This is a genomic window from Marinoscillum furvescens DSM 4134 (assembly GCF_003386095.1).
In the GTDB taxonomy this organism is placed as follows: domain Bacteria; phylum Bacteroidota; class Bacteroidia; order Cytophagales; family Cyclobacteriaceae; genus Marinoscillum; species Marinoscillum furvescens.
Window position 1 is genome coordinate 1 of record NZ_QREG01000033.1, and the last position, 44,561, is coordinate 44,561.

Annotated in this window: 44 protein-coding genes and 1 pseudogene; 28 read left to right on the top strand and 17 right to left on the bottom strand. The window is 45.5% G+C overall.

The genetic code is table 11. The features are described from left to right. Window positions 1-106 precede the first annotated feature (106 nt). On the top strand, window positions 107-640 hold the full coding sequence (locus tag C7460_RS22115; protein ID WP_147303057.1) for a hypothetical protein: 534 nt from the start codon (window positions 107-109) through the stop codon (window positions 638-640). Between the two features lie 620 nt (window positions 641-1,260). Here C7460_RS22115 and C7460_RS22120 read toward each other — a convergent pair. Beyond that, complete coding sequence (locus C7460_RS22120) at window positions 1,261-1,572, bottom strand: hypothetical protein (protein WP_115870330.1); 312 nt, start codon at window positions 1,570-1,572, stop codon at window positions 1,261-1,263. Window positions 1,573-1,629: 57 nt separating this feature from the next. Here C7460_RS22120 and C7460_RS22125 point away from each other — a divergent pair, with 57 nt between their 5' ends. The 9 genes from C7460_RS22125 (at window position 1,630) to C7460_RS22170 (ending at window position 10,305) form a co-directional block, all read left to right on the top strand. Continuing rightward, window positions 1,630-3,183, top strand: a complete 1,554-nt coding sequence (locus tag C7460_RS22125) for a M43 family zinc metalloprotease (RefSeq protein WP_115870331.1) — start codon at window positions 1,630-1,632, stop codon at window positions 3,181-3,183. Window positions 3,184-3,321: 138 nt separating this feature from the next. Next, window positions 3,322-3,753, top strand: a complete 432-nt coding sequence (locus C7460_RS22130) for a lipocalin family protein (RefSeq protein WP_147303058.1) — start codon at window positions 3,322-3,324, stop codon at window positions 3,751-3,753. 749 nt (window positions 3,754-4,502) lie between these two features. Continuing rightward, window positions 4,503-6,647, top strand: coding sequence for a TonB-dependent receptor (locus tag C7460_RS22140; protein ID WP_115870334.1), 2,145 nt, complete (start codon window positions 4,503-4,505; stop codon window positions 6,645-6,647). Between the two features lie 31 nt (window positions 6,648-6,678). Beyond that, on the top strand, window positions 6,679-7,110 hold the full coding sequence (locus C7460_RS22145) for a DUF2141 domain-containing protein (RefSeq protein ID WP_115870335.1): 432 nt from the start codon (window positions 6,679-6,681) through the stop codon (window positions 7,108-7,110). Between the two features lie 11 nt (window positions 7,111-7,121). After that, on the top strand, window positions 7,122-7,757 hold the full coding sequence (locus C7460_RS22150) for a hypothetical protein (RefSeq protein WP_115870336.1): 636 nt from the start codon (window positions 7,122-7,124) through the stop codon (window positions 7,755-7,757). Then, the gene (locus C7460_RS22155) at window positions 7,754-8,773 is read left to right on the top strand and encodes a sensor histidine kinase (RefSeq protein ID WP_115870337.1); all 1,020 of its coding nucleotides are present in this window, start codon (window positions 7,754-7,756) and stop codon (window positions 8,771-8,773) included. The genes C7460_RS22150 and C7460_RS22155 overlap by 4 nt, the downstream gene beginning before the upstream one ends. Continuing rightward, entirely contained in the window at window positions 8,773-9,507 is a 735-nt protein-coding gene (locus tag C7460_RS22160) for a LytR/AlgR family response regulator transcription factor (RefSeq protein ID WP_115870338.1), read from the top strand. The genes C7460_RS22155 and C7460_RS22160 overlap by 1 nt, the downstream gene beginning before the upstream one ends. 98 nt (window positions 9,508-9,605) lie before the next feature. Beyond that, complete coding sequence (locus C7460_RS22165; protein ID WP_147303059.1) at window positions 9,606-9,923, top strand: hypothetical protein; 318 nt, start codon at window positions 9,606-9,608, stop codon at window positions 9,921-9,923. Window positions 9,924-10,035: 112 nt separating this feature from the next. After that, complete coding sequence (locus C7460_RS22170; RefSeq protein ID WP_147303060.1) at window positions 10,036-10,305, top strand: hypothetical protein; 270 nt, start codon at window positions 10,036-10,038, stop codon at window positions 10,303-10,305. A gap of 572 nt (window positions 10,306-10,877) precedes the next feature. On the opposite strand, the gene C7460_RS22175 is transcribed toward C7460_RS22170, so the two are convergent. The 3 genes from C7460_RS22175 to C7460_RS22185 all read right to left on the bottom strand — a co-directional run bounded on the left by C7460_RS22175 (window position 10,878) and on the right by C7460_RS22185 (window position 14,040). Further along, window positions 10,878-11,888 (bottom strand): SMP-30/gluconolactonase/LRE family protein, encoded by a 1,011-nt coding sequence (locus C7460_RS22175; protein ID WP_115870341.1) that lies wholly within the window; start codon window positions 11,886-11,888, stop codon window positions 10,878-10,880. Between the two features lie 154 nt (window positions 11,889-12,042). After that, complete coding sequence (locus tag C7460_RS22180) at window positions 12,043-13,644, bottom strand: ABC-F family ATP-binding cassette domain-containing protein (RefSeq protein ID WP_115870342.1); 1,602 nt, start codon at window positions 13,642-13,644, stop codon at window positions 12,043-12,045. Window positions 13,645-13,755: 111 nt separating this feature from the next. Further along, entirely contained in the window at window positions 13,756-14,040 is a 285-nt protein-coding gene (locus tag C7460_RS22185; protein ID WP_221409607.1) for a hypothetical protein, read from the bottom strand. 233 nt (window positions 14,041-14,273) lie between these two features. Here C7460_RS22185 and C7460_RS22190 point away from each other — a divergent pair, with 233 nt between their 5' ends. Then, complete coding sequence (locus C7460_RS22190; protein ID WP_115870344.1) at window positions 14,274-17,717, top strand: pyruvate carboxylase; 3,444 nt, start codon at window positions 14,274-14,276, stop codon at window positions 17,715-17,717. 64 nt (window positions 17,718-17,781) lie between these two features. Here the strand turns inward: C7460_RS22190 and C7460_RS22195 are convergent, their stop codons facing one another. The 3 genes from C7460_RS22195 to C7460_RS22205 all read right to left on the bottom strand — a co-directional run bounded on the left by C7460_RS22195 (window position 17,782) and on the right by C7460_RS22205 (window position 21,203). Further along, a complete protein-coding gene (locus tag C7460_RS22195; protein WP_115870345.1) occupies window positions 17,782-19,008 on the bottom strand; it encodes a hypothetical protein in 1,227 nt (408 codons plus the stop codon). Between the two features lie 96 nt (window positions 19,009-19,104). After that, window positions 19,105-19,797 (bottom strand): potassium channel family protein, encoded by a 693-nt coding sequence (locus C7460_RS22200; RefSeq protein WP_115870346.1) that lies wholly within the window; start codon window positions 19,795-19,797, stop codon window positions 19,105-19,107. Window positions 19,798-19,799: 2 nt separating this feature from the next. After that, window positions 19,800-21,203, bottom strand: a complete 1,404-nt coding sequence (locus C7460_RS22205) for a TrkH family potassium uptake protein (RefSeq protein ID WP_170148141.1) — start codon at window positions 21,201-21,203, stop codon at window positions 19,800-19,802. A 58-nt stretch (window positions 21,204-21,261) separates the two neighbouring features. Here C7460_RS22205 and C7460_RS22210 point away from each other — a divergent pair, with 58 nt between their 5' ends. Next, window positions 21,262-21,753 (top strand): DUF6495 family protein, encoded by a 492-nt coding sequence (locus C7460_RS22210; protein WP_115870348.1) that lies wholly within the window; start codon window positions 21,262-21,264, stop codon window positions 21,751-21,753. Here C7460_RS22210 and C7460_RS22215 read toward each other — a convergent pair. After that, on the bottom strand, window positions 21,750-22,733 hold the full coding sequence (locus C7460_RS22215; RefSeq protein ID WP_115870349.1) for a bestrophin family protein: 984 nt from the start codon (window positions 22,731-22,733) through the stop codon (window positions 21,750-21,752). The two genes, C7460_RS22210 and C7460_RS22215, sit on opposite strands and share 4 nt — an antisense overlap. Window positions 22,734-22,854: 121 nt before the next feature. Next, window positions 22,855-24,627: a translational GTPase TypA gene (gene typA / locus C7460_RS22220; protein ID WP_115870350.1), complete on the bottom strand. Its 1,773-nt coding sequence runs from the start codon at window positions 24,625-24,627 to the stop codon at window positions 22,855-22,857. Window positions 24,628-24,794: 167 nt separating this feature from the next. Here typA and C7460_RS22225 point away from each other — a divergent pair, with 167 nt between their 5' ends. Further along, window positions 24,795-25,205: a QcrA and Rieske domain-containing protein gene (locus C7460_RS22225; protein WP_170148142.1), complete on the top strand. Its 411-nt coding sequence runs from the start codon at window positions 24,795-24,797 to the stop codon at window positions 25,203-25,205. A gap of 45 nt (window positions 25,206-25,250) precedes the next feature. After that, on the top strand, window positions 25,251-26,255 hold the full coding sequence (locus tag C7460_RS22230) for an alpha/beta hydrolase (protein WP_115870352.1): 1,005 nt from the start codon (window positions 25,251-25,253) through the stop codon (window positions 26,253-26,255). A 106-nt stretch (window positions 26,256-26,361) separates the two neighbouring features. Here the strand turns inward: C7460_RS22230 and C7460_RS24165 are convergent. The 3 genes and pseudogenes from C7460_RS24165 to C7460_RS22245 form a co-directional block, all read right to left on the bottom strand. Then, window positions 26,362-26,562 (bottom strand): annotated as a pseudogene (locus C7460_RS24165) (Txe/YoeB family addiction module toxin); the annotation flags it as partial. A gap of 47 nt (window positions 26,563-26,609) precedes the next feature. Continuing rightward, on the bottom strand, window positions 26,610-26,864 hold the full coding sequence (locus tag C7460_RS22240; protein WP_115870366.1) for a type II toxin-antitoxin system Phd/YefM family antitoxin: 255 nt from the start codon (window positions 26,862-26,864) through the stop codon (window positions 26,610-26,612). 127 nt (window positions 26,865-26,991) lie between these two features. Next, window positions 26,992-27,426, bottom strand: coding sequence for a peptidylprolyl isomerase (locus C7460_RS22245; protein ID WP_115870353.1), 435 nt, complete (start codon window positions 27,424-27,426; stop codon window positions 26,992-26,994). A gap of 108 nt (window positions 27,427-27,534) precedes the next feature. Here C7460_RS22245 and C7460_RS22250 point away from each other — a divergent pair, with 108 nt between their 5' ends. Next, entirely contained in the window at window positions 27,535-28,377 is an 843-nt protein-coding gene (locus C7460_RS22250; RefSeq protein WP_245986528.1) for a CvfB family protein, read from the top strand. 123 nt (window positions 28,378-28,500) lie between these two features. Here the strand turns inward: C7460_RS22250 and C7460_RS22255 are convergent, their stop codons facing one another. Next, the gene (locus tag C7460_RS22255; protein WP_115870354.1) at window positions 28,501-28,878 is read right to left on the bottom strand and encodes a hypothetical protein; all 378 of its coding nucleotides are present in this window, start codon (window positions 28,876-28,878) and stop codon (window positions 28,501-28,503) included. Between the two features lie 117 nt (window positions 28,879-28,995). Next, on the bottom strand, window positions 28,996-29,556 hold the full coding sequence (locus C7460_RS22260; RefSeq protein WP_115870355.1) for a hypothetical protein: 561 nt from the start codon (window positions 29,554-29,556) through the stop codon (window positions 28,996-28,998). A gap of 240 nt (window positions 29,557-29,796) precedes the next feature. Between C7460_RS22260 and C7460_RS22265 the strand changes: the two genes are divergently transcribed. The 5 genes from C7460_RS22265 to C7460_RS22285 are packed head-to-tail and all read left to right on the top strand — an operon-like array spanning window position 29,797 to window position 34,715. Continuing rightward, entirely contained in the window at window positions 29,797-30,276 is a 480-nt protein-coding gene (locus C7460_RS22265; protein WP_115870356.1) for a nucleoid-structuring protein H-NS, read from the top strand. A gap of 33 nt (window positions 30,277-30,309) precedes the next feature. Then, window positions 30,310-30,873, top strand: a complete 564-nt coding sequence (locus tag C7460_RS22270) for a hypothetical protein (RefSeq protein WP_115870368.1) — start codon at window positions 30,310-30,312, stop codon at window positions 30,871-30,873. Beyond that, window positions 30,870-31,697: a hypothetical protein gene (locus tag C7460_RS22275; RefSeq protein WP_115870357.1), complete on the top strand. Its 828-nt coding sequence runs from the start codon at window positions 30,870-30,872 to the stop codon at window positions 31,695-31,697. Before C7460_RS22270 ends, C7460_RS22275 begins: the two co-directional genes overlap by 4 nt. Beyond that, window positions 31,684-34,080 carry a leucine-rich repeat domain-containing protein gene (locus C7460_RS22280; RefSeq protein WP_147303062.1) on the top strand — a complete coding sequence of 799 codons (2,397 nt, stop codon included), beginning with the start codon at window positions 31,684-31,686 and terminating at the stop codon, window positions 34,078-34,080. The genes C7460_RS22275 and C7460_RS22280 overlap by 14 nt, the downstream gene beginning before the upstream one ends. 17 nt (window positions 34,081-34,097) lie before the next feature. Then, window positions 34,098-34,715 (top strand): hypothetical protein, encoded by a 618-nt coding sequence (locus C7460_RS22285; RefSeq protein ID WP_115870359.1) that lies wholly within the window; start codon window positions 34,098-34,100, stop codon window positions 34,713-34,715. A gap of 59 nt (window positions 34,716-34,774) precedes the next feature. Here the strand turns inward: C7460_RS22285 and C7460_RS23575 are convergent, their stop codons facing one another. Further along, window positions 34,775-35,014: a hypothetical protein gene (locus tag C7460_RS23575; RefSeq protein ID WP_147303063.1), complete on the bottom strand. Its 240-nt coding sequence runs from the start codon at window positions 35,012-35,014 to the stop codon at window positions 34,775-34,777. A gap of 245 nt (window positions 35,015-35,259) precedes the next feature. Here C7460_RS23575 and C7460_RS22290 point away from each other — a divergent pair, with 245 nt between their 5' ends. Beyond that, window positions 35,260-36,777, top strand: a complete 1,518-nt coding sequence (locus C7460_RS22290; protein ID WP_115870360.1) for an amidohydrolase family protein — start codon at window positions 35,260-35,262, stop codon at window positions 36,775-36,777. 290 nt (window positions 36,778-37,067) lie between these two features. Continuing rightward, window positions 37,068-38,486, top strand: coding sequence for an SUMF1/EgtB/PvdO family nonheme iron enzyme (locus tag C7460_RS22295; RefSeq protein WP_115870361.1), 1,419 nt, complete (start codon window positions 37,068-37,070; stop codon window positions 38,484-38,486). 199 nt (window positions 38,487-38,685) lie between these two features. Here the strand turns inward: C7460_RS22295 and C7460_RS22300 are convergent, their stop codons facing one another. Continuing rightward, a complete protein-coding gene (locus tag C7460_RS22300; protein WP_115870362.1) occupies window positions 38,686-39,012 on the bottom strand; it encodes a hypothetical protein in 327 nt (108 codons plus the stop codon). A 221-nt stretch (window positions 39,013-39,233) separates the two neighbouring features. On the opposite strand from C7460_RS22300, the gene C7460_RS22305 reads away from it, so the two are divergent. From C7460_RS22305 to C7460_RS22320, 6 genes are all read left to right on the top strand, one after another. Beyond that, window positions 39,234-40,406 (top strand): HlyD family secretion protein, encoded by a 1,173-nt coding sequence (locus C7460_RS22305; protein WP_115870363.1) that lies wholly within the window; start codon window positions 39,234-39,236, stop codon window positions 40,404-40,406. After that, a complete protein-coding gene (locus C7460_RS22310; RefSeq protein ID WP_221409608.1) occupies window positions 40,406-42,583 on the top strand; it encodes a peptidase domain-containing ABC transporter in 2,178 nt (725 codons plus the stop codon). The genes C7460_RS22305 and C7460_RS22310 overlap by 1 nt, the downstream gene beginning before the upstream one ends. A gap of 25 nt (window positions 42,584-42,608) precedes the next feature. Further along, window positions 42,609-42,944, top strand: coding sequence for a DNA-binding protein (locus tag C7460_RS22315; protein WP_115870364.1), 336 nt, complete (start codon window positions 42,609-42,611; stop codon window positions 42,942-42,944). 59 nt (window positions 42,945-43,003) lie between these two features. Next, window positions 43,004-43,168, top strand: a complete 165-nt coding sequence (locus tag C7460_RS23920) for a hypothetical protein (protein WP_170148143.1) — start codon at window positions 43,004-43,006, stop codon at window positions 43,166-43,168. A gap of 22 nt (window positions 43,169-43,190) precedes the next feature. Next, on the top strand, window positions 43,191-43,352 hold the full coding sequence (locus tag C7460_RS24170; RefSeq protein WP_221409609.1) for a hypothetical protein: 162 nt from the start codon (window positions 43,191-43,193) through the stop codon (window positions 43,350-43,352). Between the two features lie 172 nt (window positions 43,353-43,524). Continuing rightward, complete coding sequence (locus C7460_RS22320; RefSeq protein ID WP_221409610.1) at window positions 43,525-44,124, top strand: CPBP family glutamic-type intramembrane protease; 600 nt, start codon at window positions 43,525-43,527, stop codon at window positions 44,122-44,124. A gap of 248 nt (window positions 44,125-44,372) precedes the next feature. Here the strand turns inward: C7460_RS22320 and C7460_RS24430 are convergent. Further along, a partial coding sequence (locus C7460_RS24430) for a transposase domain-containing protein (RefSeq protein ID WP_147303064.1) occupies window positions 44,373-44,561 on the bottom strand: 189 nt, incomplete at its 5' end.

Consider the following 44,561-nt stretch of genomic DNA (forward strand, 5'->3'; position numbering starts at 1 on the left):
GGGAAAACTTCATGCACGGTTTGATGAAGGGGGCGCTGGCAGTTCTATTTCGCTATATTTATAGCAACATGTAGGGCTGTCAGGCTCTACTCTACGATATAATTGCATGAGACTACTTTACATGCTTCTTGGACTTTTAATTTTTTCGTGCTCAACGAACAAATCATCTGAAAAAGCTAATGGAACTGATTCGCTCGAACATTCAGAGTCCAAAGCACTAACGTCATTCGATTCTACCGACACGAAAGCGCCTCAAATTGAATTAGGTAACGCATCAACATTTGACATGGGAACTGGTGCAATTCTATTTATATCGCCAGATTCGGCTGAAACTGCTCAAATGAAAGAAAAACTGGGTGACGATTTCTATGTTGTTGCAGATGACCAGAATTTTTACTTTTCACAGGCGGCAGATTTTCTAGATTCCAGATCAGTCAAATACGAATTCACCAACAAACGCTTCATAACACTAAAACTTAATCATAAGTGGAATCACACAGATCATCCGGTAACTGAAATAACAATTGATACTGATACTTTGGAGTACAAATGGATTACCATAATGCATGATGGTTACGACCCTCCAATTATTTCTGCCTATATCGACGTGCCAACAAACTTTGAGGAACTGGATGAATAAAAGATATCTAACATCCAAGGCTTCGTGTGGTCTGCAGGGCAGGGGAGCCTATTAACATGAAGCCTACGCGGCCCGACCTGCGCGGCCCGACCTTAGTTGAACGAATAGCTGTGTAGGGAGTGATATGGGGACCCTGGAACTCGGCCGGGATTGGAGGTGATTATGAATAGCAGAAGCATCTGAGGTCCTCCGCCCTTGTTGGAGTTGTCTCCAACAAGCGAGATGCGGTTAGGGGGTAGTAAGCTTTATTTCAGACCATCAAAGGTGAAGAGAGCTACGTTCTACACCCTGATTACCACCAAAAATCCACAGATCTACTCGATCCTGCATTAGCTGGGGCCTTCCGTCTATTAGCTGGAGGCTTCCGTCTATTGGTCGGAGGCTTCCGCCTGTGGTTTGGAGTTTTCCGCCTGCGGTTTGGAGTCTTCCGCCTGTGGTCTGGAGGCTTCCGCCCGTTGGTTGGAGGTTTCCGTCCGTGGTTTGGAGGTTTCCGCCTGTGGTTTGGAGGTTTCCGTCCGGGGTTTGGAGGCTTCCGCCTGTGGTCTGGAGGCTTCCGCCTATTGGTTGTGAGCTTCCGCCCGTTAGCTGGAGGCTTCCGTGCGTTGGTTGTAGGCTTCCGCCTATTGGTTGTGGGCTTCCGTGTATTGGTTGGAGACTTCCGCCTGAGGTTTGGAGGCTTCCGCCCGTGGTTTGGAGACTTCCGCGTGTGGGTTGGCGTCTTCCGTCCGAGGTTTGGCTTCTTCCGCCCGAGGTTTGGCTTCTTCCGTCCGAGGTTTGGGACCTTCCGTCTGTGGTTTGGCATCTTCCCTCCGAGGGTTGGACTCCACCGCCTGTGGTTTGGCTTCTTCCGCCTGTGGGCTGGAGCCTTCCGCCAAGGGTTTAGTCCTGCCCTGGCTTCTCAGTATAGGTATTTGCAATTGCTTAAAAACCATTATCTTCGAAGGGTGTAATAGGTTAAAATACACTAAGTGTGCTAAACACTTTTCGCCATGATCAACGCAAATATGAAACAGCTAATTTTATTCATTTTCACAATTTTAAACTTTAGTTTAACATTAAAAGCTCAAACTTGTGGTACACCAATACCTGCAAACCCAATTATTTATTCTGATGAGGCTAACGCCCGAACTGCGAATTCTACCTTCTGTATTGATATTTTCTTCCATATTGTACGGAATACCAACGGATCAAATGCATTTCCAACACCTAACTTAAATGCAATTGTTGACGAGTTAAATAATTTCTACAATGTTCACGGAATATTTATAAGGAATGCCGGATCGGACAATATTAACAACACTAGCTTTGTGATTCTTGATGCAAGAAATGGCTCATCCGAGGATGATAACCTCTTTGCTACACAAACTAGGTCAGATGCAATAAACTTCTACATAGTTGATAGGTTTGTACGTTCTCATTTAGTCGGAAAAGCACAAAACATTCCTTCAAATGCCCTAGTAATGCGTGATGAAGATGTAATTTCATCTATTTCAGCTCATGAACTAGGTCATTGCTTGAATTTATACCATACTTTCCAAGGAACTGATCCGAACACATCTGGCTGTGCAGAAGCTATTAATGGCTCAAACTGTAACTCATGCGGTGACTTAGTTTGCGATACTCCTGCAGACCAAAATACTGGCATTTTTGGAGGCTATTCACCTGACCTAACCAACATAATGTCCTATTACCTACCCGCTGACCATTTTACAACTGGTCAAGGATGGAGAATGCGCACAGCTATTTCTCGTGAGTCTGCTCTTAGCGGAATTACAGGAACAAGTTGTACAATTCCAAAATTGTCATCAATTGATCATCTCTGCAATTCAGGTACAAAAACCATCACTGTTTCTAATTTAGGTGCTAATACTACCACTTGGACGGTATCACCTTATGTTAGTATCGTATCCAGTAATAATTCAAGCATTACCGTCGAAGCAAGTAGCTCTTCGGCTCAAGGAAATGCCTTTGTTCGTGCTTCATTCAGTAACACTACATATAACCCCTCTGAAAGATTCTGGGTTGGTAAGCCAAAACTTTACGATCCAAGTATTTCAGGCTCCGGTAATGTGGGTTGCAACAGCATTTATATCTATGATTATTTGGGTTCTGTTGGAGGAGCTTCGTCTACCCGTTGGGTGGTTAGCCTTCAATTTGATAATATCAGCAGCGTAAATGATTATGAGCTATTTGTTGATCCCACTAATGGGGGTGATGGTTTTGTGACCCTTGTGGCTTCTAATGATTGCGGTGAGGATATGATTTGCAAACCTGTCTCTGTGACAGGCTGGTCTTGTGGTCCTGGCTATATTAATTTCCCGACTGAATACTCCTGTGGAGGGGGTGGAGGTTTTCCTTCTTTTGGTTTGAGGTCTCAATCCAATGATTTTACGATCTTCCCAAACCCTACTTCTGATGGAGAAACAACTGTACTCAGCACAAATCAAGAAACACTCTCTGAGAAACTTCAGGAGGATCGGTTTCAAGAAAAAATTCTGGCGAGATTAGAATTGATATCTACAGAGCTTCAGATCACATCATAGTATTCTCAGAAAGTTTTAAAAATGAGCAATTTAAAGTGAGTACCGACCACCTAGAAACAGGTACATATTATTATGTAATTGCACGAGGAGAAACCAAAGAAGTTAAAAGAATTATTGTTGAATAAAACTCATAACAAAATGAAAAATATGATATTATTATTAGCACTTTTAAGTCTTTTAGCTTGCTCAGAAGATGATAATAAAGTTGAACAAGAAACCTCGATATTTGGAACTTGGCAATTAGTAGAATCATATATTGTGGATGGAGTCGAAGGTAACTGGTTAGAAGTTGAAAATGGTTACAACTACCAAATAATGAGCAATGGGCTTTTCACATCTTCCAAATTCAATGAATGTGATAACGGAAATTATGAATTACGTGACGAAACTATAACTTTCAATTATAGTTGTGAAGGCTTTACTACTGGTATTGAAAATCCTCCAGGATCATTCGGTTATAAGTATTCAATTAAAAATTCTGTCCTTGAAATTCAACCGACATACATAGGATGTTTTGAAGGTTGTGGTTACAGGTTTAGAAAAATAGCAGAGATAAAAACAGAGGAATAAACTGTTTACAATAATCACTAAAATGAATATGCGAACTGAGTCATCTGAAAGGACATTGCGAAACAGAAACTTCAGTGCTTCTGTCAACTGGGGCGCATACTCATGTTAGTTGAGCGTTGCTCAATCTTTCAATCTAAAAATTTGCCAAAAACTAGAATCAACATGCCATTGATGCCTTGGGAAAAAATCAGTTGGAAATTGATGTTTACTGTTTTTCAGCTGCCTTCGTTTTACTCGTAATTGTAAAACTTATCTCCTCTATTTAATAAATTATGAACTTTGAATGCTTCCAAACGCAACTAGAGAACCAACTACAAACGAAGGTAAAATTCGACCTTCAAGAAGTTCTATACCAACCACAGTCCTTTGGTAACGGTCTTCTCGGATATCGGATTAACGGCAAATGTTACAGGTTAACTTATGACGGCAAAGAACGCGAGCTCAGAGTCGATTCGAGCGAACATCATGAAAAGTATTTCGGTGCGACATGGACTGAATTGCAAACTTTCGAGGGACTATCAAATGTTCAAGGTATAGCTGCACTTCTGACAAGCTAATCGACGAAACCAAAGGTAATACGTCATTTCATAAGGTACGATCATACCCAAAGAACTCCATCAACCCTGGCTTCTTACGCCCCACCCCAACCCTCCACCTACAATTCATCCGGACTATTCTACAGATCGGTAATTGAAAATTTCTAAACGGGGCAAAATCGTGGACTTTCGAATTGTAATAACACGAAAGCCATGAAGCCATTCCTAATCTTATCACTTTGCCTGATGCTCACCGCTGCTAAAGCGCAGCTGACGCTATCGGGCACCATCACTGACAAAAACAACGAGCCGCTCATCGGGGCCAATATCTACCTGCAAGACACCTATGATGGGGCCACTGCTGCGCTCGACGGTACTTTTCGCTTTGAAACCTACGAGCAGGGAAAGCAAGTGTTGGTAGCCAGCTTTATGGGGTATGAAACCCTGGAGCTGGAGCTTCACCTCACCGAAGACCAAATCCTAAACCTGGAGCTGACCGAGGCTTTTAACGCCATGGAGGCCGTGACCATCTCTGCGGGAGCTTTTGAGGCATCTGATAAGAAGAAAGTTACTGTCCTCAAAAGCCTGGACATAGCCACCACCGCCGGAGCCACTGCGGATATCACCGGAGCGCTCAACACGCTCCCCGGCACCCAAACGGTAGGGGAGTCTGGCAGACTGTTCGTGCGAGGTGGTACGGCCAACGAAACGCGCGTATTCGTGGACGGTATGGAGGCTGCCGGATACTATGACGCCCGGGCTTCCAACATGCCCACCAGGAGCCGTTTTTCACCTTTCCTTTTCAAAGGCACCTTTTTCAGCACCGGAGGCTATTCTGCAGAGTACGGCCAGGCCATGTCGTCAGCACTGATCCTCAATACGCTGGACGTAGCCCCTCAGAGCAAGCTGGAGCTTTCCTTTATGAGCCTCGGTGTGGATGCCGGCCTTACGAAAGTAGCAGAAGACAAGTCTATGTACCTTAAGGCATGCTACATCAACCTGGCGCCTTACAATGAGCTGATTAGCCAGCGGGTGAGCTGGGACCACAGTCCCGAAAGCTGGGATACCAACTTTGCGTACAAGCAAAAGCTAAGCAACGGCGGCCATGTGAAAGCACTCATGACGGGAAGCGGGGGGCACTCGGCATTTACCCGGCCGACGGTCACCACTCCATCGGGTGAAGAGGAGATCGACCTGAGAAACACCAACCTGTTTGCTACTACGCATGCGTCATTGCCCGTAGGAGAGGAAGATGCCCTGTTTGTGGGGATTTCGGGCTCCTACAATGTCAACGACCTGCACTACAATGGTGTCAACATCAACACCCCGACGGTACACGGACATGCCAAGGCGCGCTACACCGCCCAGTTTGGAGCGAAAACTTCACTCAATAGCGGTGTGGAGCTGAGCTACCAGCAATTCCATGAAACCGTGGAGGTGGATTCGTTTGATATGGCAAAGGATTTTGCCGCTTATGTTCCTGCGGCGTATAGCGAGTTGGATCATTATGTCTCTGAGCGCCTCATGGTGCGTGCCGGGCTGCGCTACAGCCACCATTCCCTACTGCAGACGCAGAGCCTGTCACCGAGGCTTTCGGTAGCCTACAAGCTCACGGAGCTTGCACAGGTGTCGCTGGCATCTGGGGTATTTCGTCAGGCACCGGAGTGGACGTATCTGAAGCATTCGCAAAAACTGGAAGAAGAGCAGGCCACGCATTACATCCTCAATTTTCAGCGCGCCGAAGGGCAGCAAATATTTCGCTCAGAAGTTTACCTGAAGTCTTATGACCAGCTCATCACATTTGAAGACGTGAGCAATCCACACTCCATCAAAAACAGTGGAAAGGGCTATGCTTATGGATTGGATCTTTTCTGGAGAGATCGAGGAGGGATCGAAAATCTGGACTACTGGGTGTCTTATTCATGGATGAAAAGTGAGCGCAAGTACCTGGATTTTGAAGATTGGGCCAGCCCGGGCTTCGCTTCAGCGCACAACCTGTCTGCGGTGATCAAGCGGTTTTTTCCAGCCATCAGAAGCCAAATGGGCATAACCTACTCCTTTACCTCGGGCAGACCTTACGAAAACCCGAATTTGGATGGATTTATGGAAAGCAAAACACCCGCCTACCATGACCTGAGCTTCAACATCGCCTACCTGCCTACTCCTAATGTGATCCTGTATGCATCCGCTACCAACCTGCTGGGAGCAGATCAGGTCTTCTCGTACCAGTACGGTCCTCAGCGAGATGAGCTGGGAAGGTATCCGGAAGAGGCCGTAAGGCTGCCAGCCAAACGCTTCATCTTCATTGGCTGCTTCATCACGCTGGGTGCAGCAGAAAATCAACTCGAAAAAATTTAACAATCAACAATCAAACTAAATACAGAAAACCATGAAAAAGCTAATCTTAACCTTCGCACTTGTTCTTCCATTGCTACTTTCGGCCCAAACGGGCAGCCTGACGGTAAAAGTCCACGGGATCACTGAGCACAAAGGAAACGTCATCATAAGCCTTTATGATAGCGAGTCTACATTCCTAAAAACACCTATTTACGAAAAGGCCGTGGCGGCCAGCGCCTCTAGCGTGGTGGTCGCGTTCGACGAGCTGCCCCAGGGCGATTACGCCATAGCGGTCGTCCATGATGCCAATACCAACGGTGAGCTGGACACACGGACTTTTGGCATACCCATGGAGGGCTATGGTTTCTCCAATGATGCTCCTGCCAAGTTTGGCCCAGCCAAATACGAGGAGGCGCTGTTTACCGTAGATGACTCCACAGAGCAAAACATCAACCTCATTCACATCAGATCATCCATCTTTTAATCTAATACATCATGAAAGCTTATATCACACTTATACTTCTATCTATCAGTACCGTCGGTTTTTCCCAGTCGGCATATGAAAAGGCAATCCTAAGAGGCAAAGCAATACTTGCGGACGCCAACACTACCGAAAAATTCCTGGAAGCCAGCAACTACTTTGAACGCATCGCCAATAAAGAGCAGGCGGAGTGGCTACCCAAATACTACCACTCGCTGAGTGTGCTGAGAGCTGCCATGCACACACAGGAAGCCAGTGAAAAGGCTGCCCTGATCGATAAGGCACAGACACTTGCAGAAGCTGCCCACCAGGTGGAGGTGCATGCCGAAGTGCTTGTTTTGGAGGGGTTTACACAAATGATGCGCCTGACGCTAGACCCTGCTACCTATGGGCAAACGCTGACGCCTGTCATCTTTGGGTTGTATGGAGAGGCTTTGGCCAAAGAGCCCGAAAACCCCCGAGCGCTGCTCATGCTCGGCCAGATGCAATACGGTACGGCTCAGTTTTTTGGAACCGGATATGAGGAGGCTTGCGGGTCAATTCAAAAGGCTTACGATATATTTGAGCAAACAGAACATGAAGAGGGCTATCTGCTGCCTACCTGGGGACAGGGTCAGGCCAAGGCTGCCCTGGCACGCTGTAGCCAATGAACAAGAAATCCGTACTCATTCGAGAATTAAAAGACACCCTGATCATGGCCTTGATCGGGGTGGTGTTTTCACTGATTGTCAACCCGATCACCTGGACCAACGTGATCATCACGGTCTGCATATGGGTAGCACTCAGCAAAGGCAATGGCTTGATTGTTCATCTGCTCAACCAGCGCATTAGCTGGGTAGATCAGCCCGTGCTGAGACTCATCATTGGGATGATCGCCATGCTGGTGTATACGGTAGTGGCTTTTGGGTTTATTTTGGCCATAGCCAACTGGTGGGTGGTAGGTACCAATCCGCTGGAGATGGCCTTGCGCCTCAGTATCAGTGAGTACATCATCGCGATCCTTATTACGCTTATCATCAGCATGTTTTTACACGGAAGGGATTTTTACCTCAATTGGAAAGAGGCGCTGTACCGCGAGGAACGCCTAAAAAGCGAAAGCCTAAAGTCTCGGTACGAATCGCTGAAAAACCAGGTGAACCCACATTTTTTGTTCAACTCACTCAATGTGCTCACCAGTCTGGTATATGAAGATCAGGAGCGCGCAGTGGAGTTTATCAGAAAGCTGTCATCAGTCTACCGCTACGTATTGGAGCACAAAGACGCTGAAATTGTTTCGCTCGAAGATGAGCTGGCCTTTCTGAAAAACTATGCCTACCTGCAGCACATTCGCTTTGGTGACAACTTCCAGCTCGACGTGACCGGTGAGGCATCTGGCTATGTGGCTCCGCTGGCCATTCAGCTTTTGGTGGAAAATGCCATCAAACACAATGTGGTTTCCGAGGCGAGACCCCTCAAAGTAGAGGTGACGCTCAGCGAAAAAGCTGTATGTGTTAAAAACAACATTCAGGAAAAACTCAGTAAAGACAGCACAGGTATAGGGCTCAGCAACCTCCAGGCGCGCTACCAGTACCTGTCGGACACTCCGGTTACCATCGAAAATGATGGAAAGCTGTTTGCCGTGACGGTTCCTGTTTTACAACACCAAACCCCTCAAAAGACTTTGTAATGAAATACGTGATACTGGAAGACGAGCGACTGGCAGCAGACCGGCTGATCAAGCTGGTAAAAGAAAAAGCTCCAGAACTGGAGCACCTCATTACGCTAGACAGTGTGGAGTCGGCCATCAAAGTACTTCCGTCCCTCACTTTTGATTTTCTGTTCTTGGACATTCAGCTCGCCGATGGGCTGAGTTTTGAAATTCTGGATCAGGTCACTATCACGGCCCCCATCATATTTACCACGGCCTATGATGAGTATGCGCTCAGGGCTTTTCAGGCCAATAGCATCGATTACTTACTTAAGCCGATTGTGCCTGATGAGCTAGAGCGAGCCCTGAACAAGCTCTCCGTGCGGCCTGCTCAGGAGGAAGACATTCACCAGCTGCTTAAGACGCTAAAACCTCAGGGTAAGGAACAGTTTGTAGTGAAAGTAGGGGACCGGCTGAAAACAGTAAAGACCAAAGACACTGCACTCATTTACAGTTACAACAAGGGCACATTCGTATTCGCCGAGGGGAGGAGCTACCCCGTGGATTACACGATGGATAAGGTAGAAGAACTGCTCGACCCGCAGGTGTTTTTTCGGATCAGCCGAAAATTTATTATTCATGTAGATCACGCCAGCGACATGTTGTCTTTCACTAATTCAAGAATAATTATAAAGGTTCCGGGCTTTGATTTGGAGCAGGTAGTGGTGGCCCGGGAGCGCGTGGGTTTTTTCAAAAAATGGCTGGATAGATAAAGCGTACACTTAACGTGCAAAAGCTCCGGTTCAACGAGATTCACCAGGTAAGCGCGTAGAGGGCTTTAATCTTGTGGCAAATCACTGAACTATCAATTATGCCATCTAACATTGCCAAATCCACTCTAAGAGTCTACACAAGCGGGTCTACTTTTGAGTGGGTGAGTTATGAGAAATCTTCAGGTCAAATGCAATTGTGCTATAAGAACGGAGGATACGCCAATCGGGTTAAAACTCACCTCAATATCTCACCGATCACCTTTCTCAAAATTCTTAAGGTAACACGAATAAAGTCGGCTGCATTTTCATTGATCAAAGCACAATTACTCGGTGATGACGCGAACGAATTTGTTCCTAAAAGCTCCGTGTTTGCTTCAGAGGATGATGAGGCCTTTCTTTTGACTAAAGCAGGATAGGTTCCATTCTATCTTTTAAATGACGGATTCGTCTATGCAAATGGTGTGTTCACCGATAAGTGTTATAAAAACAAAGATGGTATGCCTACATTACCTGCAAACAGAAGCTAACGTGACTTTCGATATAAATACCCAACACATCGGAACGCTCCGAATTCAAACCAATTCGTCATTGATAGAATGGATGGAGTACCACCCCCAGTCGCTTAAGTTAGAGGTGCATTACAAAAGAGGTCCTCGCAAGCATACCACGCGTACCTATCGGGACATTTCAATGGGGATGTTTATGAGTCTTCTAAGTGGACCTTCACTTGGTAAAGCACTCCTCAAAATGCTGCATCAAAAGGAAAAATCTTACAACAGCCTGATTGAAGAAAATTAATCGGTCAGCGCTATGCGCATGAGGTGCTTATGAGCTGTCATATAGAGGTGGTTTTCGTCATTACTTTCGCATTAGGCCAGTCATCTTGATTGTTTTATCATAGAGATTATTCCTTCTGATCTTTTTGACTTATGAAGATGATATTTATCTACTATTAATCAGTTCCGAGCTAGAGAAATACCCTACTTTTCCATTGATGAAAAGTAGGCAAAAATCTAGGGCTGTATTCATTTCTTAACGTGATTTCATATTCCAAGGCGGGAAATAAAAAAACTCAACAATGAAGTAATAGGAATTTAATTTGGCTTTGTGAGCTGATAATGTAGTGATACATGAATTAGCAAATTTCTGTGATGATGCTTCATTGTCTCAAACAGTTTTTATTTCTATTCCGCCATGCAATACGAAATCTCTAAAATGAATAATGCCCACATCAACGCTTAATATTCTTCTGATTATAATCAGCCTAGACATTCACTGGATCAGTCACTGACAGAGAAAAAACCTCCAAAAGGCTATAAACTTACATTTTAATAGATATCTTTTATGAAGTGCGGAAGGCAGGAAGAAAGTTAATCGATCAGCGCTATGCGCATGAGGTGCTTATGAGCTGTCATATAGAGGTATTTCTCCTCACTATCAAAGGCACAATTTGCCGTGGCAAAACCAGTCATAATGGTGCCGAGGTGTTCACCTTCTGGAGATAGGACCAGCACGCCTCCCGGGCCTGTAGCAAATAGGTTTCCACTTGAGTGTACCTTCATTCCATCAGGAAGACCTTTTCTCTCTTTACCAAGAGCAGTCACATCCAGAAGCATTTTGCCATTCGTTACCTGCTGATTTTCATCCAGCTGATAAGCATAGTACCTGGCGGCCTCAGGATCCGACACGGCTATATACAGCGTTTCTTCATCTGGAGACAATGCGATACCGTTTGGCCGGGTGAGTGAGTCTATCAGTAGTTCTACGTTTCCATCCGCGTCCAGTCGGTATACACCGAAATGCCCCAGATCTGACTCAGAGGGGTCGTTTAGGCCATAAGGAGGGTCAGTGAAAAAATAGGAGCCCTTTGAGCTAATCGCTACATCATTAGGACTGTTGAATGATTGCTCCTTATAGGTGCTGGCGAGCGTGAGAAATTCGGGCTCTGGCTGAGTAAGTGGGCTGGCCATCAGCGCTAGCTGACGGTTGCCATGTTGGCATAGTACCAAATTGCCATCCGGGTCCAGTGCCAGTCCATTGGATCCCGGTTCTTTGGATTGTGTCTCGCTTCCGGTATAGCCTGACGGTGTCAGGTACACTGACAGACTATCGTTGGAGGGGTTCCATTGATAGATTTTGTTTTCAGGTACGTCTGAAAAGATGAGTTTTTGTTGGCTTTCCAGCCAGAGAGGTCCTTCGCTCCAGGTAAAGCCACTGGCCAGAACCTCCACTTGCGCATTTGGTGCAATAAACTGCTCAAAAGTGGGTGAAAGCGACTCTATTTTCCAATCTATGGATTCGTCTGTGGAGGCATCATCGGATTCGCTACTGCATGCTGTCAGCAAAAGGCAGGAAACTAAGGTTAGGCTGAGAGTTTTCATGGTGATCTTTGTGTGCGAGCAAGATAATAAAAGGTTGTAGTTCAAGGCAACTGAAATAGGGATTGTAGACCAATAGGCCGAATTCTCCGATGGGCATAAAAAAAACGGGTATCGATTATTGATCACCCGTTTTCGGTTTGAAAGAAATGTCTGTTTAAGATACCAGTGCTGCACGTTTGGCTTCCAGGTAGTCATCATAGGTACCTAGCTTATCTATCACCTCATTAGGGCCCAGTTCAATAATCCGATCCGCAATGGTTTGCGTAAAGGTGTGGTCATGCGAGGTAAAGAGGAGCGTCCCGGGAAAATCTTTCAAAGCGTTGTTGAGTGCAGTGATCGACTCCAGATCCAGGTGGTTGGTAGGGTCGTCCAGCACCATTACATTGGCACCTTGTAGCATCATGCGGCTGAGCATGCAGCGGACCTTTTCACCTCCAGAGAGTACATTGCACTTTTTGAGCGTTTCCTGACCGCTAAAGAGCATTTTTCCAAGAAATCCGCGTATGTAAACTTCATCTTTTTCGCCGGGAGAAAACTCTCGCAACCAGTCGATCAGGTTCTCATCACCCTGAAAATACTCCGAGTTTTCATTGGGCAGGTAAGCCGTGGTGATCGTTTGCCCAAATTTGAAGGTGCCAGCGTCTGCTTCTGCCTCACCCATCAAAATCTTGAAAAGAGTGGTAATAGCCAGACTGTTGTCTCCCACAAAGGCGATTTTTTCACCTCGGTTGACAAACAGGTCAAAATCTTGAAATAATGGAGTACCATCAATTGACTTGGATAGCCCTTTGATCTCCAATATCTGATCTCCCGCTTCTCGGTTTTGATTGAAAATGATCGCTGGGTATTTCCTGTTAGAAGGCTGTATTTCGTCCAGGTTGATTTTATCCAGAAGTTTCTTTCGGGAAGTTGCTTGCTTGGATTTAGAGGCATTGGCGCTAAATCGAGCAATAAATTCTTGTAGTTCCTTCTTCTTTTCTTCTGCCTTTTTGTTGGCTGATGCTCGCTGTTGCAGCGCTAGCTGGCTAGATTCATACCAGAAGGTGTAGTTTCCGGTAAACACCTTGATGGCACCAAAGTCTACATCCGCAATGTGCGTACACACTGTATCCAGAAAGTGACGATCGTGAGATACCACGATGACGGTATTCTTAAAATCGAGGAGGTAGTTTTCCAGCCATTCGATCGTTTTCAGGTCCAGGTCGTTGGTAGGCTCATCCAGGATCAGGATGTCGGGGTTGCCAAAGAGTGCCTGTGCTAGTAGAACGCGTACCTTTTGCTGGTTGGTGAGGTCTTTCATCACCTTGAAGTGATCTGCCTCCACTATACCCAGACCACTCAGTAGGGCTGCAGCGTCAGATTCAGCATTCCAGCCATCCATTTCTGCAAACTGTGCTTCCAGCTCCGAAGCCCGGTTGCCGTCTTCTTCCGAAAAATCAGCCTTGGCATAGATGGCCTCTTTTTCTTTCATGATTTTCCAGAGCTGCTCGTGGCCCATCATTACCGTATCCAGTACCACACACTCATCATATTCAAAGTGGTTTTGCTTCAGTACGGCCATTCTTTTTCCCTGGTCTATCTGTACGTTGCCAGAGTTGGGAGTGATTTCCCCTGAGAGGATTTTCAGAAAAGTGGATTTTCCAGCTCCGTTGGCACCTATGATGCCGTAGCAGTTGCCTGCCGTGAATTTGACATTTACTTCATCAAATAAAACACGCTTGCCAAATTGAAGGGAGACGTTTTGTGTAGAAATCATTTGCTTGAATGCGTTTTGGAGGCGCAAAATTAAGCTTTTTAGTCGCCAAAACCCAGATAGTATTAGATCATTTTAGTCAAAGCGCTGATTTCCATGCCATAGAGAATACGGTCATTGGTTGTACAACAAAACAGGAGCATTTTGTTTGCAGGCTACACCACTAGGTTGCTGTGTGAGTGAGCAGTCGGACCCTATTTTATTTTGCTCGTTATAGGATTTGTGAGCCTCATTATAGTTTGCCACCATGGCAAAAAGTTTACTGGTATCTACTGACACATGATAGGCAAAATATTCTGCAGGGCCACCACAGGGTTTGGAGCCCAGCGGGTAGGGCTGCCAGTCCGTGTCATCTGTGCAGGGACGGCTTTGGGCCAAAGTTAAGATATCAGCTTTCATTTGGTTTAGGTCGTCTACAGATACCTCCTTCGAAATTTCTTCTTGCTCACACGCAAAAAAACAGAACATCATTAGGGGCATTGTGGTTAACAAGTTTAATTTCATGGTGTCATCGTGTTTGCTTGTTAAGACACACCATGAATGAAGATCGTTGGGTAGTTTTCAATGATTTTTTGGTATAAAAACCAAGCCTAAACAAAAAGAAACCAAGAACTTACTAATTTCCAATCCTTATGGAAAACCACAAATTTTTTAAGAAAATCATGGTAGCTAACCGCGGGGAGATTGCCATCCGTGTTTTGCGTGCCATTTCAGAGCTTCACATTCGGTCCGTAGCAGTGTATACGCATGAGGACCGCTACTCGCTGCACCGTTTCAAGGCTGATGAAGCTTATCAGCTAGACCCGGAAAGTGAGCCGCTAAAACCTTACCTGGACATAGAGCAGATCATAGCAGTAGCTAAAGAAAACGATGTAGACGCTATCCATCCAGGGTATGGTTTTCTCTCTGAGAATGTCACCTTCGCTACCAGATGTAGGGAGGAGGGCATTACGTTTATTGGCCCCGAGCCAGAAGTGATGTCGCAGCTGGGTGACAAGGTGATGGCCAAAAAGGTAGCTCGCGCTGCGGAAGTACCCGTGATCGAAGACAATCAGGTGGTGCTCAGCAATGAGGAAGTAGCCAAAGCTGAAGCTAAGCGCATCGGCTATCCGGTGATACTCAAAGCGTCTGCTGGCGGTGGTGGACGCGGCATGCGTGTAGTGCGTGACGAGAGTACGCTCATTCATTCTTTTGCGGAAGCACGCTCCGAGGCAGGTAAGGCTTTTGGTGATGATACCATCTTTCTGGAAAAATACGTGGAGAACCCTAAGCACATCGAAGTGCAGGTGCTTGCTGACAACCATGGCAATGTGGTACACCTTTACGAGCGTGACTGCTCAGTGCAGCGGAGGTTTCAGAAAGTGGTAGAGGTAGCTCCCAGTGAAGGACTGAAGGATGAAACCAGAGAGCGACTGTATGCCTATGCGCTTAAGATTGCGCGGCAGGTCAATTACAACAATGCTGGTACGGTAGAATTTCTCATAGACCCTGATGAAAACATCTACTTCATAGAGGTAAACCCTCGTGTACAGGTAGAGCATACCATCACCGAAGAGGTGACGGGTGTGGATATTGTTCGGTCACAAATATTGATCGCCGCAGGTTGTGAGCTTTCACATCCGCAGATCTATATCAAGTCACAAGATGATATCCGTACTCGCGGTTATGCCATACAGTGTCGGGTGACTACCGAAGACCCTGAAAATGGCTTCCGTCCGGATTATGGCACCATCATAGCCTACAGAAGTGCCGGCGGTTTTGGCATACGCCTCGATGCAGGCAACGTCTACAACGGCGTGAAAATCTCACCTTTCTTTGACTCTCTGCTGGTAAAAGTGACAGCCAAAGGACGTACGCTTAAAGGGTCTGCACAGCGCTTACACCGGGCCTTACGCGAGTTTAGAGTGCGTGGTGTCAAAACCAATATCGGCTTTCTGGAAAATGTGATTTATACCAAAGATTTCTTTGAAGGCAAAGCCACGGTAAACTTCATCGATAGCCACCCGGAGCTGTTTCAGATCAAAAAGAGCTTTGATAGAGGTACCAAGACCCTTAGCTACATAGGCGAGGTGTCGGTAAATGGCAACCCGGATGTGAAGTCTTACGATCCCAATAAGAAATTTAGGCCGCTGATCGTACCAAAGGTGGAAAAGGGAGCACCTGTGCCAGAGGGTACACGCGATCTCTTGAAAAAACTGGGAAGGGAAAAGTTCGTAGAGCACTTCAAGAATGATCCAAAAATTTACTTTACGGATACCACCTGGAGAGATGCGCACCAAAGTTTGTTGGCTACCCGTTTTCGTACGGCTGACATGCTCAAGGTAGCCAGAAGCTATGCCGTACAAAATCCGGAAATCTTTTCACTAGAAATGTGGGGTGGAGCCACGTTTGACGTGTCCATGAGATTCCTCAAAGAAAGTCCATGGAAGCGACTCCAACTGTTGCGAGAAGCGGTTCCTAATATCTTGTTTCAGATGCTCCTGCGTGGATCCAACGGCGTAGGCTATACCGCGTATCCGGACAATTTGATCGAGCAGTTTATAGAGACGTCTGCCAAAAACGGCATGGACATTTTCAGGATTTTTGATTCGCTCAACTGGATCGACAACATGAAAGTGAGTATCAATGCTGTGCGAGAGCGTACCGAGTCTCTGGCAGAAGCATGTATTTGCTATACAGGCGAATTGCAGGATCCGGATCAGAAAAAATATACGCTACAGTACTATGTGGACATGGCCCGGCAGCTGGAAGATGCCGGAGCGCACATGCTGGCGATCAAAGATATGGCTGGCTTGCTGAAGCCCTACACTGCTGAAAAACTCGTTGGGGCACTCAAAGAGGCCGTAGACCTGCCCATTCACTTACATACGCATGATACTTCTTCGGTGCAGTCAGCGATGTACCTAAAAGCCGTAGAGGCAGGAGTAGATATTGTGGATGGCGCCCTGGCGTCTATGTCTGGGCTCACCTCACAGCCAAACCTCAACTCCCTGGTGGCTACGCTCCAGTACCACGAGAGAGGTAGGGATATGAACCTGGATTCGCTCAACCAGCACAGTACCTATTTTGAAGGCGTGCGCGATTATTATTATCCGTTTGAGTCGGAGCTCAAAGCAGGTACTGCAGAAGTTTATCACCATGAAATTCCTGGAGGGCAGTATTCTAATCTTCGCCCTCAGGCCATAGCGCTTGGTTTGGAGCATAAATTTGAGACGATCAAGCGCAACTATGCGATCGTCAATAAGCTGTTTGGCGATATTGTCAAAGTGACTCCATCTTCCAAAGTGGTAGGAGACATGGCCATGTTTATGACATCCAATGGCCTTACGCCAGAGGATATTGTTACACGTGGTGAATCCCTAAGTTTCCCAGAATCTGTGGTGGGCTTTTTCCGAGGCGAACTTGGGCAGCCCCATGGTGGATTTCCGGCGGAGATCAGCAAGCTTATTCTGAAAAATCAGCAACCGCTCAACGGGCGCGCCAATGATCAGATGGATCCGGTAGATTTTGATAAAGAGTTTGCGGCTTTTCAAAAAGACTTTCCAGGGGCCGATTTCGAAGACTTCCTTTCGTACAAACTGTACCCGAAAGTATATAAAGAATACTACGACCATATACAGCAATACGACGAAGTAAGCCACTTGCCATCTCCTGTGTTTTTCTATGGCATGAAAGAAGACGAGGAGATTTTGGTGGAAATAGCCAAAGGCAAGACCATCATCATAGAAATGGGCTACATCACGGAGCCAGATGAAGAAGGCATGCGCACCGTGTCGTTTAAGCTCAATGGGCAATCGCGAAAAATCCAGATCAGAGATAAGAAGGCTTCTGTGGACAAAGTGTCCAATAGAAAAGCTGACGGACCTGGTGAAGTGGGGTCTCCACTACAGGGCCGTATCGCGGAGGTGAAGGTGAAGAAAGGTGCCGAAGTGAAAAAAGGAGATGTGCTTTTCGTGATAGAGGCCATGAAGATGGAAACCAGCGTTTCTTCCCCGAAAGATGGGGTTGTTACGGGTATTCAGCTCCGTGCGGGCGATTTAGTGCAGCAAGATGACCTGGTCATTGAGTTGGATTAGTACTCAACTCTATCAATCAATACACGAGAGGCTGTAGTAAAAACACTTTTACTGCAGCCTCTTTTTATTTCAGCTTGATGGCCCTGAGGTGTAATTTGCGATCCGGGTCTGGTGTGTAGTTGCTGTCAGTATAAGCGTCCCACGCACTGTTGCTGATGTATAGTATCTGATCATTTACCAGTACTCCCTGGGTGGGTTCACCCAACGGGTAGAGGCTTTGATCCAGGGTTTCAGCATGTATTACTTCGGCTTGGCTTAGGGTGATTTGGAGGGCCCTTTTGGGAGTAGTTCCATTTTGAAAGGCTATTAATTTTCCGGCGTGATACACCAGCCCATCGATGCCTTTGTCTGCATACCAGCCCATGCTTTTCACGGGACGCACTTGCTCAGTTGAGAGGTCTACATGATACAGACCCGTGATGTAGTCTGCGAGGTAGAGGTGGTTACCGTCTATCGCCAGCCCCTGCAGGTTGTACAATTCATTGGAGAAGTCAAAGCGTTTGGTGGCTCCGGTGCTAGAGAGTTCGTAGACAGCATTGTTTAGGCCGTCTGTAGCCAGTGCTGTGCCTTCCTGATAAGCGATCACATCACCAAGGAGTGCATTGGGCACTTCGTATTGGAAGATTACTTCGAAATTTTGAGGGTTTAATCCGAAAACGGAAGATTGGTTTTTGAGCTGCTCCTCATACCGGTTCATTTCTGGAAGTGCTGCCGAGACTACCCACAAGATATTTTGGGTGGCATCCATCCCCATGACGCTGTAAAGTTTTGCATGATCAAATACCGGAGACATGCTTTTTTTATCGGCTATAAACAGCCTGCGCGAATTGACAGAACCCAGCAATAGGTCTCCAGATGGGAGGGAAGTGATGGATTCTATATGATGCTGGGACTGATCGAGCTTGTGGATGGTTTTGCTATTGCTGATTCTTAGGTTTAGTTCATTGACGAACGTTTCAAGATCTAAAAAATCGGAACGCTGGTGTAAGCTTTTAAAATCCTCATCTTGGTGATAGTTAAGGCTGGCGTTCATCGTCAGGTGATGCTTGAGTGTTGCTATGGCTGCTTTGGGTTGTTTGGTAAGGGCATAAGCAGCAGCCAGGTTGTAAGTAATAGCGGGATGGTTGGGACGCAAATCATTGGCTTTTTGTGTGAAAAACAAAAAGCCGTCATAGTGCTTTGCTTCATAGGCAGCAATGCTCTGCTGGTAGTAGCTTCTAAGGCTGTCTCGCTGCCCGCTGGCTGCATAGTGCATGCAGATCAGGGTTGCAATGATAAAGGTTGGTTTCATGCCATAATAAACAGCTGAAAAACAGGCTTATACCAGTCAATAATGATTAGTTGCCGGCTGGTGCTATAGACGGATATTAACGGGGCTGAGCGGTAACTATTTCTGTTCCTTTAGCTTTTCCAGGTGTTCATTTTCGCCAATTACCACCAGCACATCTCCTTGCTTGATGTAGTGAGAAGCTTTCGGAATCAATTTTACCTTTTTCTGAGCGTCTTCTATGGAGATGACCTGTACTCCAAATTCACTTTTGAGGTTGAGTTCACCGAGGGTTTTGCCAATAAACTCTTCGTTGGGTGTCCAGTCGATGATAGAGTAGCTGTCCGTGAGTGGGATGTAGTCCAGTATGTTGGGGTTGTCGATGCGCTGCGCCAGACGTAGCGCACTTTCTTGCTCCGGAAAGATGATTTCACAGTCACCGATTTTTTTGAGGATTTTCGCATGGTCTTCTGCTACGACCTTTACATAGATATTTTCCACTTCCAGTTCGTGTAGGTGGTACACGATGAGCAGGCTGTCATCGGCTTTTCTGCCAAGGCTCACGATCACCGCATCCACGTCTTTTACTCCGGCTTTTTCGAGAAAGCTCGCATCTTTTGCATCACCGATTATTCCTTTGGTGACAAATGGCTTCACCTTTTCGATGCGGTCTTCACTTTGGTCTATTGCCACCACTTCAAAGTTGCGCTCGCTGAGGTAGCGCGCCAGAAAACGCGAAAAGGTGCTCATGCCGATGAGCATAAAGGACTCATTGCGTCCTTTACCCGTGATTTTATCAAAATTGATGTTCATAGCTATCCTACTAATATATCTTCTTTAAGGTATCTGAGGTGAAATTGTTTTTGCGTTTTTAATGCCAATACCAATGTGATGGGCCCAAGCCTACCCAGGTACATCAGTACGGAGACGATCACCTTGCCTGCTGGTGACAGGTCGCCAGTGATGCCCAGTGAAAGCCCCACCGTACCAAAGGCAGAAACCGTCTCAAAGAGCACTTCCATGAAAGTAAACGGCTGCTGATGTAAGTATACTTCGGTGAGTAAGAGCAAAAACATAAACGTAGCGATGGTGAAGATGGCGAAAAACACAATGGACGCAGCTTTGGAAAGTGTTTTTCCGGGTATACGCCGGTAGAAGAGGTTGATGTCCTGATTTTCTGAAAATTGACGGGTCATGCCCTGCAGGAAGAGCATAAATGTGGTGGTTTTGATGCCTCCGCCACAAGATCCCGGTGAAGCTCCGATAAACATGAGCAGCATGAATACAAACAGGGTGGGGGCAGAAAGTTCGCTAATAGGAAGTAATGTAAATCCTGCGGTTCTGGTGGTAGCAGATTGGAACAGTACGGTGAGGACCTGATCGCCCCAAGGCATCCCGGAAAGTCCACGGGTGTACTCGAGTGCCACAAAAAATACCGCTCCCACCAGCAACAGAACGACGGTAAGGCTGATAGTAATCTTAGAATGAAGACTCAGCCGGCTGAAAAAGTGATTGCCTAGATGTTTGGCCTGTGCGTTGATGTCGAAAATGACAATAAACCCCAGTCCTCCGGCGATGATCAGCAGGATATTGGTGAGCACAAACCATCCGTCCGCAGCATAGCCCGCATAGGTGCCCGGTAGTATATCAAAGCCCGCATTGCAAAAGGCAGAGATGCTTTGGAAGATTCCATAATATACGGCCTGATCCCAGGAAAAATGCTCTAAAAACCGGTAGGTAAGGATGGCTGCACCGATGATTTCCAGTACAAAAGTGAACGAAAATACTGTAACGATAAGCTTTCCTAGCTCACCAATAGGATTTTGGCTAAAACTGTCCACTAGTAGCCCTCTACCGCTGATGGTGAGTTTTCCTACAAATAAGAACATAAAAAACGTGCTAAATGACATGATGCCTAGTCCGCCGAGCTGAATGAGTGCCAGTAGTGTAAGCTGACCAAATAGAGAGAGGTCTGCCGCCGGGTCCATCACGGATAGGCCCGTGACACAAGTAGCGGATGTAGCCATAAATAGCGCGTCTATTGTACGCATGGAGCCCGGCGCAGCGGTAGCAGCCGGTAGGCAGAGTAGCACAGTACCAATCCCGATGGCCAACAGAAAGCTAAGCAGAATCATTCGTGGAGGGCTGGACAGCAGATGATACGAAAGCCACCGGCTAATCCTGGGTCTTCCTTTGAATAAGTGAGTGATCGCTTCCATATCTCTGGTTGGCATTTTTATCTTTGCGGCCCTTATACAATCTGCAAACTAACGCGCTATGCCCGTATCTCCTAAATACCGCAACCTCACTTCAGATGAGCTCAAAAACCTGGAAAAGGAATTTGTAGACTATCTCATCGTCAATGGCATTACTGCTGATGACTGGGTGCGCCTGAAAGAGCAGGAGCTGGACAAGGCCGAGGATATCATAACGCTCTTTAGCGATGTGGTGTTTGAGGGTGTGCTGAGAAAGGTGCAGTACCTGGAGCATCGGTCCAGTACGGATATCAAGGCTTTTCAATGCTTACAGGACAAAATCATCCTAATGGGTATGAGTGCAGAAAGCCATGATGTAGACTTTACAGCCAGAGACTTTTGGGAAAAAGCCAAGGAGGAGGCCCCTGACGGAGTGCAAGTGTATACCACGGAAAAAGCCTATGGCAAGACGCGCGAAATGGAGTTGTTCGAAATGATCGAAAATGGGTGCGCTATTTCGGAAGGGCAGTCTTTTAAGGCGATTTCGCTTGCGCTTGCCAGTAAGCAGGGTTAGAGTAAGAATCCTTTCATGTCCTGTATGGGTTCGGGAATGTTTTCATCATCAATCATCTCCCTTATGTCAATTTCTATTCCTCTGGATATTTGAGTGATGGGCACGTCGTTGTAGGTTCCCTCGAATGGGTTTTCAGAGTAATCACCAATTTTTTCCATCAAGAAAAATACCCAAATAATAAGAGCAGAGATCACCGGACTGAACCAATAAATCCAGGGAGCGGTATCAATAAAGACATTCAGTATACCAAAAGGAACAAATGCTGAGAATACAAAGGTCATCCATAGCGCTGTAGAGGCATATTGTCTCGGAAAAGGAAAGTTTTTGATGCGTTCGGCTTTGCCCTGGTTTTCATAAAATTCTTTGATCAGCTCATGAAACGCCATGTGACGAAAATCCTCAAAGTGGTTGGAGTCTCGCAACTGCTGCAACCTCGCTGCCTGATGGCGCATGATCTGAGTGGCTTTATTTGTTTTGCCGTTTAGAGCGGAGAGTTCTTCAGGCGGGAGGTATTGAGATAGCTCCTTATCCAGTTTGTTGTTGTAATCTTCGCAAATGGTAGGAGAGTAGATGCTTAGTCGGTTTTGCGTGTGCTCCCAGGGTTTGCTGAGTCGGAGCTGATGACGCAAGGCGGTCATCCATGCGATGTGTCGGTAGATTAGTTCTTTTTTGATCTTATGAGCATTATTGCCCTGAACAAAGGAGACTACAGCTGCACCAAAAGATCGGCTGCTGTTGACGATAGCCCCGTAGATCTTGCGTGCTTCCCAGGTGCGATCATAGGATGAGTTGTTTTTAAACCCCAAATAAAAGGCTACGGCAATACCTAAGATCGTTACGGCACTCCATGGAATGTGTAGCTGGTTTTCCAGAAAATGAGAAAGGGTAAAAACGGAAAGGCTGTAAAGCAATCCAAGGATAAAGGGCTTTTTGGACCAGTTAAAAGTCATCCAAAAGCCATAGTTTCTTTTGGTGTACATAGTCGGTTTGGTAGGTTGCCCTTAGAAGATACGCAGAAATAGCGAAGGAGCAGGTCTTGCAACAAAAAAAGCTACCTGATGGTCAGGTAGCTTTTTTCATTATGTATATCCGATGGTGTAATTACGGTTTAAACTGAATCTTACGCATGCGCAAAGATTCGGGAGTTACTTCCACGTATTCGTCTTTCTGAATGTACTCCAGAGCATCCTCTAGTGAAAATTGACGCTTAGGAGCTACTTTGGAGTTGTCATCAGAGCCAGACGCACGCATGTTGGTCAGCTTCTTGCCTTTCACCACATTTACAGCCAGGTCATTGCCACGTGAGTGCTCACCGATTACCTGACCGATGTAGAGCTCATCTCCCGGATCGATGAAGAAAATGCCTCTATCCTGGAGTTTGTCCATCGAGTAGGCAGTACTTGCACCAGCTTCCATGGCGATCAATGATCCGTTGTTTCTTGTAGGGATTTCACCTTTCATAGGCTCATAAGCCTTAAATCTATGCGTCATTACCGCTTCGCCTGCCGTAGCAGTAAGCATGCGGTTTCTGAGACCGATCAGTCCACGTGCAGGGATGTCAAATTCCAGGTGCTGGATACTGCCTTTTGGCTCCATTACCTTCAGGTCACCTTTACGCTGCGTGGCTAGTTCTATCACTTTTCCGGAGTAATCTTCCGGCACGTCTACCACCATGTGCTCTATAGGCTCCATCTTTTGGCCATCTACTTCTTTGATCAGTACCTGTGGCTGACCTACCTGTAGCTCATAGCCTTCACGTCGCATGGTTTCGATCAGTACCGACAAGTGAAGAATACCCCTTCCATATACCAGGAATTTGTCCTCCGAGCCGGTTTCCTCGATACGTAGCGCGAGGTTTCTTTCTACTTCTTTGAACAGACGGTCTCTGATCTGGCGTGAGGTAACAAACTTTCCTTCTTTACCGAAAAATGGTGAATCGTTGATTGAGAAAAGCATACTCATGGTAGGCTCATCTATGGCGATTCGTGGGAGTACCATAGGGTTTTCTACATCTGTGATGGTGTCCCCAATATCAAAATCTTCGATGCCTGTAACTGCGCAGATATCTCCGCAAGGCACTTCTTTTACTTGTTTCTTTCCTAGTCCTTCAAAAGTATGCAGTTCCTTTATCCGCACCTTTTTGATGGTGCCATCTTTTTTGGCCAAACCGAGCTGGGCGCCTTCTTTAAGAGTGCCCTGCACCACCTTACCAATGGCGATTCGTCCTACGAAATTGGAGAAATCCAAAGAGGTGATTTGCATAGCAGGTACGCCTTCCACCACTTTAGGTCCCGGTACTTTTTCCAGGATGATGTCCATGAGGTAGGAGATGTCTTCCGTTTGCTTTTGCCAATCCGGGCCCATCCAGCCGTTTTTACTTGATCCGTATACAGTAGTGAAGTCTAGCTGCTCTTCAGTAGCATCCAAAGAAAACATCAGGTCAAATACCTGCTCCATTACCACTTCTGGCTGGCAGTTTTCTTTGTCCACCTTGTTGACCACCACGATAGGGTTGAGGCCTAGACCGAGAGCCTTGCTCATTACAAAGCGGGTTTGAGGCATAGGTCCTTCAAATGCGTCTACGAGGAGTAGCACGCCATCAGCCATTTTAAGTACACGCTCTACTTCACCACCAAAATCGGAGTGACCAGGAGTATCAATGATGTTGATTTTTACTCCTTTGTAGTTTACAGATACGTTTTTAGATAAAATGGTAATTCCGCGTTCACGTTCCAGGTCGTTGTTATCCAGTATAAGGTCGTCGAATTCCTGGTTTTCTCTAAAGAGTTTAGAGAAGTGGATCATCTTGTCTACGAGGGTAGTTTTGCCATGATCTACGTGTGCGATGATGGCGATATTTCTAATTTCAGTCATAAATCCTATTAAAAAAGGACCGCAAAAATAGCTGATATACAGTCAAATGTTTGGTATATCAAAAAAAGAATTCGTTAAACTTCATCTGATGACCAATTAATTGGCATAAAATCCAACTAAAGGGTTTAATCGTAGGTTGAATGAGCATACCAACAAAACCCTACAATATGAAAAAGAGAGAATTTATCAAACGAGCAGGATTAGTGGCTGCCCTGGCGGGCTTTGGGCTTACCCTCGAAAGCTGTAGTGAAGATGAGGAGCCAGCACCTACCGGGGGTAGTGGACTTACTGTCGATTTGAGTGTTTCACCATTTTCGAGGCTAAAAGATCCCGATAGCTGGCTATTGCATCCAGATGAAAACATCCTACTGGTCAATGTGGGAGGTAGTATTAGTGCATTTAGCAGTGCTTGTACTCATTCTGGATGTACACGTGATTGGACATTTTCGGGAGAATTTATCTGCGGCTGCCATGGCTCCCGATTTAATACCACAGGGCAGGTGACCAATGGTCCGGCCACCAGTGCGTTGGCTCGTATTTCCGTTTCTCGAGAAGGAGATGTGCTTACTTTGGGCTAGCCGAATTCTTTCTGTATTTTGCCTTTGCAAAAGCCTGTAAAAGATATGAAATACCTCATAGGATTGGGGGTGGCTATCCTTGTAATCGCCGCAGCCTACTTTTTTGGCCCCAGAGCCAAATTTGATCCCATTTTGTCTCCTGAAGTTGAGCTTTGGGACATTTCTTTGGATAGTCTGGATCGCTACGTACGAGCCAAAGACCAGGATTTGCCTAACCTCAAGCCTGATAATGAATCGCGGATCGTATGGGCTGACAGCATCCGAAAAACGCCTTACAGTGTGGTGTATTTGCATGGCTTTACTGCCAGTCCTATGGAGTCGCACCCTACACATGTGGAGTTTGCCAAACGGCTTGGGTGTAACCTGTACATTCCTCTGCTGGCGGGGCATGGCCTGGAAGATGAAGACTCTTTTTTGGAGCTGACGCCCAATGAGCTGATAGCATCTGCTAAAGAAGCGGTGGCTATTGGGCAGTTACTGGGGGAAAATGTGATCGTAATGTCCTGTAGTACTGGCAGCACATTGGCTATATATCTGGCAGGAGCCAATGTGGAAATCATTGACGCTTTGCTGATGTATTCGCCTAATATAGCGCTGTTTGACCGCTCAGCCCGGATGCTCACTGGTCCCTGGGGTGAGCAGATCTTAAAAAAGATGCTCGGTGACTACCGCAAGCCAGCCAAAGAACCAGAGGGACCTGCTAAACAGTACTGGACCACCACCTACCGGACCGAGGGCTTGATCGCATTGCAGGCGCTTCTTGACGAAACCATGACACCTGAGGTGTTTGAGCGCGTAGAGCAGCCGTATTTTGTGGGTTTTTATTACCGAGACGAAGAAAACCAGGACAAGACCATCTCTATAGATGCCATCAGGGCTTTTGACCGCTATACGGCTACTCCTGCAGATCACAAAAAGCTGATGGCTTTTCCCGATGCGGGTGAACACGTGATTGCCAATCCTGTGAAAAGTAAGAATGTGGAAGCGGTGCTGGAAGCTTCGTTGGAGTTTGCGGAGGAAATGCTGGAGGTGAACGTAGTTACTGAATGACAATTATCATGAGATGAACTTCGAGCCCTGTGCCAGGCTCTTGCTAAGTATTGGTAATTCTTTATTCTTGATGGAATTAAGTTTGAAGAAACACTCTTATTCCCAATTAGTCATAATGTAAACGACACTTGGCTATCAGAATCGCATCGTCTTTAACCTGATAAATTAAGCGGTGCTCCGTATCTATTCTTCTAGACCAAAAACCTTAATATTAATACTTCAATGGTTCTGGTTTGCAGATCCCTGAAAATGGATTTCTGGAGATGTCTTTTAAAAGTTGATTAATGCGTTTGAGCGTCTTTTTATCAGTTTTCTGCCATTAGAGGTCCCAAGATTCTTCCACAAAAACGAACTTCATTCTTCAATATGGTCTTTGGGAAATGAAGAGCCATTATTGAGTTTATCAATGGCGGAATCTAGCCGTCTCTCGTTGGTTTTAGATGAGAGTTCATGGTTGGTAGCACACAGTGAGTTATATTCGGCTAGTGACATGATGACCACACCATTGTCTTTACCACGGTTAATGATCAAAGTCTCAAAATTTTTTGTTACCCTGTCGAGGTAAGACTTAACGTCTTTGCGAAAATCTGATATCGTGGTAGTAAGCATGTTTTTAGTACATTGATATGTACTAAAATAAGGAATGCTTATGTTTTTCACATCATAGGGAGGAGCCAATAAAAAAGGATGCCTCCCCAATGAGAAACATCCTTTACTAATGTGCTTATCGAATGGATTATTCGGTGATGACCACTTTGTCCATTACGTCGCCCTGGCGGATGTCATCGATCACGTCTACACCTTCTACCACCTTGCCAAAGCAGGTGTGGTTTCTGTCCAGGTGAGCAGTGTTTTCACGACTGTGGCAGATAAAAAACTGAGATCCTCCTGTGTTACGTCCGGCATGCGCCATAGAGAGTACGCCTCTGTCGTGATACTGGTTGTCGCCCTCTAGTTCACAATCGATGCTATAGCCAGGTCCACCAGCTCCGGTGCCATCAGGGCAACCTCCCTGAATCACAAAATTTGGGATAACACGATGAAAAGTAAGGCCATCGTAAAACCCTTTTTCTGCCAATGTGATGAAGTTTTCAACCGTCTTAGGGGCGTCTTTTTCGTAAAATTCGATTTTCATGACACCTTTTTTGGTGTGAATCTCTGCTTTTTTCATGTTTTATCTAGTTTCTGGGCACGAGCCCATGATTTAAGGATATGTATTCGTTACAGGAAGGCGCAAAGTTAAACTACCCATAAGAAATAGAATACCTTTGCATCCAATATGGCATTACCAATAATTGAGATCGGAAAAGTAAACACCCTGAAAGTACTCAAGCAAACTGAGCAAGGTCTGTACGTAGGGGACGATGTAGAGGAAATTTTGCTTCCCAATAAATACATCCCTGAAGAGGCTCGTGCCGGGGATATGTTAGACGTTTTTATTTATACTGACTCAGAAGACCGCCTGATTGCTACCACTTTAACGCCCAAAATCCAGCGTGACGAATTTGCTTACCTCAAAGTAAAAGAAACCACACGCTTTGGTGCTTTTTTAGACTGGGGGCTGGAGAAAGACCTGCTCGTTCCTTTCAAGGAGCAATTGGATAAAATGTACGCTGGAGAGTCATACCTGGTGTACATGTATCTGGATGATGTTACGGACCGGCTGGTGGCTTCTTCCCATCTCAACAAGTTTTTGGAGACGGAGGATATAGATTTGGAAGAAGGCGAGTCTGTCGAGATTTTGATAGGTGAGCCTACCGATATAGGTTATCAATGCATTGTGAATGATACTTATAAAGGATTAGTCTATAAAAATGAGGTTTTTAAGGCGGTGCAGCCAGGTGACCGTACCATGGCATATGTGAAGCAGGTCCGGCCGGACAAGAAAATAGATTTGAGCCTGGAGCCTATAGGCTATGAAAGTATAGAGCCCAATGCTGATAAAGTTATGAAGCAGTTGAGGAGCAATGACGGGTACTTGTCGCTACATGATAAAAGTGATCCTGAGGCCATCAAAAACTCCCTACAGATGAGTAAAAAGGTCTTTAAAAAAGCCATTGGCGCACTTTATAAAAAGCGACTGATTGAATTAGAACAGGACGGAATCCGGCTGAAGAAGTAATCGGCCTTAAGTTTCATCTGCAAGAACATGCGGGTAGGTATGGGCTGGTTTTTTTGAGGGGAGTAGGTGGTAGCTGAAAAAATCGGAGATAAAAAAAAGCCCTTCAAGGTGAAGGGCTTCGGTTTAAAGTTTTACCAACTCAGCGTTGATGTTGTGATCTTTGATCAGTTCCTGAGTGAATTTCATGTGGCCATGCGGCACAAATATTTGAAATTTACCATTTTTCATTTGAGCAAGCATCTCTAGAAGCTTCCATTTGTTGATCAATTCGTTTGGCTGATCCATTTTGGTAGAAATCTCAAAATATGCTTTGCCTTCATTTTTTTCTGCTGTCACATCAGGAGTGAAGTTGATGTCGTTTGTTTTACCAGTCAATTGGTGCGGGGCTTCGTAATCACTTAAATCTGCTCTAATGTTTTCGTAACCTTGTTTTTTAATATTCTCGATCACATTAGCCAGTACATCTTCGTAAGAAATTTTGCTTCTTGTTTCTGCAAGCATAAAATTTTGAAATTTTTGTTTTTTGATTCAGTGCCTGAAGGGGAGTATTCTAATTATCGAATTTTCAAGCACTTCTGCAAAGTTAAACAATTTAATCACGCATATTGTTTGGTTTGGTCAATCTTTTCGTGGTGGAGTGATCATTATATGTGCTCTGTGTGTGCCAGGGTCCATGATCCAGGGGCCACCGGGAGAGGCAGGCGATGTGGGCAGTCCGGTAGATTCGCTAGTCGCAAAGGGAATGTAAAACACGTAGCGCAAGTGGGTATTTGTAGGACTGTTGTCATCATCAAACTCGCCTGTTAGGACATACAGCGTACTTTTGTCAGGCATCTCCAGAGCACCGCTGCGTACTTCGGCCTCTCGCTGGTCAAAGATCTCCTGATAGGTAAGACCTTCTGCACGTAAGGCTCTGCCACGCTCCATAAAGGGTTGCAATTCTTCGCTGTAAGCGGCCACACTAAATCCCTCCTTATTGGGGTCATCGCCCAGGCAGATGATTCCGTTAGTGCCTTTACGTGCCAGCGAAATAGTTCCATCTTCATCGTAGAGGTACACCGTAGCCTCTGCCCGAAAAGCCTCAGGAGCAGCCAGCGTGGCCTGGTTTATCGCTATTTTTGATTGTGCCGCAAGTGCTATGCACCCAATGCTTAAGAATAAAAAAGATAGAAATTTCATAGTAATTGAGGTTATGTGTTGTTGTACCCTGAAGTTACAAAATCAAAAGGGCAGGTACAATACATTCTCAAATTGGCGTTGGGATTCTCAACTCGACAAACGAATCCTTCGTAATAGGGTGAAATTTGCAGTTCGGAGAATTTGGAATGCTATTTGATAAAGAGGCATATGAATTGGTGTGTAATACCCGAAGCACACTAAATTCGAATTTTGAAATCTAAGGGATAAACTATTTCTGAAATGAGAAAGCTACAATTCAATACTTCCATGGTAGCGCTTTTGGCGTTGATCATCGGTTTTAGTTCGTGTAAAAACAAAAAGAAAACATCTGAAATATCCGATCCGCAGGAGGTAAAGGCACAGATAGAGCAGGAGCTTGGTGATGATGATCAGGAGCAGGAAGAGCAGCCAGAGCGAAAGGTTTCGAAAGAGCCCACAAAAACGCAAAAGCTGGATAATTACTTTGGCGCTATAGCCAACGCACCTTCTACGGCTTCAGCCAATAGCAGCATTCGTGAAGCGCTGGGGATGTTTAGCTCGCCAGATGCACCTGTCCTCATCGTGATCTACCGTGGTGATGGTAGCACAGACTATGATGAGCCTACTACCATCCGCCGATATCTGGAGTACCTAAAAGACACCAAAAACGACAAAGCCGAGGTGGAGGAGATGGTGATGGATGACTATGGCCGCATCAAGGAGCTGGTATTGAAAAAATAGATAAAGGACTAAACTAGGGATATTATGAACTATATGAAGCATATACTCGTAGCAGTGACGCTCCTGATGGGCGTTAGTGCCTTTGCACAAACCAATGTAGACCCACGTCGCAAGCAGGCGATAGACTCGCTGGCACTGGAGAAAGTCAAAGACCTGAGCAAGTACATCAGTATCATTGGTGATAAACAAACACAATTCAGTGAAGCACAGCGTGTGATGGACCGAGCAGAAGAGCTTTTTGCTCCTGATAGCGAGATGGGTGTGTCGTCCCTAAGCCGAGAGGAAATCAGCTACTACAAGGTGCGTGAGTACTTTGAAAGACTGATGGCGCTCAACTACGACAAGGTGACTATCAAGTGGTACGACATCCATTACATCAGTGACCTGGAGCGTCAGCCCGACGGTACTTATGTGGGGGTCATTACGATCTATCAGCGCTTTGAGGGTACTTCTGATGATGGTATGAGTTATAAGGATACCACCAAAAAGGATATTACCATTTACGTGAAGAAAAAGGAAACGCAGATTGCCGGGCGCACCATTGAGTTTTGGGACGTGCTCCTGGGTGATGTGCGTGTAACCGAAACATCAGCATGAGGAGGCTAGCAGGCCTGGTCATGGTATTAGGCTTTTATGCATCGGTGGGGCAGGGCCTCACCGATGATATGAAAGCTACCGAGGAGCAGCTGTATGCTTCCACCAAGCAAATCAACCAGTTTTTTCGCCGGTTCAATGGAGAGGAAGATGACCGGGGAGATCGCTATTATGAGGGAGATAAAAAGTACCGCGATAGTGGGCTGCGCCGCAAATACCTGCCCATGCTCTTCGATGAAGAAGCGGGAAGCAGTGAGGATGTTCGCAAAGATTTTGTAAAGCAACTAACAGACAGGAAAACACCTGTCTTTCTTGATTTTCACCGAGACGACTGGGTGGCGGAAGTCAATGCACAGTTTCGATTTAAAGGGCAGGATGTCACCGCCTTGCTGTACATGAAGCTACAGGCTCAGGGACAGGGCTACGAGTGGGTGATTGACGATGTGTCGTTTGAGCCTTTTAAGACCTTTTTCGAAAAAGATACCTCCGACCAGAAGCAGTTTATCCACCCAATGAGTCATGAGCTGGAGTTTATGACGCTGCGCAAGGCTTTTGCCAATAACGAGTACCCGGAGCAATACACACCGCGGAGCTATGAGCCAGATTATCTCACCTTATTTCTCTATGAAATGAAGCGAGGTAATTTGAAGTTTAAAACCGTGAAAAACGTACGGTTCCACTTTTTTGATATAGGAGGCTGGTATTTTGAACTGGCCAATTTTAACCGCCCCGGATACAACACCGGATGGCTGATCTCTAACCTGATGAAGATTCAAAATGATCAGCAGTTAGCATTATTGAAAGCATACGTATATGACAAAAACTAGACTTTGGTGGGGTTTGCTACTCGTACTGATGCTGGCAAACCAAAGTTTGGCACAGACGGCCGAGAGTGCACAAGAATCGGAAGTGAGAAGCCTGGTGAGCTTTTACCGCTACATGCTCAATACCGTAGGGGCTGCTCGTACTTCTACCCGTGACAAGGAGGTCATCATTACAGAGAGCTACAAAAAGGCGTTTTTAAACGACCAGGTGCAGATCGAAGATGACCTGCTGCCCGACCGACAGGTGATTACCAACAAAGACGTGTCGGCCTACCTGCGCGATGTTGATTTTTTCTTTCAGGACATCACGTTTTCGTTTGAAGAAATCACCGTCACCGAAGATACTCGCGAAAATGGCGACACTTACTATCTGGTATCTTTTCTAAACACCATAGATGCTACTACGCTAGAAGGGGAGCCTTACCAGTCTACCAAAAAGCGATTTTTGGAAGTAAACATAGATGAGCAAAGTGGCGACCTTAAGATCGCCAGTGTGTATACCACCAAGGTAAGCCGTGAGCGCGAACTGCGAGAGTGGTGGAACACCCTTTCGTTTGGGTGGCGCTCCATTTTTTCCACGTATGTGACACATGACAGCCTTACCGATGAGGTACTGCTCCAAATGGGAAGTATAGATAGCCTCAGCCTGGCGGGCAACCAGATGATCCAGTCGCTGGAGCCTGTGATGGCACTCACCAACCTGAAGGTACTGGACCTTTCTGACTCCAAAATCTCTGACCTGGAGCCTTTGCGCTACGCGCGAAATCTAAGAAAACTGAAGGCCGCCAATACGGCGGTGGCAGATCTGTCGGTGCTCGAGTATTTCGAAAAGTTGGAATACCTGGACCTGCGCCAGACACTGGTGCGAGACATACGGCCGATAGAGAAGCTTTCAGCTCTGCAGCATCTGAACCTATCGGGCACTAATGTGGCGGTGTTTGAGCCGCTGGATGCGCTGGATCAGCTGCTGTGGCTAGACCTATCCAATACGGCTTTTGCCAACCCAGAGCTTATAGCTGACTGTAAGCCACTGCAATACCTCAATGTAGCCAAGACTGGAATTACCGCACTGCGTGCACTGCGCGATCTCCATGAGCTAAAGGAGCTCAATGCTTCCGAAACGTACATCCATGGACTGCACGGACTGGCCAATCTGCAAAACCTACAGCTGCTGCATGTAAACCAAACGCGTGTCAATAGCCTGGAGCCTGTAGCCGAGCTAAGGGGGCTACGCCGGATTTATGCAGATTATACGGGTGTATCGGAGCAGGCAGCGTCCGATTTTATGGCCCAGCGACCTGGAGTGGTGGTGGTGACCAACAGTGAAAAAATCATGGAGTGGTGGCAGTCGCTCACCGGTGACTGGCGTGAAGCACTACAGCCTTATATGGGAGGTGTGGAGCCCTCCAAAGAGTCGGTGATCAAGCTGCTCAACCTGGACTCGCTAGATATCAGCGGCATGCAGCTGGTGTCATCCGAACCGCTCCGGAAGTTTAAGAAGCTTCGCTACCTCAATGTGAGCAACAACCTGTTTACCCATTTTCGCTTTACGCGAGAAATGGAACTGCTGGAAACACTGGTAGCACGTAAGCTGGCTGTGGAAACTACCTCAGGTTTGGCGCACAACAAACAGCTGAAGACACTGGTGCTGACCGGCAGCATTACTACCAGTATACAGGCGCTCCATGCGCTTAACAAGCTGGAGCTTCTAGACCTGGAACAAACCGAAGTAACCGATGAGCAAGTGCGACAATACCTGTTTGTAAATCCGAAAACAGTGGTGATCTACCAGTCTGATGAGCTGCTGGGCTGGTGGAACAACCTAAGCCCTACATGGCAGGATGCCCTGGCACCAGAGGAGCTGGACGCCTATCACCTGCATGAGCTCGTGCAGCGCACCGAGCTGACCATAGATGCACAGCCTGTGCTGGAGCTATTTCCATTAGATGCTTTCGTGAACCTGCAGCAACTGACACTAAACCGTACCCGCGTGACAGATCTGAGTGCCTTGCAGTCCCACGACCAACTACGGACACTTACCTGCACCAATGGTCCACTAATGACACTGGAAGGAATAGGTGACTTGCGCAACCTGGAAGCACTCAATATTGCCAATACAGCTGTGGATGACTTGCGCCCGCTTGATGGCTTGAGCAAGCTCAAAAAACTAAATGCATCGGGAACGAACATCAAGAAACTCAAAGGACTGACAGAGCTCCGAAATCTGGAAAGTTTGGATATCAGCAATACAAGGGTTTGGCGTCTCGACAGGCTTTACGATATTCGCAACCTCAAAACCCTGGTGTGCTACAACACCCGCATTCGGGCGCACAAACTGGATGAATTTAAATCTGAGTTTCCAGACTGTGAGATCACTTTTTATTAATGCATTTTTGTAAACCAATGACCAGCAATACAACATACATGAACCTTACTACCAAACTTACCTTTTGCCTAATCATCATGGTTTTTGGCACTCTCACACTCTCTGCGCAGGAGTCGCTGCAGGGGCAGTTTGAGGCTATGATGAACGAAAACTCCACCTATGAGCGCTACAAGGTGGTGCCAATCACGGATATGAATGCCTATTGGGCGCAGATAGCAGACACCCTGCAAGGGAAAAATGCACAAATCAGTGCCCTGCAAAATGAAGTAGGAGAGCTGCGTACGCAAATAGATACGCTGGAGCAGCGAGTAAGCAGCCTGCAGGCTGACCTGGCAGCGAGTGAGCAAGTAAACGATCAGATACATTTTATCGGCATACCTTTTTCGAAGGCTGCTTACCATGTGATGGTGTGGGTGATCATACTCATACTGGCAGTGGTAGCCGTGATCGCTTACCTGATGTATATACGTAGCAATAAGGTGACCACTCGTGTGAAAAAGGACTATGACAAACTGCGCCACGAGTACGATGCCCACAGAGACAAAGCCCGCGAAACGCAGGTACGACTCAAACGCGAGCTGCAGACGGCAGTAAATACCATAGACGAAATGAAACGCGGCGGAGGAAGGAGATAGGCAATTCATGCGGTAGGTTTTAGAAATTAGAAGAGCAGGCCAGTGGCCTGCTTTTTTAGTTATAAGGTGATGGAGGTATGAAAATGACGGTTTTTGGTTAATGGGTCCACCCAATCGGCATTAGCCTTGATCAAATTCAGCGGATGAGTGAATGCCGCGTGCGGACGGGTGATTGCTGGATGCGGATGAATGATCGCCGAGAGCGGATGAATGATTGCCGAGAGCGGATGAGTCATTTTCTGATGCGGATGAGTGTTTGCCGGATGCGGACGGATGACTGCCACGAGCGGATGGGGCATTGCCGGGAGCGGATGGATGATTGCCGGGAGCGGATGAGTGATTGCCGAATGCGTACGAATGATTGCCGTGAGCGGAGGACCCGGCTAATGATTTCCTTGGATTAGGAATAAATGAATTGGGATTCACCAATTCAAAAAAACGATCACCTATGAAACCTACAGGAACTTTAGCCCGTCACTACATGGGTGTCACCGCTCAAGTGAGGTGACAATTTTTTTGTACGATTCATTACCCAACCTCACCCATGAAGAAAATTTTCTTGCGCATGATGAAGTATGCGCTTATCGCTGTTGTATTCTTTGCATTGCTCATTTTGGTACTTTGGCTTTATCCACTCGCCGAGCCCCTTACCCAAAAATCTAGCGACCATAGCTACATCATCAAAGGTGTCAATATCGTAGATGCTGAAGCAGACACTGTCCTACATAATCAATTTGTATACATCAAAGGCGATCGCATTGAGCGGATCGCATCCGATGCTTTTACGCCCGATGACGCTAACATGGTGCAAGTGGAAGGAACAGGCAAGTACCTTATCCCCGGCCTGTGGGACATGCATTCGCACCTTGCTTTTCAGATCGCTCCCCAGGTGATCATGCCGCTACACATTGCTCATGGTGTTACCAACATCCGAGACATGCAGGGCATCGTAAACATCAATGAAGAGCGGAGACAGTGGCGACAAGACATCCTGGCGGAGAAGCTGCTGGGGCCGCGGCTCATTGGCTTTGCCGACGAGATAGTAGGGGCCAACTATGATGAGCAGGACGTGGTGGAAGTTGTCAACCGTACGGCCGCTGACCCGAATACCTTCATCAAAATCTATTCGGGCATATTATCAGAGCGCTATTTTGCGCTAGCGAAAGAAGCCAACGCCCGCGGGGTGGTCTTTGCTGGCCATTACCCCAATGCGATCAACCCAATAGATGCCTCCAATGCGGGTCAGCGAAGTTTTGAGCATGCCCACCTGTTTATCAAACACGCCAATCCGCTGGCGGATCAAAACCGGGAATACTACCGTGCGCTCTATTCGGATGAGGAGGTAGATGCCAGTGATCGGCCTTCGGTAGTCGCCATGTTGGAAGGTTTTGATGAAGAGCAGTTTAATGAACTGGTGGATGTAATGGTCAAAAATGAGACCTATTTCTGTCCGACCCATGTTACCAGAAGGTATGAGGCACTGGCCTATGATCAGGATTTTTTAGACGATCCCAATTTGCAATATGTGCCACCCCTGGTAGCGATGATCTGGAGCGACGATGCCTCGGGGATGCATGAGTATGCCAAACCTGACGGCATGCAAACCTATTTGGAAGATTTTTATACTAAGGGGCTAGAGCTGACCGGTCGGGCGCACGATAGTGGCGTGAAAGTGCTGGCCGGTACGGACTCGTACGATCCCTATTCTTTTCCTGGCATTAGCCTGCATCAGGAGCTGGAAGAGTTGGTAAAAGCAGGGCTCACACCCGCCGAGGCACTGGTGAGCGCTACCTCCGAGCCGGCGGTATATTTTGGCGTAACTGCCGACTATGGTCGGGTAGAAGCCGGTAAAGTGGCCGATCTGCTGCTGCTCAGTAAAAACCCGCTAGAGGATATCCGCAACACCAGGACCATAGAGCGATTGTATTACAATGGCAATCAGTATGAAAAAACTGACCTGGAGGCCATGAAAACTTATGTGGCTGACAATGCCTCAGGCATCAAAGGGTGGGCGCTATCCGTAAAGATGTTTTTGCGGCTTATGAAAGACAATAGGCATTAGTAGGTGGTCTTTTATCCGGAGGTGGTGATAGGAGCAATTGGCGATGAATGAGCCCCAATTTAGAGCCGGGCTTACCGGGTATGTTCACCTCTTACGTTAAACAATTTACAGTCTTTCATTTTCCCGCCACTTCAGGTACGAGAGAATCTGTGTCTGATTAAATGCACCTGTTTCTAAGGCTTTGCTTGATTGCTATAGGTTAAAACCGTACTTTCAATTTTTAACCGCCAGAATTAGGCTCAACCAGCTTTTATCTGCGGTGACTATTCAATTCACTAACCAATTTAACTATGAAGTCACCATTATTCGGAGTACTTTTTGCCTTATTATTTTCCAACACAGTGTTCGCACAGTCCTTGCCCTCGGGGATTGTGATGAAAGAAATTACCGGAGGGACCTTTACCATGGGAAGCAACAACCTGACGGGCTCGCCTGATCAGCAGGCTGCTGCACCCGAACACGAAGTGACGGTGAGTGCTTACACCCTTAGTGAGGCGGAAATCACCAATGCTCAATACGTGGAATTTCTGAATGCCGCTTATGCAGACGGTCTGGTGGAAGTCACCACCGGCACAGCAGGGCCTGATAAAGACAAGCAACTCATTACAGGTACTAGCTCCTCATCATACAGCGGAAAAGTGCTTTATACCCTGGATGGAACCCGGGTAATGAAAGATCACGACAATGATGACGGGGATAATAACCCCTTCACTGGTGTAATAGAGCCAGAAAACCCGCTCAATATTGCTTATATAGGTTTCGATTCCTCGTCCAAGAAATTTTATGTGAAAGACCCACATGATGCTGGTGATTTTCATTGGAAAAACCTGTGCGACTATTACGATTATGGAACTAAGCAGGGAAGCTTTGAGTCTACACTGAAAAATGATTTTGAAGACTGGAGTGGGGCAGGGCTCAAACTGTCCACAGAGCTTGAAGGCTGGACAGAAGCCAATCCCTCGGCAGCAAAAAACCTCCCTACAAAAGCAGAGGTTTCGGACTGGCCGGTGACCTTTATCCGATGGTGGGGAGCAAAGGCGTTTGCCATCTACTATGACCTGGACCTTCCCACCGAAGCACAATGGGAGTTTGCAGCAAAAGGAGGCAAAGATTTTAAGTACGCCGTGCATGATGGTGCGGATGTGGCTGATGCCAATTGGAATCAGGAAAAACTAAAAGTAGCTACCCATCACGTACGGGCTGCAGTTAGTGGTACGGCCAATCCTTTCGGCCTGTATAACCTCGCTGGCAATGCGTGGGAGTGGATCGCTGACAACTATGTAGCCCCGTATGCTACGTCTGCTGCCACAGACCCCAACATTCAGGTGTCAGGGTCAACACTACGATGCTGGAGAGGAGGCTCCTGGAATTACCATGAAGCTACTTTGCAGTCTGCTATGAGATTTTCAGACGAAGAGGACCGTGGCAATGACCATTTCGGATTTCGTATAGCTGGATCGGTAGAGGCTGAGGTGATACTTGAGGGAGCTCAAGGTAAACTATATCTCTATCCTAATCCCGCAAGCGATCGGGTGCACATAAATCTTCCCAACCAGGAGGTTGTCTCCATAGAGCTGTATTCGATCAGTGGCCGATGGATCAGGTCGATACCGGTGGGTGGGGGAAATGTAATCGATGTAAGTGATTTGGATAAAGGATATTACCTACTTCGTGTCGGTAGCCAAACACACAGACTAATCATTCAATAATTATTTAACCACCAGATACAGCGCAGGCGCTGTATCTGGTGGTTTTTTACTGGCTCTCCTAAGTCTTCAACCATCGCTAGAACTTCACAGGCGACAATGCACGCCCGGAGTTTAACAGGGTGTTTCGGTGAGCTATGATGTAAAAAAGTGCCACCTCAGGTCGCGTAGGTTACGATGAGGTGGCTTATGTATTTTGAGTCTAGCAATTAAATAATGGCTTGTGTTTTACAGCTACAAACTCACTTCGGTCTGGGTCTTGACAAGCCAATGCAGAATTGATCAGGGTGGGAGCAAGTAGATAAATCTCCTTGCGCTCAGACGTAGAATCGGACATAATACTTATTCCGTGTTCTGTTCTGTCAAAATCATCCAGTTTTGGGTAAATGCCGTGTTGGTCAAAAGAAAAGAATAGACCTCTGGCCCTTTCGATAGTCACATAAGTCATCGTAAATTCAGTGTCCGGGCATAAACAGGACTGCATGAAATCAAGTCCATATAATGCGAGCAGCGTGATGAATTTTTTCATTGGGGGATTGATAGTAATGGCTGGATGTTTTTTGGCTGGATCTAATTCAAAGCATTAGTATTTGCAATAATAGTACGAAACGTTGTATTAATTAAAGAAATTATGTAGCTCAAGAATGTTGAAGGATAACATTATTTGTGTTTTTAAAAACGGTTTCATAGCTTCATCCTTACAAATATTCAATTGCAGTTGTTTGTAATTGAAATTTAGTTGCCGCCGCTATGAAAAACCGACTGTTCCCCGAAGGATTTATTGGGTTATCCATTGAATCCTATACTTTCCGAATTAAGCCACGTTCTAAGGCTATTTACCTGACACTTCTTACTTTCCTGTTGGTCTCAATGATCCTTTTACCATTTGTAAAAATTGAGGTGTCAAGGTCTGTAAGAGGTCAAGTTTCTTCATCTGAAGACCGTCATTTTATTTCAAGTCCTGTAAGTGCTCGTGTTACGTATAGTCATCTAAAAGAAGACCAACAAGTTTTCGAGGGTGACACCTTGTTAAGATTTGATCATGAGGTTTTAAAAATTGAGCTGTTTCAACAAAATTCTGATGCTAAAGAATTGGGCCTTTTTCTGACAGATCTAGAGGGGCTATTAAATGATTCATCTGTGAATTTAAAAACCGACAGATTCAAAAGTGAATTGCTTGAATTTACTTCATCATTAAAAAAGCTAGAGATTACAAGGAATAACCTTAGAAAACAATTTATCAGGCAACAGAAACTCTTCGATGCAGAAGTGATTTCGGAATTGCAATATGAAGAAGCTAAGCTACCCTTTGATCAGATAAATGCAGAAATCGCAATTTTAAAAGAAAGTCAAAGGTCAAAATGGGAAATGGCCTTATTAGAACTAGAACGAAGACTTTCATCGGTTAAAAATCGGATTAATCAATTGAAGGAGGAAATCGACAACAGATGTGTCATAGCCCCCGCTTCAGGGTCATTGCAGAATGTTTTGGTCGTCAAAGAAGGCCAGTTTCTTCATTCAGGGACTAAGTTGGCAGAGGTTTCGCCAGGTGACAGCTTAGTAATTTCATGTTTAGTGGCGCCATGGGATATTGGCTTGTTGAGGGTTAATCAGTCGGCAACCTTTAGAGTCGATGCATTCAACTACAACGAATGGGGAATGTTGGAAGGTCAAATAAAACAAATATCTAGTGATGTCTACATGCAAGACGGGCACCCGTTTTTTCTAGTGAAGTGTTCGTTAGTCAAAGACTTTCTCTCATTGGGCAATGGGTTTGAAGGTAAATTAAAGAAAGGAATGACTGTGCAGGCGAATTTTATTGTTGCAGAGCGTAGCCTTTATAGACTATTGTATGATCATGTGGACAATTGGGTAAACCCTATGAATAGGCCAAATAATATCGCTTCCAAATCACCAAAATAATGATGAAATCTACTCTAATTAGACAGAGGGACATTACTGATTGTGGAGCTGCTTGTCTAGCCTCTGTAGCAGCTCACTACCACCTCAATCTTCCAGTTGCTAAAATAAGGCAAATAGCTGGGACAGATAGTAAAGGGACAAATGCGCTTGGGATCGTTGAAGCGGCTGAAAAGCTCGGTTTTTCCGCTAAGGGTGTTCGAGGAGGAATGGATGCATTGCATGGGATTCCAGTTCCGACCATTGCTCATGTGGTGATGAAAGACGTATTACATCATTACGTGGTGATCTATGCGGTTACTAATCAGGTTGTTAAAGTGATGGATCCGGCTCTTGGTAAAATCGAATCATATAGTCTGGCGGATTTCGAAACTATTTGGTCTGGAGTATTAATACTACTCATGCCAAATGAGAAATTTAAGAAGGGAGATGAGCGGGTTTCTGTGGCTAGCCGATTTTGGTTTTTGTTAAGCCCTCATAGGAGTATTTTGATTCAATCACTTGTCGGAGCTATGGTTTTTACACTTATAGGGTTGACTACAGCTATTTACGTTCAAAAGATAGTTGATCATGTGCTGCCAACACAGAATCTCAACCTGCTTAATGTGTTAAGTCTTGGAATGCTTGCTCTTTTAGGGATTCAGTTTGTAATCAATACATTCAAATCCTTGTTTGTCTTAAAGACTGGTCAGCAAATAGACGCTCGTCTAATTTTAGGGTATTATAAACACCTGTTAAGCTTGCCTCAACGCTTCTTTGATACCATGCGTACAGGTGAGATCATCAGCCGAATCAATGATGCAGTAAAAATTCGAGTGTTTATCAATGAAATGGCCATTGATATTTTAGTTAATTGTTTTGTTCTGATTTTTTCATTTGGGTTGATGTTTACTTATTACTGGAAGCTAGCATCGATTGTCTTGTTAGTTGTTCCTGTTTACTTTATCATCTATTGGTTTACTAACCGACTCAATCGTAAAGTAGAGCGCAACGTTATGGAATGCTCTGCGGAGTTAGAATCCCAATTGGTAGAGTCAATAAGTAGCGTAAGAACGATTAAATCTTTTGGTTTAGAATATCATGCCAACTTAAAAACTGAGTTAAGATTTGTTCGACTTATGGACAGCATATATAAGTCGGGGTTAAATGGTATTTTTTCATCTAATACCTCTCAATTAACCTCACGTTTATTCACCATTGTTTTACTGTGGATAGGTGCTGGCTATGTTGTGGATCAGACTATAACACCTGGTGAATTGATGTCTTTTTATGCTATTATAGGATATTTCACTGGTCCTGTGAGTAGTCTTATTGGTGCCAATAAGTCCTATCAGAACGCCATGATTGCGGCGGATCGTTTATTTGAAGTTATGGATCTTGAGGGTGTGCAGAATGCGGAGGGGATAAAATTGAGTCGGGACGACTTAGGAGATATCAATTTTAAAAATGTCAGGTTTAGGTATGGGACGCGCAAGACTGTATTTGAGGGATTAAACCTTACTATTAAAAAAGGATCTTTCACAGCGGTGGTAGGTGAGAGCGGATCTGGAAAGTCAACAATTGCTTCATTATTGAAAAGAATGTACCCAATAGATGAGGGGAAAATACTAATAGGTGCCCATGAAATTAATAGTATTGAACGAGATAGTTTCAATGAGCTGATATCTATTGTGCCTCAAGAGGTAGATTTATTTGCTGGGTCTGTAATTGAAAATGTTGCTCTTGGTGAGTTCCAACCTGATACGAAACGAATCATGAAGCTGGCACAACAACTTGGACTGCTGGATTTCATCAATGAATTGCCCAATGGATTCGGTAGCTATCTAGGTGAAAATGGGGTGAACTTGTCTGGTGGGCAGCGCCAGCGATTAGCCATTCTTCGTGCGCTTTATTCTGATCCTGAAATAATCATATTTGATGAGGCTACATCTGCTCTTGACGCTAAGTCAGAGCAGCTGGTCATTGAGACCATGCTTCAATTGAAAGATCAGGGTAAAACCATATTAACAATTTCCCATAAACTCAACACTGTAGCCATGGCCGACAGACTTCTTATACTTGATAATGGAAATATTGTTGGAGAAGGCACCCATGAGGAGTTGCTCAAAGGAAATGCCGACTATCAATTCCTATGGAATCGGCAAACAGGACAGCCGTTGGTCACTAGTCCATACATCTGAAATCTTACATTAAATTCTTTATTTTATGAATTTTGTAAAACAAATTGAAAGGATTCAGTTACTTAACAAGTTGATCATTCAGGAATCCACAGGTACGCCCGAAGAGCTGGCCAAGAGATTGGGAATGAGCACACGGCAGCTGTATAACCTATTTGATTCGTTAAAATGTCTTGGCGTGAAAATAGGGTATAACAAGAAGCTCAAAACTTACTATTATAAAGGCAACGCCTCCAGAATGGACGTTTCTTTCTCATTAACCTGGATCAATGATGGGGAGTGCGAAAAAATTTTTGGTGGAGTCGGACAGTGCAATTTTATTTCACTTTACATGAATACCTTCGAATCAAGATTGACCGGTTAATCTAGAGGTGAAGCCCACAGCCTATAAATGTGGGTGTTATTTAAAATTATTATTCAATCATGGAAAATTTGAATGTAGTTGAACTAAGGCAAGATGAGCTTCAGGAGGTTGAGGGGGGGCAAAAAGGTCGTCCTCAGGGTAATGGTTATACCGGTCCTGGAGCATTTGATCAACAAGATGTAATTGATGCATGGAATTGCTTCTGGGCAGGTTATAATTCATAGTAACTTTAAAAATTAGATAACGATGAAAAATTTAAAAGAAATTGAGAGTTCTGGCTTGATTTTGATGAAGAATCAAGAGCTAGAAAATGTTAACGGAGGATATGATTCATGTGACTTTTTTTATGATCTAGGGGCAGCTACAAGCATGTTTGTTACATGTCTTAGCTTTTATAGTCTAAGGTAACTTGTTGCCATTTATAACTTATCAAGTCAACTATATTTGGTTGGCTTGACTTCTTTTATTGCAAATGGTCAAAGAATTCATACTTAATCCATACTCTTTCCGAATAGATGAGCAAGTGAAAATCAAGATTTTCATTAAGTCATATTTATGTTGCGTATTTGTTTCAGGATTGATGACACTATTACTGATTAGCCTTAATATGACTTTTTTTAATGGCGCATTCGGTCATAGACTTCAGTCTTCAGGATTATATGAAAGTGATATCAATCCAATTTTTCTAGCAGTCTCAATAGTCCTACTTGGGCCAGTTGTAGAAGAGATTACTTGTCGTTTACCATTAAAAATCACACGATTTAATATTGTAGCTGCTATTTCTTGTTTTGTTCTGCTATCGTTATTGCCTCCGTGGAATGAGTTGGATGGTTCTTATCATCAAGCGCTTATTGCACTTGGAGGTGCCATGTTATTCGGGATTTTAACTTTCATATTGCTTTCAAAGTGGATGTGTGAATGTTTGTCAAGAATAGAAGGCAAATATTTAGTTTTCGGGCTGACCTGCTTCTTCGCGCTAATGCATTTATTTAACTTTTCTTTGTCAGAGATTGATATAGTTTATTTGTGGGCTGCACCATTTTTTGTTCTGCCTCAGTTTATTACTGGTTACTTTCTGGCATTTATCAGACTAAAGATCAACTTTCCTGCTGCGATCCTTTTTCATATGCTGATTAATGTTCCGGGATCTATTCATGTTCTGATGAATAATATTAACTAGGGCACAATATACTGTAGAGCAAACCTTCTGTTTCCCCCTTCAACAACCGCTAGAACTTCCCAGGCGACAATGCACGCCCGGAGTTTGACAGGGTGTTTCGATGAGCTACCAGGTAAAAAAAAGCCACCTCAGGCCGCGTAGGTCGCGCCGAGGTGGCTGATACATTTGAGGCTAGTGATTCAAAAAAATGACTTGCGATTTACGTATCCCTTCGGTGTTGAGCGTGTAGTGTAAGTTTTTGATTTTAGTTATGGGGTTGTTGGCAGTAGCTTGGAGAGGTCATTTACCTTGGTATCTGGTATGATTTGCAGGGTATTTCTTAGCCACTGATGAGGCTCCACTTCGTTGGCCTTGCAGGTGGCAAGGAATGAATAGAGCACGGCTGCCCACTGTGCTGCGTCATGAGACCTTGCGAAGAGATAGTTTTTACGACCCAG

What these genes read in the sequence shown, in the direction of transcription:
- C7460_RS22115 (WP_147303057.1), top strand. Translation starts at nt 107, where the DNA reads ATGAGACTACTTTACATGCTTCTTGGACTTTTAATTTTTTCGTGCTCA.
- C7460_RS22120 (WP_115870330.1), bottom strand. Translation starts at nt 1,572, where the DNA reads ATGGTTTTTAAGCAATTGCAAATACCTATACTGAGAAGCCAGGGCAGG.
- C7460_RS22125 (WP_115870331.1), top strand. Translation starts at nt 1,630, where the DNA reads ATGATCAACGCAAATATGAAACAGCTAATTTTATTCATTTTCACAATT.
- C7460_RS22130 (WP_147303058.1), top strand. Translation starts at nt 3,322, where the DNA reads ATGAAAAATATGATATTATTATTAGCACTTTTAAGTCTTTTAGCTTGC.
- C7460_RS22140 (WP_115870334.1), top strand. Translation starts at nt 4,503, where the DNA reads ATGAAGCCATTCCTAATCTTATCACTTTGCCTGATGCTCACCGCTGCT.
- C7460_RS22145 (WP_115870335.1), top strand. Translation starts at nt 6,679, where the DNA reads ATGAAAAAGCTAATCTTAACCTTCGCACTTGTTCTTCCATTGCTACTT.
- C7460_RS22150 (WP_115870336.1), top strand. Translation starts at nt 7,122, where the DNA reads ATGAAAGCTTATATCACACTTATACTTCTATCTATCAGTACCGTCGGT.
- C7460_RS22155 (WP_115870337.1), top strand. Translation starts at nt 7,754, where the DNA reads ATGAACAAGAAATCCGTACTCATTCGAGAATTAAAAGACACCCTGATC.
- C7460_RS22160 (WP_115870338.1), top strand. Translation starts at nt 8,773, where the DNA reads ATGAAATACGTGATACTGGAAGACGAGCGACTGGCAGCAGACCGGCTG.
- C7460_RS22165 (WP_147303059.1), top strand. Translation starts at nt 9,606, where the DNA reads ATGCCATCTAACATTGCCAAATCCACTCTAAGAGTCTACACAAGCGGG.
- C7460_RS22175 (WP_115870341.1), bottom strand. Translation starts at nt 11,888, where the DNA reads ATGAAAACTCTCAGCCTAACCTTAGTTTCCTGCCTTTTGCTGACAGCA.
- C7460_RS22180 (WP_115870342.1), bottom strand. Translation starts at nt 13,644, where the DNA reads ATGATTTCTACACAAAACGTCTCCCTTCAATTTGGCAAGCGTGTTTTA.
- C7460_RS22185 (WP_221409607.1), bottom strand. Translation starts at nt 14,040, where the DNA reads ATGAAAGCTGATATCTTAACTTTGGCCCAAAGCCGTCCCTGCACAGAT.
- C7460_RS22190 (WP_115870344.1), top strand. Translation starts at nt 14,274, where the DNA reads ATGGAAAACCACAAATTTTTTAAGAAAATCATGGTAGCTAACCGCGGG.
- C7460_RS22195 (WP_115870345.1), bottom strand. Translation starts at nt 19,008, where the DNA reads ATGAAACCAACCTTTATCATTGCAACCCTGATCTGCATGCACTATGCA.
- C7460_RS22200 (WP_115870346.1), bottom strand. Translation starts at nt 19,797, where the DNA reads ATGAACATCAATTTTGATAAAATCACGGGTAAAGGACGCAATGAGTCC.
- C7460_RS22205 (WP_170148141.1), bottom strand. Translation starts at nt 21,203, where the DNA reads ATGGAAGCGATCACTCACTTATTCAAAGGAAGACCCAGGATTAGCCGG.
- C7460_RS22210 (WP_115870348.1), top strand. Translation starts at nt 21,262, where the DNA reads ATGCCCGTATCTCCTAAATACCGCAACCTCACTTCAGATGAGCTCAAA.
- C7460_RS22215 (WP_115870349.1), bottom strand. Translation starts at nt 22,733, where the DNA reads ATGTACACCAAAAGAAACTATGGCTTTTGGATGACTTTTAACTGGTCC.
- typA (WP_115870350.1), bottom strand. Translation starts at nt 24,627, where the DNA reads ATGACTGAAATTAGAAATATCGCCATCATCGCACACGTAGATCATGGC.
- C7460_RS22225 (WP_170148142.1), top strand. Translation starts at nt 24,795, where the DNA reads ATGAAAAAGAGAGAATTTATCAAACGAGCAGGATTAGTGGCTGCCCTG.
- C7460_RS22230 (WP_115870352.1), top strand. Translation starts at nt 25,251, where the DNA reads ATGAAATACCTCATAGGATTGGGGGTGGCTATCCTTGTAATCGCCGCA.
- C7460_RS22240 (WP_115870366.1), bottom strand. Translation starts at nt 26,864, where the DNA reads ATGCTTACTACCACGATATCAGATTTTCGCAAAGACGTTAAGTCTTAC.
- C7460_RS22245 (WP_115870353.1), bottom strand. Translation starts at nt 27,426, where the DNA reads ATGAAAAAAGCAGAGATTCACACCAAAAAAGGTGTCATGAAAATCGAA.
- C7460_RS22250 (WP_245986528.1), top strand. Translation starts at nt 27,535, where the DNA reads ATGGCATTACCAATAATTGAGATCGGAAAAGTAAACACCCTGAAAGTA.
- C7460_RS22255 (WP_115870354.1), bottom strand. Translation starts at nt 28,878, where the DNA reads ATGCTTGCAGAAACAAGAAGCAAAATTTCTTACGAAGATGTACTGGCT.
- C7460_RS22260 (WP_115870355.1), bottom strand. Translation starts at nt 29,556, where the DNA reads ATGAAATTTCTATCTTTTTTATTCTTAAGCATTGGGTGCATAGCACTT.
- C7460_RS22265 (WP_115870356.1), top strand. Translation starts at nt 29,797, where the DNA reads ATGAGAAAGCTACAATTCAATACTTCCATGGTAGCGCTTTTGGCGTTG.
- C7460_RS22270 (WP_115870368.1), top strand. Translation starts at nt 30,310, where the DNA reads ATGAAGCATATACTCGTAGCAGTGACGCTCCTGATGGGCGTTAGTGCC.
- C7460_RS22275 (WP_115870357.1), top strand. Translation starts at nt 30,870, where the DNA reads ATGAGGAGGCTAGCAGGCCTGGTCATGGTATTAGGCTTTTATGCATCG.
- C7460_RS22280 (WP_147303062.1), top strand. Translation starts at nt 31,684, where the DNA reads ATGACAAAAACTAGACTTTGGTGGGGTTTGCTACTCGTACTGATGCTG.
- C7460_RS22285 (WP_115870359.1), top strand. Translation starts at nt 34,098, where the DNA reads ATGACCAGCAATACAACATACATGAACCTTACTACCAAACTTACCTTT.
- C7460_RS23575 (WP_147303063.1), bottom strand. Translation starts at nt 35,014, where the DNA reads ATGCCCCATCCGCTCGTGGCAGTCATCCGTCCGCATCCGGCAAACACT.
- C7460_RS22290 (WP_115870360.1), top strand. Translation starts at nt 35,260, where the DNA reads ATGAAGAAAATTTTCTTGCGCATGATGAAGTATGCGCTTATCGCTGTT.
- C7460_RS22295 (WP_115870361.1), top strand. Translation starts at nt 37,068, where the DNA reads ATGAAGTCACCATTATTCGGAGTACTTTTTGCCTTATTATTTTCCAAC.
- C7460_RS22300 (WP_115870362.1), bottom strand. Translation starts at nt 39,012, where the DNA reads ATGAAAAAATTCATCACGCTGCTCGCATTATATGGACTTGATTTCATG.
- C7460_RS22305 (WP_115870363.1), top strand. Translation starts at nt 39,234, where the DNA reads ATGAAAAACCGACTGTTCCCCGAAGGATTTATTGGGTTATCCATTGAA.
- C7460_RS22310 (WP_221409608.1), top strand. Translation starts at nt 40,406, where the DNA reads ATGATGAAATCTACTCTAATTAGACAGAGGGACATTACTGATTGTGGA.
- C7460_RS22315 (WP_115870364.1), top strand. Translation starts at nt 42,609, where the DNA reads ATGAATTTTGTAAAACAAATTGAAAGGATTCAGTTACTTAACAAGTTG.
- C7460_RS23920 (WP_170148143.1), top strand. Translation starts at nt 43,004, where the DNA reads ATGGAAAATTTGAATGTAGTTGAACTAAGGCAAGATGAGCTTCAGGAG.
- C7460_RS24170 (WP_221409609.1), top strand. Translation starts at nt 43,191, where the DNA reads ATGAAAAATTTAAAAGAAATTGAGAGTTCTGGCTTGATTTTGATGAAG.
- C7460_RS22320 (WP_221409610.1), top strand. Translation starts at nt 43,525, where the DNA reads ATGACACTATTACTGATTAGCCTTAATATGACTTTTTTTAATGGCGCA.